Source organism: Candidatus Zixiibacteriota bacterium, assembly GCA_021159005.1.
Classification (GTDB): Bacteria; Zixibacteria; MSB-5A5; order UBA10806; family 4484-95; genus JAGGSN01.
In genome coordinates this window covers 1-56,114 of record JAGGSN010000001.1, presented here as the reverse complement: position 1 = coordinate 56,114, position 56,114 = coordinate 1, and the positions used below count along the sequence as shown (strand labels likewise).

Here is a 56,114-nt window from a genome sequence, read left to right as displayed (position 1 = left end):
CATCTGCCTTCTAAGCAGAGGGTAGCAGGTTCGAGCCCTGCCGGGGGTATTTAATTGAGGGTTGTATTATATTTATTGGCTAAATTTATAATTTATTTTTTGAGGAGAGTATAATGAAAAGAGTGTTATTGGCAGTAATGTTATGTCTTATAATGTTTGCTTGTGAAGGTAAACAAGGTCCAGTGGGACCTCAAGGAATGCAAGGTGAGCAAGGACCGCAAGGAATACCTGGAACTGATGGAGATGACGGTGCTGTAATAACATATGTAGTGGGAGTAGTTTCTGTAGGTGATTATAATGGTAATTGTATTGATTTATATAACACAAATTTTCAAGAAGATGCTATTACGCAAGTTTATATTTCTCCAGATGCTGGACCTTATGCATGGGGATTTTTAAGTGAATTTCAAATGGGGAATGGGGTATTATATATTTACGATCCATATGGTGATTATATGGGATGGGATTATATGGTTATGGTAATAGAAAATAGTCAAAGCTAACTAATAATATTTTCTAAACACTAATCTTATAGTTCGCAAATCATAAAAAAGGGGGTAAAATTAATTAATAATGAATAATTAACAATGAATAATGAGTTATATGTGGTTGGTGTACGTCCTCGTGCATCAACTGGTGATAATATGCAGTTTTTGATGCGTCAACCAAGTAGGGCAGGTCGCCGCGGCGAACCGACTCCTGCCTTTTCGTGACGTCTTGTCTGAACCAAGCAGCTCGGATAAGCCTATAGCCAAACTTATCGTTCTTAAAGGGTCTCCCCTGTTTCCGCTACTCAACCTCCGGATAAGTCCCCGGCGTCAACATCGGCAATGGCTTGCCATTATGGTCGCTAATCATGCGGATATATCTGAAAACAGGGTCATAATCGAGATTGACACCCGTAAATGGCATCGGGCTTTTAAAATAGAATAGGCCTTTATGCTTGGGGATTTCGCGAATATCAACTTCCTGATCGGGCTGTAAACCGGCTTTTTCCATAGCTATCGCCATAGCAGTAAACAATCCGCCTACTTCATCGACTAAACCGATTTTCTTACCGTCAAGGCCGGAATAGAAATGCCCCTGAGCAATTTCTTTGACCTCATCGACAGACATATTTCGCCCGGCTGCTACTTTTGCTACAAATATTTCGTAAAATTCTTTGATGAATTTCTCGGCAATTCCCCGCTCATCTTGGGTAAGATTGCGCGCTGGTACGGTCATATTGATAAACGGCAGATTGACGCCTTTTCCAAGGTCGGCATGTTTGCCTCTTTGCACCAAATCGGAGGTCATGCCCAGCTTATCGCCAAAACCTTTATCATAAATCCAGCCGCCGATAACGCCGATAGAGCCGGTGATTGTATTCGGTCCGGCGACTATCTCATCGCCATACATCGAAATCCAGTAGCCGCCCGAACCGGCAACCTGCCCCTGGCTGATAATGACGGGTTTCTTTTCGGCGCATTTTTTCAAAGCCTCCGCCACGAGATCGCTGGCCATGCCATCCCCGCCCGGTGAATCCACTCTGAATACAACAGCTTTGACCGATTTGTTTTTCGCTAGCTTTAAGAACACATTCTCTAACCATCGCGCCTTGATGCCGGAATCCATCGCGCAAATGCCGAGACCATAAACAACCGCAATCACAGGTTTGGGTCCCCATTCTGATGACGGCAAAGCATTCGCCAAAAGCTTGCCTGAGGATATCGCGCTTAGCTTTTTACCGGTAAGGTTTTTTATCACTTTAGCGATATCCGACCATCTCGCTAAGGTATCAACCAAACCGTTTTCAATAGCTGTATTCGGCAGAAAAATAATCTGTTCATCCACTAAATGGTCAAATTTGCTTGAGGTTATCGAGCGCGATTTACATATTTCATCACGCGCCGTCTCGTATAAGTCATCAACATAATCTTGACGCTGTTCTCTATCAGCTTCAGACATGCTGTCGCGGCTTAACGCCTCTGCCGCCGATTTGTATTTGAAAAACCGCCACTCATCAAAAGCAAGCCCCAGCTTCTCAAGGGTACCTTTGAAATATGTATTACTGAGCGAATAGCCCATAAGGTAAATTATCCCCTCTGGGTCTAAAACAATTTTATCGGCAACGCTGGCCAGATGGTAGATTGTCATGGAGACATTATCGATAAAGATGATTACGGTTTTACCCTTAGCCTGCGCATTTTTCAACTCCTCGCGGATTTCCCAAGCATGTTCGGGAACAACTCTCATACCTGATAGATTCAAGGCGATAGCAGATATACGCGGGTCATCAGATGCCGCCTTTATATCCTGAAGGATATCCATGAAACGCTGGCTGTTCTTATCGAAAAATGCGTATTTCTGATAATTTAACCTGCCTTTAAGTTTCATTTTCAAATATTTGGATTCTTTGCCTATATAATTGTTGAAGATGCTCGGTTTGATGTCTCCCAGCCGTATTGAATAGCTGGAATACGAATGTTCCTGGCTGTCATCAAAATGCAATTGGCTGGCGATACCGCCCTTGCCAAACTCGACACTTAAACCGGCAGTGAAAGCCTCACTATCAAAGTATCTGCCGGATATATTAATGCCCGGAACGACTTCCACTACAGCGCCGGCGCTCCAGGGCGCATCCTTGAATTTGGTATCTTTTTGCATAGCCATATCGGCAAACAGCGTCAGACGGGATGTGCCCAGCGGGCGAATGCCTATTTCAGCTACTCCCTGACGGGCTTTGCTTTCGAATGAAAAATCGCCGGTTAATCCAATTGACAGATATTTGACCGGCCTCATTATCATACTGCTTTTGAATATCTTTTCAGACTCTAAGCTATCGATATTAGCATTCGACCAGCCATAGCCGAAACCTACCGCGCCTTTATCATCGCCGAAACCGAGCGAAATACGATAATCAGTGTTCTTATAATCGCCAAATTTCTGATGAACCGCGCCAAAACCAAAACCGGGACCGGAGGCGAATATTCCCCAATTTTTCCTTGATGCCATATCAGTGCCGTCGGTAGATTGATAATAGCGGAAATCGCCGTTTTTCAGGTATGCCAGATTGGCGGGATTGCTAAAACCTGACAATCCATAATTAAATATACTTGGCGAGGCTTGAAGAAAATCATTCTGGCTATAAAATGATGGAATTCCCTGGCTATAAGCTATAACACAAAAAGCCATACTCATTAGAATAGATAATAAATACCGGACTAAGTGCATATCCTCTCCCTTGTTAAGTTATTGATTCCGTTAATGAATAGATGGTTAAAAAACCCATCAATGCGGATCTCCAAAGTTTAAATATTACACATTTCCTTACGGATGATAATGATGTATGTTTCTTAAAAAAGCAAGGCATTTTTATCAAATGTGAAAACAACTTACTATATTTTGCATCTTTTTGCCTATTATTAGGATAGGAATAATATCTTTAGATTTATTATAGCAATTCATATTCGTATTCTTTAGTATATAGATGTTTCGGGAAATACAATTTCGGGAATTCCAAACAGTTAACTAATTGAGTTTTTGGATGTTAGCAGAATCTGCTTTCGAATTATGTTTAATTGTCATATTTTAATAAATATCTAATTGTATTTTAAATATTGTTTAAAATATTAACATATTGGCATAGATAATGCTTTAATTGCTTGGAACTGAGTAATGAGAAACAATCAGGTAATTAACCTGGTTGTAAATGTTGGAGCAGTTATGTGGCGATATTTATTAGCGCTGGCAATTATTTTGAGCTTTAACGACAACACTGAGCCAAAATACAGTGAAAATACGGAGCCGTACGGCGTCCCGACAATAGTTGAATATATGAATCAGCTTGGCTATACTATGCCTGATACATTTGTTGTAACCGCTTATCTTGCCATTGATGAGTACGAGAACAGGTTTCACGGCATTACTTTTTCGGGAGCGCCGGCTAAGCCATACCATACTGTAGCGGTTGACCCAAAAGTTGTGCCGATTGGGACATGGCTTTATATCGAGGGTTTAGGCTGGTGGAAAGCCGAGGATACCGGCAATATGATAATAGGCAACCGCCTCGATATCTGCGTCCATACTCGTCCTGAGGCAATGCGGTGGGGAAAACAATCTCGTCAGGTCTGGGTTCTTCCCCCGATTAATGATGTCGTCATTGAGATGAAAACAGCCCGGTTGGATAATCCTTCCGTTTTTGATGAAAGTTAATTTAGTGGTAAGATAAATTCGCTATCCGGCAGGCTAACGCGAATTACTTATATTGTCTGCCGTTAATATAAATCACCCTTTCCGGCTTGTTGCGATAATAATCGCGGCAGGCTGGTTTTTTATTGCTGTGTTTTTTCATTATGAAAACTTGCCTTAACTTGTATTATTCACGAATCATTACTCGTTTATTTAGCTTAACAGGTTTGATATTAGCCCCTAATAGACTTTTTATAGACAAGTATAAATTTGTAGCTGGCATACGTCCCCGTGCGCCGACATGCTGCTAAAAGGGTATCTCCCGAAATGTCATCGCATCTATATCACGATGATTTCTTATCTGCTCCTAATAATAGAAATCTCGATACTTTAAATTTATCAACGACTGGATAGAGAAAATAGGGAATAGTTAAGCCTAATATAAATAAAACAGCGTTAAATAAGTCATCGTTTGATAATATGGAAATCCTGCTGGCTAAAGGACGCCAGAATAAAAATACTACTCCTTGTAAGGTGAATATTAAATAAGATCTGGAGCCAATTTTAGTTAGTATTTTACTAATTCTAAAAGTTGCTAATTTGCTTGAAACACAAAAAACAAGGATTATTCCCAAATTGGCAGCAAGTATAAATCTGAAATAATTATCAATTATCATACCTGCAATACCAACAGGCATGCGATATGTAAGTATTACGATTAATATAATTAGAATTGGAATGAATATAGTATTAAGCTTATAGAATATTTTTCTAAACTGACAAAGATAATAAAATGGCAAACAGGTTATCGCTATATCTATGCCCCAGGGTATCATATTGTGCAGTTTATAAAGATTATTAAAATATACCATTAATAATGACGCTATTATGCTTACGATAGCAATAATGATTTTGTTATTTTTAAAATCCAATTCCAATATAAACCTGAATAGTAGCGCTAAACTAAATGCTGCTGGAAGAAACCATAATTCGACATACAAACCGGCATTTTTCAACGATATCCAATTCCCTAAGAATGGGATCATTAAGTATTCATTTAATGCATGATATGTTATCGCTTCATTTATAACAACAACCGATTGCAGTTGGACTTTAATATAGTTCATTAAATTTGATAATATCGCATAAACAACTACCCAGCTGAGAAAGGGAATTACAAACCGCTTAAACTTGGAATTAAAAAACGCGCTAATACTACGTTTCTTCGAGATAAATATAACGGATATTCCTAAAAACAATGGCATATTAAACGAATGTGTGAAATTATACAAATGTTCATGCTGACTGCCAAATCCGATTATCGTGTGACCGGCGACAACGAGTATAATACCGATGCCTTTGGCGATATCGACGGGAGCTTCTCTTGCCATAGTTGTTCTTTCGGTTTTTTCAGATTTCCATGAAACAATGAAATTTAATTGGCACACGAGGACATACGCCATCCACGGCAATAATCATTTCATTTTTAGTTTAGCAAATATTATGTGTTGTTGTCAAATAAAATCAAATTATCACAATAAAAAAAGGCGGCCCTGCGACCGCCTTTTTTTGTTAGAATAGTAAAATCTATTTGGAGGAATCAGTTGAAATAACTTTACCTTGAACCGGTGGTGTTGCACAATTCGGCCAACCTGATGGCGCTGTTGCCGGTGGAGGATCGAAAGCTGGATCTACAGGATGCCAGCAAGGCAGGTAATCAGCACACCACGATATATCCTGGGCGCCCCTGAAATAGCCCACAAGCTTGATCACGTCGCTGCCCATCACTATGCAGTCACCATTGGCGTCCGCCGATGCCCAGAAATATGGTTGACTAGCCGATGGATTATTCATCATGCAAGGAACCGAAGCAGGCGAACCCTTGAAGTAGTTAACCAAGAAGGTAACATCGCCGCCGATTACCCTTGGTATCCAAAGACCTAAATACTGGTTAACATCGCCAGCCATGTATTCGTAGCAATCCGGGCCGCCGCCGCATGGTTCGTATTCGACAGTAATGCGCATTATATAATCCCGAGTTTCAGACAACTGCCAATTCGGAGGAGTAGCCCCACTTGTGTAATACGAATATCCATCAGGATCATCATCATCTATGCCAATACATAAGAAATCATCAGAACTATCCCAGTATTTTGCCACAATCCAGATATCGCCAGAATAGCCCGTTACCGGAACATCGGTAATATCAATCGGTAATAATACAGGAACGTTTGATTCGTATGTACCAACATGCTCAATCGTGCCATAAGGATTATCAATATCAGGCGCGCCCGCCAAATCGGGGCAGATTTTCACCCATTCAAATTCGGCGTATTCGCTTGGGTCTCCCGACATTTCATAGATATAAATACTGCCGCTTAAAATAGTAAAGTCGCTGGCAAGCGGAGTATATTTAACAGCCGACATAGAGTTATCTAAAGGAAATGGCGTTGACGATCCATCTGCTTCATCATCATCCCATCTGTGGTCAACTACAGTGTTAGCATAAGTCGCTTTCGACTTAGCATCGTTGGAAGTATTTTCATCGGCAGGCAATAAAGTTGCCGCATCTATTGTGTATATATCAACCTGTGGTTCGACAAAAACGGGAAATGCTACAGCTAAACTGGCATCAGGATCAAGATTGGCTACATTAACGGTATGATTGTAAACTTCACCAAGAACGTCGCCGGTAATAGTAACATTCACATCAAAGGATTGCGCTAAGAGGCCATAATTTTTAACAGTTGCTTCCACTGGTGAATCACAGTTTTCAACAATGGCCCTAAAAGGCAAATCGATAGAATAGACGCCAACATCAGCATTAGGAACACTGAAAATGTTGACATCATCAATCCACCAGTATTCAGTTTGTCTGGCATTTTCAAAGCGGTAAGCTAGCCAGACATGACTGTTGCCGCCTAATGAACTTATATCCAAATCAACAGGGTCGCCGCCAAAATCGTTAATAGTATGATCTGCCGGAGTATGAATTACAAACGGAACAGCTGTGGCGGGATCGAAATAATCGCCTGCGCAGGCATAAAGAGTGTGTCTCAAGCCATTATCGGCAAACGAATTATATTCCGAATCCTGCTCGTAAAACTGCCAGCTTATGCTGCCGCCAGCCGACATATCAATCGGCGCCATTACAAACCAGTCATCGGCATCATCCATCCAGTCATATTTTGACAGGGCTGAATGAGTAGGACTGCGATATTGGCTGGTACTAACATTCCAGGGATCTTCGCCGCCAAAATCAAATATTGTCCAGCCCACCGGCGGGAAAGTGCCCTCGAAATCCTGAGCAACCGGCATAGCAACTGTGCTTACTGCCTTAATCGGCGCGGAAAGCTCATCATTGCCGGGAACTTCATCGCCTGTTAAATCAACTGATACGGTAATTGTATAGTCATCCGCAACGTCAATTACCCAACTGTCGAAAACAGCCTGGTCGTCATCATCAGCCGCAATCGTTAAGCTCACGGTATCAGCAAATATGGTAACTGCAGAGGAATTCTGAATATCAAGAAATGCATCAAAAGTTTCTCCGTAATTGCCATTATTGGTAATTGTCGCGGTTACATCGCAGCTTACGCCAACAGCAACAAGCGGAGCGGTCGGGTTGTCAATTGAGGCTACACCCGCATCATGATCGACTAAAGGAGGAGACCAGAGGATAGCCAGACCTGAATAGAGCCTGTTGCCCGGATGGTCATCCATGCAAAGATATGATAAGCCGTCGCCTGCATCCTGTTCTATACCGACAGTTGCCGCCTCGCCATGACCATCATCGAGGTCGTTGATATAATTGTATTGAAAAAGAATTTCGCCATCCTCAAAAAGAATAACTTCCATATCCATGGGGTCGCCAGATTCGCCGTAAATGATGAAATTATGCCACTGAAGAACTAAATAATCGACATCATCATCGAAATACTGGTAGTAAATATTAGCGCCGTCTGAGGTTAGCATATTCAAATCATCCCAGAACGGGGCAATAAAGTAATCGGCGTCTCCTGCACCCGGAATAGGACAATAGTTAAAGCGAGTTCCGGTTGTCGCGGTTAGAGTAATAAGACCGTTTGTATTAAAATTCACATTAGTATATGAAACTCCATAGAAGGGAAATGAGAAATTAATAGGGAAAGGCCCGTAGCCTGTATCATCGCCATTGCCAACAGGTGTGCCCGTACCGGTAATATCGATATAGCTGAATGTCGGTCCGCCGACAACAGTATTGTCTTTCCAGAAGTTGCCGTATGTATCCGGACCGCCTTCGCAATAATGCTGGTAAGCGGTGATGACCGCAGCAACAGTATCATTAGATGCGTCTCCATCACCGGTATTTACAACTGCGGCTGTAAACGTATAATCATCTTCCGTTGTCGGAGTGAAATCGGGAGTAAAGACAACCTGAGTAGATGCAGACGGATCCAGCGCAATACTGGTAACGGTTTGGTCATATACTATTGCCAGAAGAACAGTATTTTCAATCACGAGATGCAGGTCGAAAGTCTGAGCGGCTGAGCCTACATTTTCCACGGTTACCTTAGGTGTGTAGGGAGAATCAACAAACATAACCACGGAAGGTTCGTCAATTGAGATAGCGGCAATATCATCAGCAATAATAGTAGTTCCCGTAATTTCAACATTATCGACACCCCACCAATAATCGCACTGAGCGTCATAATAATACCAGCGGATTTCCACTGAACTCTGATCATCAGCATATGAGGATATATCAATAGAGACTTCCTGGATATTGTCAGAGCCTGAATAATGAGCAACATTCTGCCAGGCGCCGCCGCTTATGCGGATATCCACATCGCCGCTCCCGCTCCAGCTGTAGCGATAGTGACAGCTGAAATCAAGTGTTACGCTGCTATAACCGGAACAATCAATAATCGGAGTTATCAATTGATCGCGGGCAATAGCCGGACAGCAGTCATCCGAATCGTATATCATAAAATCGCCGTCCATTTGGCTAAGCGACCTGCTGTCTATAACCCAAGTATAGGTATCAGCGCCAGCCGCTTGGCTGCTGTCGGTGTCCCAAGAGCTGTCAACAACAGTCCAAGTAACCGGCAAACCCGATTCGAAATCCTCAGACATTATCACATCAGCATGACCAATGCTTGTTGCTGCGATTAATAGCAGGCATACAGCGCCTGTTATTAGTAATTTTTTCATTTTTCAAATCCTCCAAATTGAAGTAAATTTTAGTTATCCATTTCTGGATAGTTCCGGGAATTTATTTTCCTGAATTTCCTATTCCCGGCGCAAATTAGCTTCCCTGATTTCCGCTAATTTTTTTTAACATTTCAAATTATCAAAATTCTATAATACCTTTTCTTAACTACCTCCTTGAGTTGGACATATTATTAAATCATTAAATAATATTATGACCAAGCAATATTTCTCATTACATTTTTTACTTTACAAAAGTCATCCTTTTCGCTGATGTTTTTCCAGCTGCTGTTATCCGGTAGAAATAGACGCCGGAGGCTGCCATTTGACCGGAATTATCTTTGCCATCCCAAATAACACTGTTAGTTCCCGATTGAGCATTGCCGTTAAATACAGAGGTTATTTTTCGACCGGCAATATCAAAGACATCGACTGAAACCAGCCCCTCTTCGGGCATTATAAATTTGATAATCGTAGATGAATTAAACGGGTTTGGATAATTCTGGGCAAGGAAGATATCGTTTGGAAGTTCAGCCGCTTCGCTTTCCGGAACATCCACATGACCAAATAATTTCAATACATATAAGCCATAGTCTCTATCAGCCACATAAACCGTATCGCCCTGTATAAATAAACCGCGCGGGTCTCTGGTGTAATAATAGCCAACTTCGATAGGATTGGCGGGATCGGTTATATCAAGAGCAACGACTTCATCATCAAAACATACTATCGCATAAGGATCTGTTCGGTCATCCATAATAGCGACATTTACGCAGTCCTCATATAAGCCAACGCCATAGCTGCCAACCTCATACGGGGCTTCCGGGTTTTCCACATTTATTATTCTCAAACACTGATCCCAATCGGCTAAATAGACATGATTGTCATAGTAAGCCGCGGCAAATGCTTCGCCTTCGGTTTCGAATCCGCCGATTTCCACAGGCCAGCCGCTATTAGAAATATCAAGTATACACAAACCGGTTTCCATTGTGGCAAGATACATAGTATCGCCGACCATCTCCATACGATAGGCAGAATCCCAATCGCCGTAAAAAGAGTTAATAAGTTCTATGTTGTCAGGGTTTCTAACATCCAGAATTTTTAAAGTACCGCTGTTTCCCAAATAAGCGATATCATCTATAACAACATGCCCCCTGGGTCCCATATTCAAATCGTTATAAATTCCGAGAGACTCAGGTTGAGCAGGGTTTTCCAAGCCGTAAACTCGGAAATCGTGGTCGCCGCCTAAATAGTCTCTGTAACTGGGAATATATAATTTGTCATCAACAACACTTACCGATGGCGAGATGCCGCCGTATTCGCCATCTTCAAAATAGAAATTATGGCTGTAAGTAACCATCGGCGTAGTTGGATTTGATATATCGATAGCTATTAATCCCGATGGTTTTTCAGACACATAGACATAATCCCCGGCTGCAGTCACATCATAGCAGGAGCTGAATGTAGGATATTCGCACACAAGAGTTGGAAAATGCAAATCAGGAGCATTGAAAATCATAAGTCCGTCTTCACCGCAAGAAAGAAATATATTATCATTACAATAGGCAATATTTTTGGCATATGCATGAGGATAGCCGCCAATCGGATGAGGGTTGCCCGGGTCAGCGACATCAATAACTGTCATGCCGCCAAATCTGGAAGCGGCAAACACACACTCGGTGGAATAATCAATTCGTCTTATTTCGGTTCCAGCTGAATAATCCCCTTCAACATAAGGAACATAAGGGTTCGAGATATTAACTACTTTAAGTCCGCCGCCGCCGTCATATAGAGAATAAGCCATATAGGCATAATCGCCCTCGATTTTAACATCATAAGCCCAGGTGTTATGCGTATCTATCAACCCTGTCTGATATGGAAATTCGGGGTCGGATATATTCATAATGTAAAGCCCGCCATAACCGCAGGCTATACAGGCAATAGAATCCTGCACATCAACATTGAGCGCCGCCCAATCTACCATGAAGGTACTTCTTAAAGCAGGGTGATAAGGGTCGGAAATATCAACTATATTAAACCCCGCATTTACAGCGGTAACATAAGCATAATTACCATCTACATATATACCAAAAGCGCCGTCAGAGAATTGCATCCGGCTAAGGATTTCGGTTTGAGAAGGTAAGTTTATATCTGCAATTATCAAGCCGTCATCATCATTAGCGATGTAAGCCAAACCATCTTTTATGTAAACATCCTCAATCAGAGTCCGAAGCGCAAACTGACCCTGCAAAATAGGCGATGCCGGATCGGTTACATCAAGTATTTGCAGGGTATTCCCTGCACCAACATAGCAAAGGTTATCAACCGCAAAAACCGTTTCCGATTCTCCGGGAACAGCGCGGCTGATTAATTCGAAACCATAGTTGGCCTGTCCAAATAATACTGAACTCGAACAAACAAGCAGAACTATGGCAATTAATAATCGCTTATTCATAATACACCTCGTTAAAATATCTTTTAAACTTAAAACACCTCAAAACACTTTATCATTAACTATATAAGTTTCAACAATTCTTTATAATCCCTTCCTTTTTCCCATAACGTTTCAAAAAGGATCTTTAAGCTTTTAGCCAAAGCTTGATGTTCTATAACCAGCGAGGTTTGACGGCTTTCAGAAGGATGATAATCTTCCATAGCAAATATTACCTTGCTTTCATCAAAAATAGAAAGCTTTAGGGGCAAGCTCTCAATAACACGTGAATATTCGCCCGCTTTTGCGGCAATATCTATTTGATTATATTGCCATTCAATCTCTTGTTTGTCTTTGCTTATTTCATACAACGCTTTACAGGTAACATTTCTATCAATAGCTTCAACTCCCTTGGAAGTCTGTTTTTCCAATTTCTTTTTCGGGTTGGAAAATGGCGGTTTGACAAATGCCAGGATTTCTTTCTCGGCCGTTTCTACCAAACCCATAAACCTTTGCGCTACCTGTTTGGGGTCTTTTAATAATTCGATATAATCTAATGGATCATTATTATTGGAGTTTTTCTTAAATTCATTCTGCAGGACTGAGGTTATCGATTTTGCCAGGTTTTCCTTAATAATAAAATCCGCTTTCTGGTATTCTATCAATCTGGATAGAGCTATCTCGGGCGCAATAGCCTTATATTTTTTTATACCGCCTAAGATTTCAACACATAATCCTTTCAGAACCAATTTCTGTACTATTTCATAGACTCGAGTTCTGGGAATTCCGGAGATTCTCGAAAGTTCGGTAGCGGTAAAATCATGCTTTCGAAGCATTGATAAATAGCCCTTAGACTCATAGTCGGTCAAGCCTAATTCCAGCATCTTGTATTTAATATCATCAAACTTCATTTATTGTAACCACTATTAGTGACAAATCATGATTAAATATAAACTATTTTTAAAAACTGTCAAGTATTTTTTTATAATCATAGATAATATATGCGGTTATGATTTTTTGTCAATAGTATAACTGCAGGGACTTCCCCAAAAAGTTAAATCCCGATTTTGCAGTTGATTTTTTAACAATAAAATTAACTTGATATACATCAAAGCGTAAGGGCGTATTGCATACATCCTTAGTTTGTTGACAAAAGGTAATATTGAAATTTATTTCGACACCATGGAAATAGTCGAGGCTGGAAAGCCCCGACTATTAAGTGATTATATTAATAATCAAAACAACACATTTTACTTACATTGCTATATTATCCCTGCGTCTCTTTCATTTACTGTTTGCAGCAGCATTTGGTGTGAATATTTTATATAAGACCGGCACAAATATTAAAGTTAGAAATGTCGATGCTATTAGACCGCCAATGATAGTCCAGCCCATCGGCGCCCACATTGTTCCGCCGCGCAGAGTTAGAGGCAATAAACCTCCAACAGTTGTGGCAGTGGTTAGAATTATCGGAATAAAGCGTATTTCTCCTGCCTCTTTTAGGGCAGTAATCAGTGGTTTGCCGTCTTTTCGCAGTTGGTTTGTATAATCCACTAAAATAATAGAGTTATTTATTACGATGCCCACCAGACTGGTTATACCTACAAAGGCAGTAAATGAAAAATTGTTGCCGGTAATAAACAGGGCGGCGACAGAACCTATAATCGCTAAAGGTATGGCTGAAAAGACAATCAGCGGCTGCGAGAAAGATCGAAACTGAAGAACCAACACAGCAAATATTGCAGCTAAGGCAATAATCACCGCCTTTGCCATCCCGCCGAAAGATTCCTCACGGCTTTCTATTTCACCGCCGATATAGTATCGATACCCTAGCGGCAAATTGTATTTTTTTAGCTTTTCGATGATCTGTTTAGTTGTTTTATCTACGGAGATATTTCCCATAACATCTGCCGTTAAGGCAACATTCCGTTCGAGATTAAAATGATTGATTGTCAGTGGAGTTGATTTGAATTCGATGGCGGCAATTTGTTTCAGCGGAACCTGAGCGCCTGTCTGCGATGATACATAAATCTTATCAAAATCAGATACGGTTGGCTTATCTGAAAAAGGCAGTCGAACAACAATATCATATTCTTTACCCCGCGCATCGCGGTATTGCGAAACAGACAAACCGGCAATACTGGCGCGCACAGTTCTATCGATATTTACCAAAGGAATCCCCAGCATCGCCGCTTTAGCCCGATTGATATTAACATGCAAATCCGTTTTTGATGTATTCATGGGATTATCAATGTTTATCGTGCCGGGTGCATCGGCTATCATCCGTTCAACATCACGGGCAATATTTTTCAGTATATCAAGGTTCTTCCCTATTATCTTAATGGCAATAGGGGCTTCAACAGGCGGACCCTGTTCAAATTCCTTTACCTCAATTTTGGCGCCGGGGAAATCTGAAAATTCTCTGCGAAGTTCAGCTGTAATATCACTAAGAACCTGCATATCGTTTTCTTTCAACTCGACATAAACCTGGGAGTAGTTGCTCTGTTCTCTCTTAGACATCACATTATAGTAAATCCTTGGGTTTCCGTGCCCTATGTTGACTGCATAATGTTTGACTTCATCACGCCTTGCCAGCGCCGATTCGACATATTGAGCGACTTGATCCGTTTTATCAATACTGGTTCCTTTAGGCGTTTCTATATTAATGATAAACTGAGGTTTTTCAGCCTTAGGAAAGAAGCTTACTCCGACAACCGGGAATAGCGCTAAACTACATAAAAATATAAGCAAAGCTGCAACAACAGCCATCTTGGGACGACTTAAAGCCCGGTTTAAGCTTTTCCGATAATACTTTTCGATAAAGCTATTTAATGATTGCCGAATACGGCTTTCCTTAAAATCGTCGCCCACTTTAATAAACTTGCTGGATAGATACGGCGTTAGAGTAAGAGATAACAACAACGATGCCGCAAGCGTGTAAACGACAGTAACCGGCATACTGCGTATGAAATCTCCGGTAATATTCTGCATCATGATTATCGGCACAAATGCAAGGATTGTTGTGACAGTTGAACTGACTACCGCCCACCCTATCTGTTTGGTTCCCTTAATTGCCGCTTCTTTCGGGCTATGCCCCATTTTCATGAAGCGGGATATATTCTCTGTTACCACAATAGCGTTATCTACCAGTAAACCCAAAGCGATAACCAAACCGGCGATGGACATTTGTTCGAGTCCGTAATTACTTATATCAACAAACCCCAAACCAATCAGGATAGAAAGAGGAATGACCAAGATAACGATAATTGTGGCGCGCACACTCACTGCCAAAAACACCACTAAGCCGACTAATAAGAGTCCCTGCAGTAAATTCGAGAAAAATCCGTAAACCCTATGGGATACGCTTTGGGATTGGTCGAAGACATTATAGAGATGCATAGACTGCGGCAATTGTTTTTCGAATTTGGTAAGTTTTTCTTTTAAGCCGCCGGCAACATCAAAAATATTTGTGCCCTCTTTCTGACTTGCCGTAACGAAAACCGCTCGTTTTCCGCTTACTCTGGCAAAATAATTATTGTCTTCATAAGATGATTCAACATCCGCTATATCTTTCAAATAAACAATCTTGCCGTTTAACGAATGGACGATAGTATTCCGGATATCTGCTATTGACTGATAAGAGCCGCTTGTTTGAACAGTAAACTTTCGCATTCCGATATCGATGCTGCCGCCCGGGATGTTGGCATTGACGCTTTGGATAGCTCCAATCACTTGTTCTAAGGAAAGACGATACTGGGCTAATTTCTCCAAATCTACCGATACGCGAATTTCCTGCTGAGGGAAAGCCCAGGTTTTAATATATTTTATACCGGGAACCTTTTCTAATGTCTTCTCCAGCCGTTCTGCTTCATATTCCAGTTCTCGGTAGCTGGCTGAATCCGAAATAATGGCTGTTTGAAGGATGCAAACATCGGAAATTGTCCATTTCTGGATTTCCAAACTGGCTATCTCTTCAGGAAGCTTGCTTCGTATGCTGTTTACTTTCTGGACTACATCCGAATATTTATCATCAGAATTGCTTCCTGATTCAAATTCGACGGCTACAATTACCAGTCCATCTTCGGAAACGGATGTAAGCCTTTTAATATCCTCCAGTTCATTGATTACTTCCTCAATGGGATTAGCAATCAATTCCTCCATATCCGCAGGATTTGCTCCCGGAAATATCACTATCACGCTGCTTCCCGATGGAGATACCTGGGGGTCCTCCGAACGCGGCATTGTGAATAACGATGCCAACCCGGACAGCACGAGCAGGATTACAACCATTATAGTGAACTGATGATTTTCTATTGCCAATTTTGGTATTCGCATTATTATTTCACCCTGTTTATATTCAGGTTAATTTCAATTTACTATTTTAATAGCAGAACCATCCGTCAAGTAGGAAGCGCCGCTGGCAATAACCGCTTGTATATCTGTCAGACCGGATGCAATAGCGATTCCGTCATCGAATATATAACCGATTTTTACATTAACTTTTTTAGCAGTATTATTCGATGTGTTTATAACATAAATATATCCTTCATTTGCATCAGCCTCAACGAGAGCTTCAGCAGGTATAATATAGCAGGGCTGTTTTTTTGCCGGAAAGATGTCAATCTTAGCGGTGAAACCTGAAACGAGCTTGTTTTTATTCGGGGAAACGGTCAATTCAACTTCATAAGTTCCGTTCAGAGGGTCTGCCGATTCTGCGATTTCGGCAACCCGAGCCGGGAAACTTATCTCAGGATAAGCATCGAAAGAGACGCTGGCGGAGTCGCCTATTTTCAATCTGATGATATCACTGTCGATAACTCCGGCGCGCGCAATCCATTCTTTATTGCTTGAACCGAAGATAAAAACAGGATTACCCGGAGCAGCCATTTCACTTTGCTCCGGGAACCGCTTCAATATCTTCCCCTTAGTCGGAGCATAAATCGCGGCATGCTTAAGATTGAACTCGGCGATTTTCAAATTTGACCGGGCAATATCAAGACCAGTCTCAGCATCTTCAATCTGTTCTAAAGTAGCCACGCTGTCGGCATATAGATTTTTTGCACGTTGATAGTCGCGCTGCGCTTTCTCGAAGCCGCTTCGCGCGCGAACAGCCTGAGCATTAATTTCATCCAGCTTTAACCGCGCTAACAATTGCCCCTTTTTTACCGCCTGTCCCTCATTAACATATATATTGTCGATAATGCCGCCAACTTTAAATGACAGTTTTATCTCAGCCGTAGAATGCAGTTTCCCGCTGGTATGAATGGGAATGGAAATTTCCTCAAGGGCGATATTTTTGGTTTTAACAGGGATAGCATCGTTTATCTTAATTTCATCGTTTTGCGAGCTGCATCCTTGATAAATAACAGCGCCGACAATTATCAAAAGTATCAATTGGATTACTTTTATCTTTTTCATAATTTGCCCTTTATCTGCTGATGATTTTAAAAACATCTATTATTCCTCACAATTTAATCCACCGGATAAAGCGCTAAGGCTTTTTCCAATTCCGCATAGCGAATATGGTAATCATATTGCACAATGATATAACTGATTTCAGCGCGGGTCATTGCCGACCGAGCATCCAAAAACTCAATTTGCGGAGACATGCCTTGCTGAAATTTTTTGTTTACAATTTCAAATGATTTTCGGGCGCTGTTTTGCCTGTCGTTGGCGGCGATGATGCTTTTATTTGCCGCATCCATATTAAGATAGGCATTGCGAACCTCCAGCATTACCTGTATCTCAAGCTCCTTTAATTGTGCCTGCAATTTCCTTTTCTCCGCCTGACACTGATTGACTTTTGATTTATCCTGAAGTCCGTTGAATAAATTCCATTGCAGAACCATAGAAGCCATCCAGAAATCATCATCGGAAGTGAAACTGTATTCTTCTCCCTGAAAGCCGTAGTCAAAAATAAAAGATACGCCGGGCAGAAATTTCGTTTTAGACAATTTCGCGCCGTTATTAGCCGCCTTGATGGCCGTCTGCATCTGCTTTATCTCATCCCGATTTGCAACAGCAAGCGATTCAGCCTTTGTAAATTCCGGCTTATTATCTGCGGACAATTGATCCGAACTGATAATTTCAATGGCGTTATTCAACGGGCGGTTAAGCAAAAAATTGAAGTATGCCGCCGCCATATCCCTGTTCTTAATTGCCTCTGATTTTCCTTGTTCGAGTTCGCTCAGCTCAGCTTTTGCCCTAAAAACCGCCTCTTTGGTAACTTTCTGATTTTCAAACAGTTTCTCACATACTCGCAGATTTTCATTTAGTAAAGCCTCTGTTTTTTCATATAATTGAACAACTTGAACTGTTTTTAAGTAGTTGAAATAGGCGGTCTTAACATCCGCCGCCAGTTGACGGGTAAAAGCTTTTTTTGATAATTTCTCAATATCGCATAAATTGGATTTTATTTTATAATTATAGTAAATCAATGGTTGAAAAACGGGTTGAGTAATTTGGATTTTTGTGTCATGCTCCTTTTCCAGCATGAAAGGCGAATTGATATTCTCCAAATCGCCCGGGAAACGCGCTTCTTGAAGAATCTGATTTAATGACTGATGAATCGGATTGATAATATCGCCAATCGGAAAATCGATAGATCTGCCGCCTCCGGCTTTCGAATACCGCGCTATAACATCTATTGAGGGCAGAAACAGTCCGCGCGCCTCATGTAAGGCCGCTAAGCTCTTTTGCAATGAAAAATCCTGCTGTTTTAAAGCTAAATTGTTTTCAATAGCTTCATCGATGAATTTATTAAGAATATCATCAGTACCGTAAGCGGAGATTGGCAATAGAAGCATAAAAACAGCAAAAATACTTTTAATCATTATATGCCTCCAAAATTTTTAAATAATATGCTGTCATAATTTATTTCCTTTTTTCTAATTATCTGCCTGCTTTTAAGCATTTGGCCTTAATGCATAATTTGATAGCTTGAAAAACTCTGTAATGAGTTCCTCGGGATTGAAATTTTCAAATGCTTCAATAAATTTCCTTTTATTAATAATTATTTGAATTACGCCATTAGTCTGCGCCCATAAAAGATAGGCAGTTTTTACCGGATCAAGGTCTGGCCGAATTGAGCCATCTTGAATACCCTCCCCGATAGAATCAGAAAGAATTTCTAAAGCCCTGCTGCCTGTTTTCATACACTGCAAAGCTAAAGAATCTCCATCGCTTACATCAATTCCCAAGGCTTCGAAATGTATTAAAGCATTAAAATAGTCAGGATATGTCTGGTAAAATTTGTAGTACGCTCGGCCAATAGCCACAGTTTTTTCAATCCCTGTCATTTTTTCTGTTAGCGTATTTTTAAACATTTCCTGAATTATTTTTAAGGCGCGCAGATTTATCCCTAAGTATAAATCTTCCTTGCTCTTGAAATAAAGATAAAGCGTTCCCTTGCTTAATTCCGCCTGTTCGGCGACATCATCCATAGTGGCATTGCTGATTCCTTTTGCGAAAAATATTTTTTCAGCCGCATCCAGAATATCATTAGATCTTTTCTTTTTTTCTCTTTCTCTTCTTTCCGCAGTTCCCATTAAAAGCTCCTTAGGTTTCAGGCGACGAGACGGATTAAACGTCCGTCTTATTTATGACCTTTGGTCATATTATATATCGCAGTATAATCCCGTAGCTTTAATGTGTCAAGTCTTTTTTTATAAAAATATTAAAAATAATAGAATCTATTTAAAATTATATGCGGCCGAATGTTCGGTTGGCTATTTATAAGTGGTTATTTAATTGGAGTTTCTTTGAAATTGTTAAAGTTTTACATGAAAGTAATGCGAAGGAGTACCCGCCCATAGCGAACGCCCCTTAAGCAACAAATAGCCAAGATTTAATCTTAGTTAATCCTTATATTAGACCAGACCTTGATCCAGCATGGTATCGGCAACTTTCAAAAAACCGGCAATATTAGCGCCATTGACATAGTTGCCGGGAGTGCCATATTCCTCAGCGGTCTCTACGGAAGCCTTATGGATACTGTGCATAATTCCATGTAAACGCTCATCGACTTCTTCACGGGTCCAGCTAAGACGCAAACTGTTTTGAGACATCTCCAAACCGGAAACTGCCACACCACCAGCATTGGCGGCTTTGCCCGGGCCATAAAGAATCTTCTTGCCGATAAAGACATTAGCAGCCTCAGGCGTTGACGGCATATTGGCGCCCTCAGAAACGCATTTGCAGCCATTATCTACTAATATTTTCGCATCATCGCCATTAAGCTCGTTTTGGGTAGCGCATGGTAAGGCAACATCAACAGGCACATTCCAGATGCCTCTGCCTTCATGGTACTCACAGCCAAATTTGTCAGCATATTCTTTTATACGGCCGCGCTTAACATTCTTAAGCTCCATAACAAAATCCCACTTTTCACCGGAAATGCCATCATTATCGACAATATAGCCGCTTGAATCAGATAAAGTAACTACCTTGCCGCCAAGCTGATTAACTTTCTGGGTGGCGTATTGGGCAACATTACCGGAGCCGGAGACAGACACTTTCTTACCCTCGAAAGATTCACCTTTTGTTTTTAACATTTCTTCAGCGAAATACACGGCTCCATAACCAGTGGCTTCCGGACAAATCAAACTGCCGCCCCAGTTCAAACCCTTACCAGTTAAAACGCCCTCGAATGCATTGCGAAGCTTTTTATACTGACCGAATAAATAGCCGATTTCACGTCCGCCGACGCCAATATCACCGGCAGGCACATCGGTATTAGGTCCGATGTGGCGGAACAGTTCGCTCATAAATGCCTGGCAGAATTTCATAACTTCGTTGTCTGATTTCCCTTTAGGATCAAAATCAGAGCCGCCTTTACCGCCACCCATAGGCAGAGTGGTAAGGCTGTTTTTGAAAACCTGTTCAAACCCGAGAAACTTCAATATGCCAAGGTTAACTGTGGGATGAAAACGCAAGCCGCCTTTATAGGGTCCTATAGCGCTGTTGAACTCTACCCGGAAACCACGGTTTACCTGAACCTGCTGATTATCATCCAGCCAGGGAATCCGAAACATTAGAACCCGCTCCGGTTCGCAAATTCTTTCCAGAACTTTCATTTCAGTATAAATTGGATGCCTTTCAAGCACCGGCACTAAAGATTCTACCACCTCTCGTACTGCCTGATGATATTCTTTTTCAGCAGGATTCTTGGCGATTATCTTTTCCATGAAAATATTGACTTTGTTGGACATCTAAGTCTCCTTGCATTTTCCGATTTCCTGAAAAGAAAATGCAGCTTTCAGTTAACCATAAACCTGTTTTTTCAAAGATCGAATTGCTCAATCCTTAGCTTACTCAAAATTTCACAAATCGCCATAAAATACACATCTTAAAATAACAGTCAAGAAAAAATTCTGCTATAAACTCATTATTATTGATTTTAAATTGAAATTAACTGCCCGCTAAATTGCTATAGTAAGGCGTTGGGTTTCTCCCCTGCCGCGGCCTGCTTTAGGCGGAAAACTCAGACGAGCCTACAGTCAGACCTACAACTGCTATAAATCATTCGGAATTATTAATATTGATATTAATGGGATTTAAGGAAGGAAGTAATTCTGATACAATTAACAAACCCTTTGCCAAGCAAACAATTTTTCGGCAAGGGGTTATAGTATTTACTTAATGTTAGAATACTCTTAACGAGCTTTCTATTTTCTGCCAGTTTTTTTCTTCGCCTTACGTTTAGGTTTCAACATGCTTAAAACAACCTCTGATATCTCAGATGGGTCGGCAAATTTGTAGCTAACACCTTTACTGGATAGCAGTTTTTTCGCTTTTGCTTGCTTGGACTTGGGAATTATAAAAACAACAGGTATCTTATAAATTTTTAGCGATGACAGCATATCACCAATACTGTACTCTTTGGCAACCGGTATAAATTTGTGAAGGTAACCAACTACCAGTGAGATGTTATCGTTCCGGTTAATATGTGCCAGGTATTTTCCATGGTTATCCCAACCGTTCGAGAGCGGCAATGTCTCATAACCTTCAAGCAAAAGGTTAGTCATGACTTCGGAGTTTGTTCCACCCATGTAGCCAACTATTTTCATTTAACCTCCTTGATTAAATAATTAAAATTTAATTTGGTAAATATGAAGTTATTTAAACACCTCATCAAAATAATTATCCTTATCGGTTGTTATTATTTTCATACTATCATATTATGATTTTTGCAAATAATATTTAATAATAATTGATTTTTCCTAAGTATTTAATTAACCACCACTGCCCGGCAGCTACCGTCCGCCTGAGGCGTAGCAATGACTGCTATTGGTGTTCAAGTTTGGATAATTTCGCAGGTAGTTTCACACTTCAGGTTTTAGTTTTGCAGCTTAAGTTGATTTAAATAAAATTTGAAATGATATTCTCTCATCTGTCTCTAAACATTTACAAACAAGAAGTAAATAAGCTGGATTTTCAGTAGAAATACTGTGGCAAAATTGTTGCAGTATATGTTGTAAGTTATTGATAATTATACAAGGATACTTGACACGAGAAAACCCACACGTCTCTAATATTCAGCTAAATATCGTTACAAGTCATTGGTTTACAAGGGAAGCAAAAAAGCGTCCCCAAGGGGATTCGAACCCCTGTTGCCGCCGTGAAAGGGCAGTGTCCTAACCGGGCTAGACGATGGGGACCAAGACCAAGTCAATATATACGAAAATATGTTGCTGTCAAGTTTATATTTTCAGGAATTTTTTCACCAGGTTTTTATCCGGCAGGTGTCGTAAATAGCGTTTCTGTATAGTCAATACACTAAATTAATCTATGCCCTGAGTCATCTCCATAAAAGTTTCTGCTTTATTGTATTGTTCACGTAATAGGCTTATAAAATCAGCCTGTCTATGGGAATCCAAACCCAATAAATTCCATGTTTTTTCTGAAGGCGGCAAATAATTCTGGGGACAACCATCAACAACTTCCATTTCATGAGACAGATAATCGGCAATATGGATAAGAGCAACTTTCGGCTGTGTTTCAACAATACGGCTATCATGATGATAAAGTACTGAATTACCAACTTGATCCGGTATATTCCATTCATTTAAAAGATATTCGCCAATATCAGCATGAGTAAATTCTAATACCTTGGTTTCGGCATCTGCAGCCGTAAGACTCTTATCATTAGTCATTATTGATTCAATTTCCGCGTACTCTTTTTCCATATTTATTGCGATTATCAGCTTTCCGATATCATGCAAGAGACCTGCTAAAAATGACATCTCGGCTTCCTCAAAAGTATCGACCTTAATAATGCTAACTAATATTTTAGCCATAAACCCTGTTAATAATGAATGTCTCCAGAAACTCTCTAAATAATCATTACAAATATTTTTATTTTTTGAAAACATTCCAAATACCGAAGTTGAAACTACTAATGATTTTACTGCCTCCAGACCAATTATCTTGATAGCCTCATTGATATTGGCAACTGTTTTGGGAATTCCGTAAAATGCCGAATTGGTAAGTTTCAGGATTTTAGCTGTAATTGCCGGATCCTCAGAAATTATCTTAGCAAGTTTTTCAATTGGTGTATTAGGGTCATTAATAGCCTTAATAATCTGAGTAAATACTATGGGCGGAGTAGGGAGATCATGAACCTTATCCACAATGCTCTGAATTTTACTAGTATTTAATTTTTCTACTTGTTGCATGGTACTCACAATATGTATTTTTTCAATTAGTAACTCTATTCTACTTATTTTAAAGCCACTCAGTTTTGTGCTTTATAGCTGACAAATAGAGCTTACAAAATCAATATCGTCATACTCAATTGAATGTTTACAGTATTATTAATATTATCTAAAAGTAATTGTCAATATGTTAATTTACTTCAGTATTATTATATTATCAACCCATATTATTCATAAACCCTATAGAGCAAAGCAACAATATGCCAATCTGTCATTTTTTGCGAATAATCCGGGTTAGGTAAATTGCAACTAAAAAAAATTTGGCGATTCAAATTCGCTGCAATTATCTTAATATCTTCATTTATTCAATCGCAAAGTCCCGATTAGAATGTTGCCAATAAAACTCCAGCGGCCACAGCCGAACCGATTACGCCGGCGACATTGGGCGCCATCGCATGCATGATAAGAAAGTTGTTTGGGTCCTCGCGCGCACCTACCATCTGGCATACCCGGGCTGAGTCGGGTACCGCTGAAACACCGGCGGCTCCTATAATAGGATTAATCTTATTTTTCGATATTAAGTTCATAATTTTGGCAAATAAAACACCAGAGGCGGTAGCGACAGCGAAAGATGCGGCTCCAAGCATAAAAATTTTGATTGATGCCGGAGTAATAAATCGACTGGCATCAGTAGAGGCGCCAACTGTTAGGCCCAGTAAAATCGTAACAATATCAATAAAAGCGCTGCGGGCTGTATTAGCTAATCGTTCTGTTACGCCGCATTCCTTAAGCAGATTGCCAAAAAACAAAAAGCCAAGCAGATTGATTGAACCGGGCGCTATAAAACCGGTAATAATAAAAGCCGCTATCGGAAATATTATCCTGAGCCGTTTGCTCACCGGTTTTGATGGCTTCATACGTATGAGCCGTTCTTTTTTTGTAGTTAGAAGTTTTATAATTGGCGGCTGAATCACCGGCACCAGCGCCATGTATGAATATGCCGAAACCGCTATTGCTCCCAGCAGATGCGGCGCCATTTTTGATGATAGAAATATGGCAGTGGGACCATCCGCGCCGCCTATGATGCCGATAGCGGCGGCTTCCTTATAGGCAAAACCAAGCAATATTGCCCCAAGGAAGGTTAGAAATATGCCAGCCTGGGCGGCAGCGCCCAATAAAATCAAGCGAGGATTAGCCAGCATACAGGAAAAATCTGTCATTGCGCCTATCCCAAGAAATATCAGCGGCGGATACCATCCCTGGGTTACACCCTGATAAAGTATCGAGAGAACGCTTCCCTGTTCGTAGATACCGAGTTTTAAGCCCGGCGCAAAAGGTATATTGCCAATTAGAATGCCGAAGCCAATGGGCACTAAAAGCAAAGGCTCATAATCTTTGGCTATGCCAAGATAGATGAATATACACCCAACTACGAGCATAATGCAATTGCCGTATGTAATATTCCCAACAGCCCCGGATTGGACAAAGTTTAACAATATTTCCATTAATTGCTCCCGGAAATAGCGCGGTCGCTATTCGAATTCCACAAGGATTTGACTTTCACGAACCGAATCTCCCGCTGATACGGGAACAGCTTTAACCTTGCCGGATGTGGGCGCAGCGATAGATGTTTTCATTTTCATCGCCTCAATTATCAACAGTACCTGTCCCTCTGTAACTGAATCGCCCGGTTTGCATTTTATTTCAATTACCGTTCCTGCAATCGGGGAGGCAACCGAACCACTTACAGAACCCTGTGATGATTGAGGACTTGCTGCAGGCGGCGGCACAACAGCAGCAGCAGCTCCACCTGAATTAGCCGCTTGCACTCGCGGTTGAAACTTGGGCAAACTTGATACAGAGGAAAAACCCTCGCCAGCATCTAAAACTTCAACCTCCACCTCATAGGCAACGCCATGAACTGTTATTTTGAGCTTCATTGTATATCTCCTGAAATCATTATTATAAAACCTTTATTTTTTCTTAGACACTAAATGCGAGCCAAGCAATATAGATCTGCCTTGTACAGTCCAGGAACCCGGCTTGGCGCCCAAACGGCGTATGCGTCTTATCTTTCGGACATAATACCTTCCCTGCAAAACCGTAGCGGCGGCGGCTGAAATAATAACTAACGTCAAAATGTCAATATTAGCTTCCCCCTCTGAAGCCGTTGCTTCCTGTTGAGACAGTTCATGAGCCTGCCAACGGTCATCAGTTCGTTTTAGAAGAGATACAATTATCGATATAAACGTTAAGGCGGAAAAAACAATAAGTATCCCAACGATTGAGAATTTAATAGTAAATCCAAGCGTTTCCTGCATAATATGCCTTTTGTTTTAAAGGGGGATTAGCCCGTGTTTTTTCTGGGGACGCAATTCCCGCTTAGCTTTTAATACATCTAAAACCGCCGCAATATATTGCCTTGTCTCAGCCGGTTCAAGAACATCATCAATTAGCCCATGAGCCGCCGCTACATACGGATTGGCAAATATTTCCTTATATTCCTTGATTTTCTCAGCGCGTTCATTTTCCGGTTTTTCAGCATCCTTTATTTCTTCACGGTAAAGCACATTGACAGCTCCCTCTGCACCCATAACCGCAATTTCGGCTGATGGCCAGGCGCAGATAGTATCAGCGCCCATGCTTTTGGCGCACATTGCCAAGAATGCGCCGCCGTAAGCTTTACGTATTACAGTCGTAATTTTCGGGACAGTTGCCGCGCCATAAGCAAAAAGCATTTTGGCACCGTGACGGATTATCCCGCTGTATTCCTGCTGTACACCCGGCATAAATCCGGGAACATCGACAAAAGTTAAGATTGGGATATTAAAAGCATTACAGAATCTGATAAAACGGGCTGCCTTAACCGATGAATCGATATCCAGTACGCCGGCTTTTTTCATAGGTTGATTGGCAACTATGCCGACAGTATGGCCGGTAAGCCGTCCAAAACCGATAATTATATTATCCGCAAAATGCTCCTGGATTTCCATGAAATCGGCATTATCGACAATACGCAGGATTATCTCATGCATATCATAGGGTTCGCTGGGATCATCGGGAACAATGCTGTTTAATGATTCATCGGGAATGATTTCCTCATCGTGAAACTCCGGGAAAAATGGCGGGTCTTCGGTATTGTTGCTGGGCAGGAATGAGAGCAGTTTTTTGGCGATATTTATTGAATCCTCATCATTCTCGGCGATAAAATGCACAACTCCCGAATAATGAGCATGACTTTCCACTCCGCCAAGCTGTTCGGCGGTTATTTCCTCACCGGTTACCTGCTTTATTACCAAAGGACCGGTGATATACATCTGTCCCTCATGACGGATTTGGATAATAAAATCAGTCAATGCCGGAGAATAAGCTGCACCGCCAGCGCAGGGCCCGGCAATAATGCTTATTTGCGGCACAACTCCGGATAATAGCACATTACGATAAAATATCCCGCCATAGCCGGAAAGCGCGTCAACACCCTCCTGAATACGAGCACCGCCGCTGTCATTGATGAAAATGAAGGGGTCGCCGGTTTTCATCGCCGCATCCATAGCTTCCTTGATTTTATTGGCGGTAGCTTCGCCGACAGAGCCGCCGGCAACCGTGAAATCCTGACTGGCAACGTAAACAGGACGGCCATCGACAATGCCGTGACCGGTTACAACTCCCTCGCCAGGGAATTCCTTGCTCATCATGCCGAATTGAGTACAGCGATGCTTCATATAAAGAAGCGATTCACGAAAAGTATCTTCCTCAAAAAGCAGGGCCAGCCGTTCGCGGGCGGTTAGCTTGCCAAGTTCATGTTGTTTGGCAATTCGTTTTTCGCCGCCGCCCTGAATTAGCGTATTCCGATTTTTTTTAAGAGCATTTATTTTTTTCTCTGACATATCCTTATCACCTTAGATATTTTGTTTAATTATTGCAAGTGTAAATTAATAATTTCTAATAATCAACAAATATTATTGATTTTTAAAATATTATTCATTATTTCTTTGTTTATACTTAGATAATCAATATGTTTTTATAAGACTTTAATTTTCAATAGCTTATTTGAAGGTCTTTGAAACGATGCAAAGAATTTTGGTTGTTTTATTACTATTGCTTTCCCAAACATTCACGAAAAGTTGATGCACGGGAATGCACGCCAACCACAACGAAAGAGCCGACGGGAACGTCTGCCGCCGGCAACAAAACGAGTCTGTCTGCATTGGATGCTGCTCACGAAATGCGGCTGATGTATATCCTTGTGTACCAGCTTTATTAGCAAACGATTTCGTCCACAGAGTATGCCAACTGCGAATAATGGTTTTCATTCTTGCTGCCAAGCAGTGATTGGCAGCAAGATGGTTTGTTGCTTTGTCAGCATTCTCAGACTGTTGACTAAGCCCGCCCTTACTGGAAAATCGGGGCTATTAAGTTTTAGGTAAAGTTCTAACCCCTTAATAGTCGGAGCTTTCCAGCCCCGACTATTGCCATGACGTTAAAAAATGTTTTCAATATTACCTTTTGTCAACAATCTTTTGCTCATCCGATAGTTATTATTTCAGTAAAAGCATTTTCTTTGTTTGCTGGAATTTCTCTGAGGTCAAACTGTAGAAATAGAAACCAGAACTGACAACCGTTCCTTGATTGTTTGTTCCATCCCAGATAACCTGATGCGCTCCAGCTGACATATCGGCTGATACTAATGACCTGACTTTTTTACCCAGCATATTATAAATATCGAGGATTACATAGCCCGGTTCGGCAATGCTGAACTCGATATTTGTGGTTGCGTTAAACGGATTAGGGTAATTCTGATGCAGGCAGTAGATATGCGGTATAAGATCATCGCCAGATAATGTACCTGCGGTTCCGGCTAAAGCATCAACGCTCTCAATGGGCTCAGTAAGGCTCCTGCCCCCCCCTACCCTATGCACTCTGCCTAATTGGAAGGAGAAATTTGCGTCATAATTGTCTCTGACAATACTATTAAATCCCGGAACCGAAAAGTAATCGAGCACTAAGCCGTAGCAGCCCCAGCCCTCAGCCGGCATTATATAAGCATTTCCGTAACTTAATGATAGGAAAGAATCGGTAGGAGCAAAGTTAAGAGTATAGATCGTAGTCCAATCGTAAATATCCGGCTCTATATACTGATCATCCTGCAGGTCATATGTCATCACCTCGATAGTATTCCAGTCGTCGTAGGTGCCTAAGTCAGTAAACTGTATATTTTGTGGAACCGGCGCATCGCCAACTGTAATACTCTGCAATGTCAATAGAGCCGGCTCGTACTCCAGCTTGGTCTCATAATGTTGAATGTAAAAAGATGTTGTCGGTTTAACATATACAGGAACAGATACTACAGTTGTTGTATCAAAAACATCCACAAAACCAATCTGCAGTTCAGTAGAATATCCGGGAATATAAACCGAGCCGCCATGGAAATTTTCATTTTCGTATAAGTATACATAGTTGCCGGGTGTTGTGCCTAAAAAACTATATTCGTTAGAAATAGAACTTACAGCTTGTATCACATCAAGCAAAGTATCGAAATTAGCATCAGCGTTAAATTCATTATGAAAATCGTTTACTTTAAAGTAAAGAGTGACAAGCGAATCAATCTGCATATCGGCATATATTGTGTCGTACGGGATAATGGTTTTTGCTATTACTAAAATATCACCATAACCCGGGGCATAAGGATGATCAACATAAGTACCATATTTAACGTTCGCAGTATCGTAACCGACGTATTGCAATGGCCATTCTTCTATCGGGGGATTAGGCTCTTCAAGGCCATTCGGTCTATATGAAAGTAAAATCCTGTAAAACGTGCAGGGGAATTTGGTATACAGGTTAACCGGCACTTCAACATAGATATCCTTATTTTCATCCATAGCCTGGTTTGAGAAACCGGTAATATTATCGGCAACATCCACCCAGCAGCTATCGCTGTATGTTCTTATTGAGCCATCGTAGGTTAGTGGGTCGTAGGCTAACGGATCACCTGACTCGTAAAAATAAACATCATCAACAAAACCAAAAGGTAAAACCGAATCCGGTCCAACACTCAAATGTACATCAAAATAAAAATCTACCAATTGTACAATTTCGTTAGGCGCTAAAACAAGCGTATAGTTCCAGCACTGTACCTCAAAATTATTACCTGATTGGTAAATATTGTAATCTCCTTCCCAAGAGTTAAGCGTAAAACTGTTAAAATCTACACCGTCAGGCATGGAAATGCTAAATTCTATGCGTGTAATGCTGACCGCACTATTGCTTGCCTGAAATATAATTGGGACATTAATAGAATCTTGCCCGGCAAAAGACGGAACACTATCCGCTATCGACAAATTATGGTCGCAAGGCACCAATACGATAGGATTCTCCTCGCCGATATTCAGGTTGTCAGCTGCAAATGACGCTGAGGCGCCAAAAACTAAGCTTGCAGCTAATACCATTACAAAAACTTTTTTTATTTTTAACATGTCAACTCCTTTACTAAACAACATGCGCTTATATTTAGAATTAAAAATGTTTGCTGTTAAACCAAAGACTCCGGAAAAATTATTATCATGTTTCATAATCAGCTCACTTTATTAGAATCATCTTTTTAGATTTTTTATTGCCATCTGCTGAAAGAACATAGAAATAAAATCCGGAACTGACTATTGCGCCGTTATCATTAGTGCCATCCCAAACTATGCTATGACTGCCTGCCAACATTTCTTTTGACAAGAGCCGCTTAACTTTTCTGCCCAGGATATCGTAGATTTCGATTGAGGTATAGCCATTGTTAATAGTAAGGAAATTTATTTTAGTGGCGGCATTAAATGGATTTGGGCAATTCTGTGAAAGCTGCAGAGTCGGAACTATTATTGGGTCTGGTTTGCCTTCTCTTCCTCGACAAGCCTCAACCCAGCCATCCTCGCAAGCGGCATAATAATCATCGTATGAATCACTAAGAAGTACACGTTCCAACTTAATCTCCGTAATATCATAGGTAGGTTCGCCAGCGACTAAAAAGCCGCATAAAATGCCTTCTTTTATATCACCGGGATTCATACTGCCAGCAGCGCGAATAGTTTGGCCGTGGTCGAACACGTCTATGTTGTCCCAGTTAATATTGCAATCGCCCTCAAGCATCTCTTTTTCAAAAAGCAAGGGACCTTCTGTTGAAGCTATTATATCGATAGCATCAAATTTATTTTTCCCAATCCATTCCACCATAACTCGAACTTCAGCGAAATCGCCCTGACATTCAACATTATCTTTGACATTCATAAGAGCTAATGGCACCTCAACATAGCCGGTATCCGAGACGAAATACGGCGGTTCATTACTGTTGTCTCTAACAATATGAGCATCCGGGTTGTCCTCTGGCGGGAAATAATCCCGAACTTCGCTTATATTGTCATGATTATCAGAGAAATAAATAGGAGTCGTTTTTCCCAGTTTTTCCATAAACTCATCGTGCGCTCTAAAATGCAGATAGTAAAGTTCCGAAAATTCATCCGGAGGAATTTTTTCCTCTTCATGAATAGAGACCGTTGTAATCTCAATTGTATGCATATTATGTGTAGTATCTCTAAGAACACATATAACATCTTGAGGCAGGGGTTCATCGCCTACATCCATGTATTCGAATTGTAAATCGAGAACATTATAGACTAAAAATGTTCTATAATACTGCGCCCAGTATGTCGGTTTGAATAATACCGGAACAGTTACTCGACCATCGGAACCAATATGCGCATCGACAATATCAAACTGCGCCCTATATTTCGGAAGGTAAACGCAGCCCTCATGGAAATTGACGCCCGGAATCAAGTCGGCATAATGATTTGACCCGGCAGCTTTTATATAAGGCGGATGCGCAGGGTTGTTTAACGGGATAAGAGTTGATAGTTTGCTAAAATCGAGATCATGGTTGTATTGCTCATGCAAATCCTTAACATCGAATAAAAGCTTAACCAGCAAAACCTCCATCGAGTCGGGTATGCTAACAGGTTGTATGTTGGCAATAGTCAATAAACCCATACTGCTGTCGTGTTCGCATACATTGACATCATAAGCCTCGCTCAATTCTGTTCCAGCCCAGGACAAATATGTTGTATCGTAATATATCTGGAACGAATAGTCGGAGCAGGGGTAATTTGCATACAAATAAATAGGCATCCTGACATACATGGTGTCTTTAATGCTTCCTTCATCGCCAAAAGCCTGATACGAATATCCTACTGTTGAATCGAGAAGTACATAAACGCTATCCTGAATTGTTTTTATCCAGCCATCTTGAACAATTGGATCATATTGTACGTCATCACCATCTATGCTAAAATGAATATCTTCTTGAAAAGTAAGATTCATAGTCGAATCGAAATCAACGCCCGCGTCAATATCGAAAATAAGATTGATTAAATTATGAGCGGCATTATCCGGCAGAATATCATCATAGCCCTGAACCTCAATATAGTTGCCGCCGAGATAAACCGATAAATTATCGCTGTTCCAGTCGGTATGTATCGAATCGTAACCGACATAGGTCAAGCCATTTGAGGGCATAACCAGTTCAAATTCAAAGCCTGTTATCGAATGCCCCGGCAATGCCTCAAAATAAACCGGTACTATTACCGAATTCTGGCCTGGAAAAGCCATAACATTATCCAGCCGCAAAACATCATCACTGGGAACAAAAACAACAGGCATATCTTCTTCGCTGCTCGGTTGTCCGCCAGCGGCTGATACCGCCCCCACATTCAGAACTATCATCAATACCACTATTAAAAGAGTGGGAGTTCTAAAATTTATCACTCTTCCTCCTTTCTAAGTTAATTGTTATGGTAATTGTAATTTTTATCATGCTCTCTCCTTATATTGCATGAAATTATAAAGGATGAAATTAAAATTTGAATAATTCCAAACAGGGAGGAGATTTATTGTTCATTTCAAACATTATACTTCCTGTGAAGTTTGTATTGCGTAATACTGTTTTTGCAGAATCCTCAACTGCTTTAATTAGAATAATAATAGCACTATTAATAATTGATGTCAACAAAATTCCTGAAATTATCATAATAGTTAATGCATGTCCTGCCTCCTTAGGCGGGTTGGCAATGACATATTGGCATACTGCTGCATTGCCCTGTAGAGTTTATGAATAATGCGGGATACCTCTTGCGAAAGGTGGCTGGTGTATGTCCTCGCATACCAATATTTATATGTTTATAAAAAAGTAGAAATCAGTATAAAGTAATTATAATTTAGAATTCGATATTAACCTGAATCGGATTGGAAAATCCCGACCTTAATCCGCCCTGAGTTAAGGCCCTTACCTTGTACCAGTATATCCCCTCAAATTCAAGCTCCTCGCTATAATAAGGTCCTTGAAATACTTCAACTATCAATTGATAATTAGTATCACCATCTCGTTTCCTGAAAACCTCATAAGAATAAGCCCCGCTAACTTCATCCCATTCGAGATTAACGCGATTGCTGTCAGTTTCAGCAGTCATGTTATAGGGAGTGTCAAGGATACCGGAGAAGCTTACATAACCGAAATCGGAGAAACCGCTTGTATCGTAATTAATAACCGTTTTTACTTTATAATAGTACGCCCCGGCTATAGATGGCCAGTCAATAGCCATCAACACCGATGTTGTATCAACTGGGGCATAATAACCATCCATCTGGGAGCTTCGGTAAACCAAAAATACGCCGTCAGTATCAACTGATTCCCAACTGATATACACTCTGTAAATAGAATCGATAGCCATAACATTTTCAGGCGGTATAGGGCTGTCATCAAAATAAGTAAAAGCGGTATTCGAGAAGGGCGAGAAATGACCGACTGCATCAAAGGCTCTGACTTTATAATAATACGAACCCTCAAAGTTAGGCACATCATCGTAATAACTGCCATTTGTCGAACCAACAAGCTCAAAACTGTTGCCTGATAATGATCGGTATATCTCATATCCCTCAACGCCTTCGACATAATCCCAGTAAATCCTTATGGAGGTTCCATTATTCTGGGCAACAACATTGGTTGGAGCCATAAGGTTATTTGTAAAATCAACCGACACCGGCAACGATAGTTCTCCCACAACTCCGGCACTTGTTTCGGTAGCAATACGATAATAATACAGCCCCGAATCAATCGGCGAATCGTTATAGCTGGTTGAAATCAGCCGCACTATCTCATGATAAACCTCTCCATCAACAGATCTATATATTCGATAAGCGTTTGCCCAGAGAACTTCATCCCAATTAAGCTCAACGTAAAGGCCTTTGTTTACAGCGGTAAATCCGGAGGGATAATCTAAAACCTTATCAAAATGAGCGTTGACTATCTCAGATGGCGCCGATTCGAGACCATTATAACCGGTAACCGTAACATAAAAATAGTATGTATTAGTATCAATTGGAGTGTCTGAATAAAACGGATCAGGTATAGTATTTAATCTCTGGAAACCGGTATCAGGATATACCGAGCGATATACCGAGTAGTATGAAGCATTTTCATATTCCAGCCAGTTAAGATAAAGTTCGGAGCCTTTGTCTATAATAGTCAAGCCTTGAGGCGGGTCAAAGACTCTATCGAAATGAACGGATACCGATGCGCCAGGCTCTGATTCGGAGCCGTATCGGTTAATTACTGCTGTGATTCTATAATAATAAATAGCCGTGTCAGCAGGTATATCATCATAAGAATTAGCGGTTGTTGAATCGATAAAATTCCAGTTCTGTTCATTGCTTTTTGAACGGTAGATACGATATTGGTCAGCTCGAGGTTTGGCATCCCATTTTAATTGCACATAATCGACCATATCGACAGCCCGAAGACCGGTTGGCGGCCTTATGGCGGCGGTAAATTCAACCTGCTTGATTTCCTCATAACCGCTTTCGATGCCCTCGTTGTTGACTGAGGTAACCTTATAATAATATGTTCCCAATGTCTGCGGCTGGTCAGTATGGAATACTGTGCCGCCGGATGTATCAATCTGAGCAATAATCGCAAAGCCATTATCGGGCAACACTGATCTATACAGATAATAGCGAACCGCGCCGTAAGCGCTTTCCCATGATAATTCAACAGCCGCATCGCCGTTAATAGCAATAAAACTGTGCGGTATAGGGTCTTTTAGCTCGACATTGACAATAGCCGATGCATTAGGGGCGATTATAATAGGATAGCGGGCAGTTCTAAGCGATTGTTGACCGAAACCGCTGTAGGTGTAATCAGCGCGATAGACACCGGCATAAAGCTCGAAAGAATAATCGCCAACAGCAAATATTCTGGCTAATGGTTCAGCCTTAGTAAAGTTTACTTTACCGCTTACATTATACGAACTGACAACAATCTCAACACCGCTAACGCCCTCGCCATCGACTGTAACAGCACCGGACAGGGTTCCGGTTTCCAAACTGGTAACATCATCACCCGAACAGCCTATAAATGCCGCGCAAAGACAGGCGATGATTATCAACAACTTTCTAAACATAACGCTGATATTTTACAACAAAATGCAGGGGAATTTCCAGTATTTTTTTAAGGTATTTGCATTTTTTTTATACAGCGAAAAAGGCAGGAGTCGGAGACTCCTGCCCTGCTACTGTTATGAGAGTACTAATTTTATCAGGAAAGGATTCCTGACGACGCGTGAACTATTGCTATTTTCCCAATTCCTTAATCATATCCACCATGCGGCAGGAGAATCCCCATTCGTTATCATACCATGAGAATACCTTAATCATATTGCCGGAAACCATAGTAGATAGCGAATCGAGTACCGATGAATGCGAATTGCCCACTACATCAATTGAGACAATCGGGTCTTCAGTATATTCAAGTACGCCCTTCATGGGACCATCAGCGGCTTTTTTCATGGCGGCGTTAACTTCCTCAACCGATGTATTTTTTTCTGTTTCGACCACTAAATCAACAATGGAACCATCCGGAGTAGGAACTCTGATAGAGCAGCCATCAAGCCGGCCTTTCATTTCGGGAATCGCCTCAGATATAGCTTTGGCAGCGCCGGTAGTCGTAGGTATCATCGACACAGCCGCCGATCTGGCACGGCGTAAATCACTATGTGGCAAATCGAGGATGCGCTGGTCATTCGTATAAGAGTGAATTGTTGTCATAAAACCGCGTTTGATTTTAAATGTATCATGAAGCACTTTAACAATTGGCGCCAAGCAATTGGTAGTGCATGAACCGATTGAGACTATATCATGTTTCGAGCCATCGTATTTATCCCAGTTGACACCCTTAACAAAAGTGCCGTCAATTTCTTTACCGGGAGCTGAAATCAGAACTTTTTTAGCGCCGGCGGTTATATGCTTGCCGGCAGTTTCTTTAGTGCGGAAAATACCGGTGCATTCCAAAACAACCTGCACTCCAAGGTCGCCCCAAGGAAGTTTGGCTGGGTCGCGTTCGGCAAAAACCTTTATAGTCTTGCCGCCAACTTTAAAACCATCATTGCCGGCAGAAATATCTTCCGGCAAAATGCCGTGTACCGAATCATACTTGAGAAGATGCGCCAGGGTTTTAGCGTCTGTAATATCATTTACGGCAACAATATCGATATCCGACTCTTTCATGGCAATCCTGAACACCAGACGCCCAATACGTCCAAACCCATTAATACCAACTTTTACGCTCATTTTCCCTCCTTAAGGAATTAAATCAAAATATTCGCTATTATATCACAATTTATAGTAGGGCAATTGCCTTTATAGCAAGCTATTTTTCTATTTACCAAGCATTTCAGCTAATTTAATATCACTTGAGCCAAGTTTTCGCTTCTTTTTAAATACATCCACAAACGAGCTAACAGTAATTTCACCCTTAACCATACCCACCATACAGCTTGAGTTGCCCTCTAAGAGTTTTATAACAGCTGCCGAGCCGAGTCTTGAACCGAGCACGCGGTCGAATGCGGATGGCGAACCGCCTCTTTGAAGGTGTCCCAAGACTGTGATATGAGATATAATATTGGCAATTTTAGAGAATTGCCGGCCAACATGATAAGCCGTTGCCGCGCCCTCAGCAACGATGATAATATTGCTGATTTTCCCCTGCTTAAACCGTGCTTTAATACGCATAACGATTTTTTCAAGATCGTAATCTACTTCCGGAATCAAAACCGCTTCGGCTCCGGTGGCGATACCGCTCATAAGGGCTAAATAGCCCGAACCGCGCCCCATTGTCTCGATAATAAATGTTCGTTCATGAGAGGAAGCGGTATCCTTTATTTTATCAACAACTTCAATGATGTTATTCATGGCTGTATCAACGCCTAAAGCCATATCGGTGCCGAATATATCGTTATCGATAGTGGCCGGGATGCCGATTACATCAACGCCGCGGTCGGCAATAGCAAAAGCGCCTTTAAAAGAACCATCACCGCCAATCACCACCAAACCATCACAGTCGTTTTTTATGAGGTTGGCAATGCCATCTTTCTGGCCTTCCTCATATTTGAAATCCTCACAGCGCGCGGTTAATAATTTTGTGCCGCCCCTCTGGATAATACCACTTACATCATTCGAGGTCATCTCGAAACAATCGTTATCGAGCAAACCGGCATAGCCTCGTCTGAAAGCGATTACTTTAATTCCCTGATTTTCAGCTTCGTGAAAAACAGCCCTGATACACGGATTCATTCCCGGCGAATCGCCGCCGGATGTCAACAGTCCAATTTTTTTATACTCAGGCAAAATTCCTCCTCTGAAAATCAAAGTATATTTTTATTATTATCGTCTGTCAAGCCCTTTATATTATTGCTTTTATGATAATTGTTGCAAAATGAGTATGGCATTGAGTCGAGCAGGTTTTTAGTTGAGCGGAATCGAGAACCAAGCAGTCGGCAGGTTACGATTTGCTGCGACCTGCCTAAACTGATAGTATGGGAATCCGACAACACAGTAAAAACAATATTTAATTTTATATAATCAAACGCGTAGGGGCACATTGCAATACGCCCCTACACGCGGTGCATATATTTTCTCAGAACTTAAGTTATTACTTTTTCAACAGTCCGGGGGCGTCCGTTTATGGCGGACGCCCCTACATGTTCATTTTTTAAACGATAAGCTCTACTTCAGCAGAACCATCTTCTTGACAATCTGACTATCCCCTGCCTGCAATCTATAAAAGTAGATGCCCGCTGAAACCGGATTGTTGTCAGAATCCCGGCTGTTCCAGATGATGGTCTGGCGTCCGGCTGATTGATATTCATCGACTAAAGTTCGCACTTTGCGCCCGAGAATATCGAATATTTCAAGATTCACTATGCCATCAGAGGGTAATTCATAAGATATGTTCGTAGTCGGGTTAAACGGATTGGGGTAGTTTTGAGCTAAGTAGAATTTAGCCGGTAGATTATCTTTGTTGTCATCATCAACAGATGTATAGTCGCTGCAGGTAGTAAATTTAATTGCCCTGCCGGCTGCCAGTGTCGCTGCGCCGCCGGTATAAGCATTATTGAAAACATACTGAAGTCCTATATCCCTGATTTCATTGCAGATACCGACCGAGGCCACGTCAGGATATATGCATTGCTGGTATTGGAATATAATATCATTGTCACCGGTTGCAGTCGGCCAGTGAGCAGTATCGAGAATTATTAATTCAAAAGTAAAATGTTGATAAGGATTGCTGCTAGTTGTATCACGACTCATAACATTATTCCAGGCAACAATAAACTTACCGTTTACATCATCATGATGATACCGCACATTCGAGCCTTGAAAGTCATCCCATAGAGGCGCTATCATAGCCGGCGCGCATTGCGGGGAAGGTATATTAGTGTTCTTGAAATAATTATACCACCGGCTGCCCATCGCAATATAGCCATTATCAACAATGCTGAATTCATTAAAGGATTCGCCATAGTATTGAACTACAAACGGCAGGTCTCGAACAACAATATTATCATCTTGAATATAAACACTCTGCCATGAGCCATCAATCGGTATCCATTCATATTCGGGATGTAAAGGATAATCGGTATCGGTATTGTCGAAACAGTAATAGCCGTATTCATCAGGTCCGAATGGGTCAGAGCTTGCTATTGCGCCTATCATATGTGTAAATTCAACTGTTTGAATATGCCCGGAAGCGCCGGTTACTTTCAGAATAAACTCAATCTGATGGCCATTGTAGCTGCCATAAGCTAAGCTCATTGAGAACGGCGTACCGCTATTTGAGCCAGTACCGTTCACCTCGATATCGCCGAAATTACAGGTTGAATCTGTGATATTCACTAATGGGTCATAAGTTCGCAATATGCCCTGCGCGGAAAGTATATCTTTCGAGCCGGCATTGAAAAGCCCGACAATCATTTCACCGCTTTCGCCGCGTTCTATTAAGCCATCGCCATCGGTATCGTTCTGAATTGCAATTGAATTTTCAACAAGCCGGCTGGCAGTTATAGGCAAATGGACATAATGCTGCCAGTTGTGCCCGCCTGTGGCGGTTACATTCAGCAATAATTCGGCAGTATGGTCATGCGGAGCGAGAGGCGATATTTCAACTACGAAAGGCGTGATGGATTCGGCTGAATCGCCGGGGCTTATAGCGCCGAAATCTGATGTCGATGATGTGATACTGATATAATCATCATCCGATGAGAGCGTGCCCTCAACATCGGCGGCGGCTTCGTCATCTCCGAAATTCTTTAATAATACCGAAAGCTCGATAGTTTCATGGGGGTTGGCAATCATATCGCCATCGCCGGAGGAGTTGCCGGTATCGTCATCATCAATAGTATAACCGCACAAGCCGACTGATACAGCCGCACTCTGTACTATTATTGCGCGTTCATAAGGAATATATCCCGATTTCGTCACGGTAATATTCAAATCTCCGGCGGTGCTGGGATATACCTCGAAATTGATTTCGCCGTTTGCATCGGTAAAACCACCCTGAAAAACCTCCTGCCCTTTGGAAAGACAAACATAGGCATTCGGCATCGGTACACTGCTTCCATCAGCGACAGACACTGCTATACCATTAGCGGCAATATCTATTGTATCAATATGAGTAATCTGCATAGGTTTGGGAATATCAGTCCAGCAGTTGAGTTCGGGGTCGCCGAGCACATGATAGCTGTTGAAATAGGACTGAACGCGCCCATTAGTATAATCATCCGCGGGGAAAGCGTAATAACAGCACATCTTGCCCATCAATTGAGCCTGAGCAATTGTGTATGTGCCTTCGATAAACAAACCCCAGTATATTCCACAATCGATAGAGTTATTAAACCTGGTATGAGTATCGCGATTGGTTGTGCCAATAAAGCCTGCCCCGCCTTTCATAGACGCTCTAATCCAGGCCTCACCGAAACAGGGATCGGACCAACTGCTGCCAAAAGCGCCGGTGCCGCAGACAATCGATGTCATAACGCCGTACTTATGGGCATTAGAAAGCGAATAAATGTTGCCAACGCTATAATATGGCGGCGCCCAGCCATCCGCAGAGCCATAACCACGGTAATTCACATACATTGCGCCAGCAGATATAGAGGAGGTAATTTGACTTAATGGAACCGAATGATGATATGTTTCAAATAAGGTATCTACCCTGAAATAATCATGGTTTAAAAGCATCTCGCGCACCCAAAGCGAGATTAATCTCTGAGAAGAAAACCAACTTGAAATTCCACCGGCTACCATTGTCGCATTATGGTACCAATCAGTACTCAACATGTAGGGATTTCTTTCATAGTCGTCAAATTTATCAATGTAGGCATTTAATTCACCGACAGCATCTACTGAAATTCGTCCGATAAATAATTCAGGGAAATAATCATTGCCCTCAAGGAAAGTGTAGTAATTATCGGATGAGAATGGACCCATTCCAAATGGATTATAATAGGAAAATGTTACCACATCAGGACTGCCAGGCATGTCTTCGTCGCCAACTAAGCAAATATAGTCGGGTTTTAAATCGGCATCGCTGTACTCACTTGAGATAAAATTACGAATAACCCCAGAACTTGGATTACTGCTTATATTAGAAATGGGAATAACCCGGGTATCAAATCCCTTAAGCCTTTTCCATTCGACGAGCGGTTCGACGGCGCCCATTAAACCATCCTGAACTATAAACCAGTAGGCGCCTCGCTTGATATTGATATTATCAAGCAAGTCGATATTGGAAATTATAGAGCTGTAAATCGGGTAGAAGGCTTCGCTGATAACTCTATCGGGCGGCAGTATATCGCCCCCGCTACAGGTAGTTCTGATAGTCATTTGATGATGAACTTTCAGGGTTTTACGGGTATAATCATACTGAACCGGATAGATAGTTAATCTGGCAAGGTTCAGGTCGCGCATCTTGCCGGCATATTCAAACCGGACAAGCTCCTGCGGATAATATCCCTCCTTTGAAGTAACATCGCTTAGCCATTTAGCGTCATCACCGCTGGCTTTGGCTAACTCGAAATCGGTAAGCTCGATAAACTCATCGCCTGCAATAATTACATGAAGCTCAGCATTTTCGGGAACTGCAAGCAAGGTTGAATAGGCAGGTAAGATAGTTTTGCCCGGACTTGGCAAATTGCCGGAGCCGACCGTTAAAGGTTCGGGCAGTTCAATTGAGATGCCATCATCACAGACAATAGATTTCAGAGAACCAATGTTTAATACAAGTTCTGTCTCTGATGATGTAATTGTAGTTGCTTCAAATGTGCTTTGCTCATCGTTAAGAGTGATGGTGTTTGCCGATGCCATGGCGCAGATAGTAATCATTGCCATGACTAACGCAAGAATTTGACTCATTTGGAACTCCTTTTCTCAAGTTTGAGAGCAAATATTTTGAAGTTAATTGCAAATAATCCTCATTGGAATCTTGATATTAATATTAATTTATATAATATAGCATTTTTGATTTTTAAGTCAAGATTATATATATTTGTTGTTAAGCCACTACCTCCGCGTTTTTCCTGAGCTGATTTTTACCAGCTTCCACTATAGCTTAATAATTAACAATATTTTCATGTTTGAGCCTCTTGCAAAATGATTCAAATTTATTGTTTTCCCCCAACCCTAAAAAGTCATTGCTCCGCCTAAGGCGGATGAACAGCTACATTTTGTTAGACAAGAAGATGGCGGGTTGCCTTGTTTCACCGCGACCGGCTAAACAGTTTAAAGTTTCCGTACCGACAGTGTCTTAAAACCGACCTTAACCATTGCTTGTGCTATTTTTTCACAAGCTTATAATTTTTAAGCATTTAGCTTGACTTTAAACAAGCTGTTTGTTTTCTTATTGTCAATTTATATAAATTGTTAAAGTCTGCCCTACCGGACGAAATAATTTGCCGGGATGTTTATAATACAGGCAGACTATAAACGACAAGCTTATATCCGCCAAATGCGGCGCGGGCGATGAGGTTATATGGGCAATAAGATATTCAGTTTAAATAAAGGAGTTGATTGTGGGTACTTTTATGCCTGCTGTTAATAACCAGCAGTTATTAGCTACAGTAGATAATTTTATCCAAACCGCTAAAAGTAAATGCTCCGCCTTAGAGGGAGTAGTCGGATTGTTGTCCTCAAACTACAAGCATTTCGCCTGGACTGGAATTTATATTCTTGATGATGGTATGCTTAAACTCGGCCCATACAGAGGAAATCCCTCGTCGAATGTTGAAATACCGGTTGGTAAGGGAATCTGCGGTGCCGCTGTTAAGGAGGATAAAACCATTATTGTGCCGGATGTCAAAGCCGACCCACGCTTTTTAGTATATTCTATCGCAACCAAGTCGGAAATCGTTGTCCCGATTAGAAAAGATGGCGTAATAGTCGGCGAAATCGATATCGACTCTGATGATTCAGATGCTTTCACTGAGGACAACCGAAAGGTTTTGGAACTGGTAGCCGATAAGCTGAGCAAATTGTTTTAAAGGGCTATTATATTTGTGTTATTTTAAGCCGGGTTATAGCCCGGTTTTTTTTTATGCTATTAAAATAGGAGATATTTCTTGACAAACAGGACAGCAATTGCTATTATTATAATTAATTAACAGACATTTGTTAATTTTATAGTTTTAGTATAAGGAGCGTAAGATGCGCATAATATCATTTCTGATAATCAGCCTTACAGCGATATTGATGTGCCCGCCATGTTTGGGGCAGTGGGAACCGGATGGCAAAGTTATAGGCCATTGGTCGCCTTATTCAAGCGCTTTTGCTTTGGCTAATGTCGGTAATGGCAATATAGTCGTTGTTTGGAATAAGGATATAGGCGGCGATAAAGATATATGCGCTCAGTATATAGATTCAGCAGGTTATACACGCTGGGGTGATGAAGGCATGATGGTGTTTGAAGATAACGGTTTTAAGCAATGGCATCCGGCAGTTTTGCATGATGGAGAAGGCGGCGTGTTTATTGTATGGTCTGATTATCGGCATGACTCGGGGTGGTATGATATATATGGTCAGCATCTTGACAGCCTTGGTAATTTATTGTGGCCAACTGAAGGATTGAGATTAACTTATGGCTATAGCAATATTACCCCACAATTGTATGATGATGGCCATGGTGGTTTTATAATAATATTTGAGTCTTCTCAAGGGGCAGAACGTGATATTGGAGCCCAGAGAGTAAATACCAACGGCGAAATTCTATGGGATTCTACCGGCATATTATTAGTTCAAGCTGAATGTGCCCAATCCCACGCCCTAACTTGTAGAGCAAGCGATTCTACATTTATTACCTGCTGGATAGATGGTAGAAATTGGGAAGATTATGATTACGATATTTATATGCAGAAATTTGATATTGAAGGAAACCTTCACTGGGGAATAGAAGGTCTTCCGTCAATACATTATCATGGACCACAAGGTTTTCTTAATGATGGACATGACATTGTAGCTGATGGCGAGGGCGGAGCAGTCATAGTTTGGGTAGACAGTCGATCTCCATATTATTATGGGACATTATTTGCGGATAGATTTTCTTCTGATGGGCAATCTATGTGGGAAATAAACGGCGTACCTCTTGGCGATCCTCTAGTTAATGAGGGGCTAGAATGCCAGGTGTTCCGGCTTGGCTATAATTTCATGTTCAGATGGGGAGGGGTTGGAGATTTTCGTGTTTCTTATATAAGCAGATGGGGCAATCCTCTATGGTTTGATGTCGTTGCTTTAGATAGTGTAACTGTAGTAGGTAAAGCTATAATGGAACCAGAAGGTATATTTATATTTAATAGCTATGAAGCGGTATCATCAAAGGTAGATACATCAGGTTATCAATACTGGCCTAATAATCCATACTCAGGTTTTCACAGTTCTAAGTTAGAAAATATATCTGATGGGTATGGGGGATTAATATCGGTTTGGGCTGATTCTTGGTATGGGACAATTCATATCTCCAGAACTTATACTGATGGCCATGTTGGCGGTGATACGACAACAATTATTTATATTGATGAAGATAATATACCAAAAGATATAAGTCTTTTATATAATTATCCCAATCCGTTTAATTATAGTACGACTATATCATATAATTTATCTTTAAATACGGATCTTTCATTTGAAGTATTTAATCTTCTCGGGCAACGCATATATGAAATCAGATTATTAAATCAAAATTTAGGTACTTATAATTTTACTTTAAACTTAAAAAATTCTTCCTCTGGTGTTTATTTCATTCGAATGTCGACACTGGCAGGTTTTTCGGATAGATTGAAAATTACTTTAATAAAGTAAAATGTTTTATCAAGGAGGTAAAAAAAGTGAAATATATATTAATCTTTATCTATATTCTTTTACTTGTTTCAAATGTATTCGCGTTGGATGATTTCATTAGAGGAACGTGGAATTCTTTAACCGCTGTATCTACTCTCGAAAATTGGCGCTGTGTTCCCGGAATGACAGCTTATGATTCCTTTCAAGTAAACTGGAATCAAGAAGAATTCTTAGCAAGAATTATGAATGTTAATTTAGTTGGAGCAAGTCCTTTTGTAACATTATTTAGAGATAGTGTTATGTTAGAAACCAATGAAATAAAAGCGATGGTAGGCCAACAATCTACCATTTTAAGTCGAAATTATGACTATTGGACAGCATGTAGATGGGAATATTACCAGCAAAGTTGGTGGAGTCCCGGTGTCGAAACAGCTGCTGAATATTGGGATAGCTTGTTCTATGGGCAAGAAGATGATGTTTTCACTCACTTGATTGCTCACGAGATAAATAGACCGAATGATGACAGCTCAGTTGCTTATACTAAATATGCCTGTTTAGCTGCAACAGATGCTATAGTAAAAGATGTTAATGCGTCTATTGCTACATCTGTAGTTGATGGCTACGGCTTTCCGGTACTTTCAGATTTTCCTGATAGTGTACCCAATCTCGATATTTACATGTATGATCATTATCCTTATACTTGGATAAGTAACACTACTAATACATATGTTTCTGGCGACGGCTTTCAAGAAAGTATTATTGATAATCGCGTTTTAGAAAACTATGATTCTGTATATAGCGTTTTTACGGAAGCTTATCCTTGGCTTGCTTGTATACAAACAAATGCACGATTTGTCAATAATTCATCTGATACTCTTCCGGAAATTTGTCAATGTATTCAAGACACTGCCGGTACGTAGCATTGGGATAATTGGTCGCTTTATAAGTGTCAACGTTTACCATCAAGGGAAGAAATAAGACTACAATCTTTTCTTGCAATATCAAGGGGAGCTAAAGGTCTTATTACGTATGTTTACGGTCCAGTATTTACAAGTTCAGAAGTTTCATTCGGTTTGATAGATTATGATGGAAGCGAAGTAAACGAAAGACAAAAATGGACACCTCTTAATCAAATCAACGAATATGAATATTATAATGATTCATTATGCTTCAACTATGATATTGATGAGAGTCCATATATCAATGTTAGAGACTTATTTCTGCAACTGAAAAATGTAGGACCTTTATTGGTAAAGCTTGATGTTGCTTCTATAGGCAGTTATGGCTACGATGCAGACAGTAGTGCTCCCGTAACGTCTATTCGATGGGTAAGGAATGATACGAGTAGCTGGGTGATTGATCTTGGACATCCACATCAGGACTCAACGATTAAATATTGGGAGGTTTCAACTTTTATAGATACTTCCGCAGTTGATTCCACTGATTACTTTATGCTTGTAAATAGAGTAACATCTATTAGCAATGGCGATGAAGATATAACGGGTTGGGATGAGGCTCCCGACAGAGCTGTTGAAGTATATTTCACGCGTCCTTCTGGCACAAATCCTTTTATAGAAGAAATATTTTTTAATAAAAAGCGGTTATTGTTCTCTGATTCAACTGTTGGCGGTTTGAATTATTTTACTTATACTGATACGCTTGAAGCAGGCGATGGAAGAATTTACCGTGTTACTGACGTTTTATCCGGAACAATCACTGAAAACATGACCCTAAATCACGATTATATGGTTGTCGGCGATTTGACAATAAGCTCAGGCGACACGTTAACTTTAGAACAAGGTGTCACATTGTATGTTCTACCCGATTCAGGTATCGACATAACGGTTAACGGAGCATTAATTGCTAATGGCAATCCAGGCGATTCGGTGAGGATAATCTCCTGGGATGAGTATACAGGTGATACTAATGCTGTCAATTGGAATGGAATAGATTTCGGAACAAATTCCTTTGGAGATTTTGATTACTGTGCCATAAGAGATGTAGAGGATATCGCAATAGATATTGAAGATAGTTCACAAGTAAGTCTTAACCATTGTTTGATTAAAGATGTTGGGCTAAACGGAATAGATTCTTATAAAGGATTTATATATGTTAATCACTCTACATTTCAATATATCGGGCTAAAAGGTATTTATGCCTATAAAGCTGAATCGGTTATTGACTCCTGTTATTTTGATGTTTGCGGAAGATACGGTATCTATATTTATTTACGACAAGCAGGTTGCGATTCAACAATAATAACCAATTGTACTGTCGATAGATCAATTACTCAAGTCCCGGATTCATCTCAATATTGTATATATGTAGGTGGTTTTAATGATGTTCGGATAGAGAATAATTTTCTAAGATACTACAAACAAGGCGGTATAAAGCTTAGTTCTTCAGATGCTAAAGTTATTGATAATGATATTGTCAATTGTACAAATTATGGAATCTATGCTCATAATTCCGATGCTGATATTAAGGATTGCATAATAGATACAGTGAATACAGGAATCTATTGCAATGGTTCTGAACCTAAAGTAAGACATTGTTTATTTGACAATCTTAGTATTGGTGTAAGAGATAACGGTTTTTGCCCTGATTTAGGTAAATGGACAACTGTGCGTGATCCTGGTAATAGTGATTTTACTGGCTGTTCTAATTATTATATCTGGCATGGGCAATCTTTACAAAGCCCATTATGGGCGGAATTAAATTATTTTGGTGGTACACCCAGTTTGAGAAAGTTTTATGGACCAAGCATTGATTATACTCCCTGGTCACTTTTTCCGCCATCCTTTAAACTTACTGATGAACCAGATATCCCATTTATATACCAGCTCAATCACAACTACCCCAACCCATTCAACCCCACAACCACAATCTCATTTAGTTTAGCCGAACCCGGATATACTTCAATTTCAATTTATAACATCCTTGGGCAAAAGGTGAGTAGCCTTGTGGATGAATATAAGTCACCCGGAATTTATTCTGTCATATGGGATGGCAGAAACAAATCAGGCGCAGCTGTATCATCTGGAGTCTATTTTTACCGAGTGGAATCAGGTGAATTTAATGATACCAAAAAGATGCTATTACTTCGATAAAGGAGATTTAAGATGAGAATTATATTTACAATATTGATTATAGCGATAAGCTTTGCATTTGTATCGGCTGATGAGGTAACTGTAAGGCTCGACCGTGCTGTGTTCATTATACCTGATCAAGAATCAAACGATGAAGCCAGCAGCCGTATAGCTGTGCATTTTTCATTGCCTGAAGCTGTCAACAACAGCGACATCATCTACGCTGAACTGCATATACCATTAGACTTCACTAACGCTGATATCGATGGTGATAACATTCTTGAGATACAAGCTCGCAACATCACTACCAACTGGACTGTGGAAAACGCTGATTGGGATGGTCCGTGGACTGATGAAGGTGGAGACTTAGACACAACCACATTTTACACATATACAATTACCATGGATGGCGAAACCGATATCTTTATGGATGTAACTAAATTTGTGAGAGCAGTAGTTGAAGATGGTTCTGATAATTTCGGTTTGATGCTCATGCCTTATAAATATGATCAGGAAGTGTTTCATATTTATCAAAATGCTTTATCTGAGATTAGAACTTCAGCGCAATTGAGAGTTGTTTGTAAATGATTGTTATATATGCTGTCAGGTTCGGTAACCCGACAGCACACTATATATATATTTGCATTATATCCGATTATTTAAAAATATGAAGTTATCAAGCCCAAATTTTGAATCCCCCTTAGGTGGGGCACATCAATCTTTGGCGATGAAATTCAACCCTTTCGGGCGCAGGTCATGAGAGGTTTGGGCGGTTGGCGCCATAACCTTGCCGGAGGTTTGTCCCGGCACCAGTTGTTGGTCGGTTGTTTTTATTGATCTGGTTGAGTTCTTTATAAGCGCGTTTTCCAGCTTCTTAAAACGCTTTATCTGACGGTCTATCTTATCATTAAGTCTTATCATGACCCAGCATAATATAACCATGCCTATCGATAATATAATAACAGTAATTTCACCCATTTGACCGCTCCTTTCAATAAAAGTTATCGGCAAAGGCGAATCGGTCTTGATTAGTTGGGATAAAATAAATATTTGATAATAAAAACCAATACCGAAGTAACAGTTACTGCCGGAATAAGATACCTGTATAAACCCCTAAAATTGCAGTTGAAATACTTTTTGGTTAACACCAAACACAAATGCACCGGTGAGACCATGATACCCATCAAACCGCCGGCATAAGCTAAGAAAACACCCGAACTGAGTCCGCCAGTCAGAACAAACGCCGAACTGACAATCGGAAACCCGACGCCGACATAAGCGGCGGTGAGACCGGTTAATAGCCCTACTAAAAACGGCAACGCGAATACCACTAAATCTGCCGGCACTCCCCAGGCCTGAAACGCGCTAAGAGTTTTGACGGCGGCTTGGCCTGTTTCGATGATGTTCATCAGGGTTAAACCGCCGAGGAATATCAATATAATATCGAATGAGAATTCCTTTTTGAAACTTGTATATATCATTTTGAAATCGGTGATTCGGGCAATAAGAAATACAGCATAAAGCGATAACATCGACAATATCAAATCAAGTTTCAAAATTAAGCCGGTTAGCAAAATAAAAGATATCGGCCAGGTTGAAATTGCCATCTCCCTGAAAAAGAAGCCGATGTTTTTCGACCGTCCTTTCTCCCGTGCCAGCGGCAATGATATTACAAGAACTCCGGCGATAATGCAGGCGATAGTAATTGGCCAGCATATCGCCGCCACCTGCCAGACAGTGATATCCAGAATAGCAGCGGCTAAGATAAGGGACTGGTACAACGGCCAAACCGGCTCCCATATATGACGCCACCAGAAGTTTGAGGCGGTTTTAGCCTCGGCAGTAGCTTTGGTTCCGCGGGCAAGCTCCTCGACAATCGGCGCCGAGACCATCGCGCCGCCGGGCATCGGCAGAAGACCGATTAAAGCGGGAACCATACGGGCAACCGTACAGGGACCTATGTAGGCTTTCAGAGCCGAGACCATCCGCTCTAAATAACCGGTTTTGGAAAGAATTTGTCCCAACGTAACAACCAGAATAATGATTGCAATGAGTTTCCAGGTACGCGGATTAACTAACGTAAGCCGGAAAGGTTCGATAAATTGCGGCGATATGCCAAATTCAAGCAGAGACAGCAAAGCAGCCACCGCCATGAGGGTAAGCCCAACCGGCACTTTCAGCCGTATCAGGATGATAATTAGCACAAAACAGACAGCAAATTCCATAGTTTATGAAGATATAGGATAATCCCGGGATGTCAACCGGATTGAATGTTGATGTACGAGGGCGTACACCAACCACAATATGTAGAGCTAAAACCATGAAAAACAGGCAAATAAATAAATAAAAAAATATTGTCTTGACATAATAATGTATTGCCAATATTTTCCGATTACTTTAAAAAGAAATAATTAACCTGTACAAGGAGGAAAAGTGAGGAGATTTCTAATTATCGCAGCAATATTAACTATTGCTTTCGGCTTGTTTTTAGTTAATTGCAGCGATGACGCAACTAACCCCGATTTGACCCAAACTCAAGTGAGCAGTATTGAAGCTCAAACCACTATGATGGTGGGCATGATGGGCGCATCTTTCGGCGCCGGCTTTGAATATGTAGAGGATGGAGTGAGCGATGGATTGGCTAAGCCCGCAGATACATCATATTATAACGATTGCTGGTGGGTCGAGCAAGATTCGTCTACGTACGAAGATACCATATTATTAATAACGATGACTGACAGCCATATTGACAGCTTTAGTTTTATCATAGGCGATACCTGCCAAATGATTCCGGACAGCACTACCACGGGTTTGCTCATAATCACCAGTGGTCTTTTTAGTATAGATAATGGTGCTGACACATCTTTTACGATGACCGCTGACATAAACAGCGAATTTGACGGTTTTACCGATGTTAATACTGTGATTAATGGCGAAACTGATTTTTTAATAGATTCCCAACAGGGAAACGAACAAGTATCATTCCATTATAATGGCGATTATGAGGACATTACGTTAGTAAATGCCGATATTGAAAGCGGTGATGCTCACCCGATATCGGGAACAGTAGCCATGACTCTGGATTTTGAAGACTCCAGCCAAGATGAAAGTTTCCATATTACGATAAACTTAACATTCAGTTCAAGCGGTTATCATGGCAGCATGACCTACGAAGGCGATACGTTTGTCTGGGATGTAACCTGGGAACAGGTGGATGCTTCTGTACCTTTTTTGGGTAAGAGATTTAGATAGTTATTACAAAGATATTTTATTACAAAGCCCGTCATTGGCGGGCTTTTTTTTATTATATGCTATCGGGTGGGGGCAAGATGCCCATGCTGCAATCTTATTGATGACGAGGTTACCAGGCGGTGTTTGGTAACCAGAGGGTAAAACAATATATGCTATAGCTTGTAGGGGCGTATCCGCCAATGGCGGACGCGGCGGTATATATCACTATAAAACATCAAGATGCTATTTTGTCAACAACTACGCGGTGACATACAATAAATTACGCCCAATCAATAATTCCAACTGCAAAATCTACATTTATATCCTGTATGTAATCCCTAAAAATGCTCTCTGGGCTTCGTATTTTTCTATTGTGCCTATGCCCCTGAATCCGGGGTCCTGCCTGGTCCAATCCATCAGGTTGACAGCGAAATCGAGTTTCAGGGTTTTGTCAAGCAGGAAACCAAAGCCGGCAGTTAATACATCGAGTTCATTATCAATCGGAAAATAAGTGTATGGTATAGGGTCGCGAGCATAGCCTGCTCGCATAGTGAAACCCCAACTTGGGATAAAATACTCAACTCCGGCATGCCAGGTGATTACATCTTTGTAATATCGCTTTACATCGCTGTTGGCATCCGTTAGATCGACGCCGCTGGAGTATTCGAGTTGAGTGTAATCCGTATAATAAACATCGCCGGTAATCAGCAAATCGCGAATGACAACCATCGAACCAACGCCGAAACTGAACGGCAAAGTATATTTATATTTGCCATAGTCGGGCCATTCATTCTGCTCGACAGTTATCGAGGTTGGGAATTTGATAGTCGCCCCAAAATGAAAGTTCGGATTTTTGGAGAAAGCCAAGCCAACTCTGGCGGAATAGCCGGTATAGCTATCCTTAAGTTCGCCTCTTAATGACGAGGATGAGCTATCGGTTGATTCCTCCTCGATATATGAGTAGTTATCGTGTCCGCCGTAAAGGTCAAGCGCTATTCCAACGGCGGTGTGACGCGACAGCTCTATGCCCATGCCGCCCGAATAAACCCATAAGCCGCCTTTGTCATCCTCTCCCCCGCCTATGCCATAGCCATCAGGATTTTCCAGCCAGCCGGTTTTATCCTCGAATCTGAATATCCTATCGAAACTTTTGATGCGGTTAGCCGCCAGCGCAAATGACAACCCCCCCTGCTCGACGGGCACCGGGAATACGCCCCACACCGATGACAGACGGGTATTATTCAACTGTGCCTGATTGGCATTAACTCCATCAAAGGTAGTGTTGTTGAAAAATCTCTGATGAGACAAGCCGCCGGACAACTCTATCCGTCTGATGCGGCATAACAACGCCGGGTTGTACCAGATTGTGGAACCGTCATCGCCGGCGGCAATTTGCGCGCCGCCCATACCGGCGGCTCTTGCCCCCACAAAATTATTGTTTTCGGTGGTCATCTCATATACTGCAAACGGGTTGCTCTCCAATTGCGCCATAAGAGGGTTTGCATATAAAAAAACCGATATTAAACATAATATAATGGTTATAGCTCTATTCATTTATTATCTCCTGCCGCGATGTTTTATTTTATTATTCTCTGAGATCTTTTCTTTTGGCGTATTTCTCTTGTCTATTTTTTCAGAATGTTTTTCCTTTTTATTCTGTCCCGATTGGTCTGAATATATAATTATACCATCCGAATATTCGGGTGGATTATAAATTGGCGGTAGGAATGGAATATAGATAGGGATAAAATCATCAATGGTTTCATCGGCATAATAATCATCGGTTTCTTTCTCGATGCCGATGATATCACCGCGCCAGGGGCAGTCATACCACCACTGAGTGATATAATAACCTTTGTATTTATCATATTGCCCCCAATGCGAGCCGCGCCAGCCATGACTGAAATCCCAATCATAGCCGCTTTCGCTGATGGCTTGATTATCGGGGATAAGAACCGGCTCGGGATGCTTAAGCTTGGTGTAGCATCCGCCGGTTATGAGCATGAAAAAAACCGCGACAAGCGCCGCGGTCTTCTTTAGGACAATCATCACAGCTCCTTATCAATCTTTAAAAAATTGCAAATAAACCAGACGCACCCCTCTATCGATAGTTTTATTATCATCAGAGTTTAAGTTTCTGCGGTTGAGAAGCAGATTCCGGCAATCGAATTCCAATGACAGTTCAGGCGTGATATACCAGGCGAGTCCGAGATTAAGATAACCTCTGCCGCGGCCAAAAATTCCAGCCGGCTTATTATCGTTTAAGGCGAAATCGTATTCGGCTAAGAATGTCATACTGTAGCCCATACTGGCAATCATCCCGGCAAAGACATTGGGATTGGAATCAAGGCTGTTCTCCATTGAGTAATTGACGCCGCCATGAATGCTGAACACATTGTAATACATAGGATACCTTTTGGAAAACACTAAGTAAAAACCAGGCGACTTAACCAAATACCTGCTTTCCCGGTAGCCTATGGTGGAATCACTCTCATCGCGATAAAGACCATAACCGAATGAACTGAAGCCTATGGTTGTTTGGGGAAATGAAGGGGTTTCATCTATGAGCATATAGCGGATTTTAAAAGCGATTCGCGAATTCCACTCGGGAGACTGCTCGGATAATATCCTCTCGCCGCCGTATGCCATGCCGATTGAAAACGTATGCGCCAAACCTATGCAAATTGATGCCTGCATGCCCTCATTGGGAAAAGTTCGGAAATCGATATCAAAGGCGCCGCGGGGAAGCATGTGAGCAGTAGGCGTGTCAATCAACCAGCGGACATCAGAGCGCGCCGGCGGTATTGGTTTTATCGCGCGGGTTTCATCATAGCTGGGGTCGCTATTGCCTGAATCAGTTTGGCCATATGCGGCAGTGGTCATCATCAAAAAGCAAATTATTAAAAATATTCTCATCATTTTCCTCCGGAGGAAATTGTATCATCAAAAGTAAAATCTGTCAAATATTTTTCAGAAGGGTTTGTCTATTTAATTACCAATGAACCAATTTATATTAGAGCAAAGGTTGTGCCAACTCGGATTGATAGCATAAACGCTTTGTTATTATATGATTATGTAAATATGGGAAAATGTGGTTATCTGTTTTATGCACATTTACTGTGCGGTTTATCAGGAATTTGTGCACTACTATTATTTTTTTTTAATTGGCATGTGGTCTTGATGGGCGCGCGGATGTAATAATAAAAACGCAAGTCCGTCAGTTGCCGGATTAACCTACTGGGCTGATGATAACAAGAAATTTTTTAACTCATCTTTATTTTCATCAAAATACTCTTGTAAATATCTGTGGGCGGCACACGTCCTCGTGTGCTCCTCTGCTTGACATGAGAGGACGGGCAGACCAGGAGGTCTGCCGCGCACAATAACTATCAGCTTCGTAGGGCAGAAGTCCCCGACTTCTGCCTATTCGGCTCGTTTATTGCATAAATACATTTAATAATTTTCAACATGCTTTCATGTAAATAGTGCTCTTATCTGTTTACCAGCTACCCTAAATAGGCAGGTCTCGAGGAGACCTGCCCTACTTTCTGCATGATTAAAATAATCATTTCACAATTTTGACCCACTTTCGTCTCCACTCCGGAGCATCATAGTTGTCTGGCCAAAATTCTGTTTGTTTGGTGATTAACCCATTCTCTACTGTATGGAATGTTATTGCTCTGGCGCTGACTATACTATCGGTAATATCTACATCACTAACCTCCTGATTACCTTCGCAAACAACTGAATTGATGTTAAACCTCCAGGTACCATTTGCAGGGTAATTAGTATTCATCTCAGCGAAGTTCTCTCTGCTAATGATCAATTCTGACGATTGAGGCCAGTAACATTCAAAGTCTTCAGATAAGCACACGCTAGCTTTGTAAAAGTCATTACCCTCCATTGCTTTCCAGTAGGCAAGAACAACTTCTTTTGCTGTCATTTCAACCTTACCTTGTACGTTTAATATGGTGTAGCAGTTAACATAATATTATACAACACTTGTTCATGGTAGTGTAGCCTACTGAATAATTAATGTCAACAAGATTATCGGGACAAAGGAAAATTCCTGATTGTGGGCGGCTTTTTGCCTTTGCCCGGCAGAAGGGATTTTTGCTTTACGTTTGCTCTCCGGCGCGGGCAATTCCTTTGAACCTGACGACATACCTACTCGCTTTCATTATCAGTGCTATTAAATTTGATTTGCAGTTAGCCTAAGTCTTCCTATACTTGCTTAAACATTTTGTAAAGGCTGTATATCCCATATCATCGAAAAGAGCGAAGCCGACTTCTTGCAATAACGACGATTGCTTCAAGAAAGCATAAGCCTCGCCTATCATTATTTCGGCGCAATCATCAAGCGGGAAGCCGCCTACGCCTGTGCCAAGAGCTGGAAATTCAATAGACTTCAGCTTGAGTTCCTCAGCTTTTCTAAAGCTGTTAAGAACTGCGCTTTTAATATATTCCTTGCTGGTAGCAAGGTCTTGTCCCATAACTGCGGCATGGATGACATGCTTAGCTTTCAGATTGCCGGCGGTTGTAACAGCCGCGGCGCCGATATCTATCGGACCCTGCTTGATTGCCTCGTCCTCTATCGATAGCCCGCCCTTACGTTTGATAGCGCCGGCAACACCGGCTCCCATCCAAAGCTCGTTATTGGCGGCATTAACAATCGCCTCGGCGTCCGAGTCTGTTATATCGCCTTGATAGCAATAGATTGTTTTATCGTTAATCTTTATTTGCTCGATATTTTCGAAATTCGCCAATTTGATGCTCCTTGTAAAATACTTTTATAGCGATTTGAAATATAATTTTCCGGCACAGATAAGGCGATTTTATTGATAAGATATATCAGGCAAATTGACACAGCTATTCCCCAAACCGCGCCGGCTAAAACATCCGATAGGTAATGCTTGCCGATATATACCCGTGATAAGCCGATAAGGGCAGCAATCGACATAAACAGAATTACGAAACGGCGGTAAAATACCGACAACACCGTCGCCGCGGCAAATGAGTTGGCGGCATGGTTGGAGGGAAATCCATAAAGCCCGCCGCAGCCAACCAGCATACGCAAGTCATCGAGAACATGGCACGGACGCAGCCTGGCAAACAGCTTTTTTAATATGTAATGAGTCGATGGGTCAACTATGGCGATAGAAATAACCGCTATGATTATTGCCGCCCTTGCCTTGGTATTGCCTTTCCAAAGGACAGCGATTACCATAGCGGCAAGAAAAAACTTAAGCGCGATAGATTCGGAAATCGATACAAACAGAAAATCTAAAAACGGGTTTGCCAAATCATGGTTGAAGAAATGAAGAACTGCAATATCAAGCTCTTTAAACAAAGTATCCTCCCTAACAAGTCAACCGGCCTCTTTGCCAGCCTATCAATCTTACTGGCGGTCCCCTTAGCGCCCGATAGATAAGAGAGGATACAATGCTTGGTTAATATTTTCAAGCTATTAGCTAAAGTTTTATGCTCCTGATTTTATTATTTGCCAGCGTCAGGATGGAAGGAATGACATCCCTTTATGCGTCAGGATGGAAGGAACGACATCCCTTTATGCGTCAGGATGGAAGGAATGACATCCCTTTTATGCGTCAGGATGGAAGGAATGACATCCCTTTATGCGTCAGGATGGAAGGAACGACA

At 41.2% G+C, this 56,114-nt stretch carries 40 protein-coding genes and 1 tRNA gene; 10 read left to right on the top strand and 31 right to left on the bottom strand.

Translation table 11 applies throughout. From position 1 onward, the window contains the following. Nucleotides 1-113 precede the first annotated feature (113 nt). The gene (locus tag J7K40_00205; protein MCD6160819.1) at nt 114-503 is read left to right on the top strand and encodes a collagen-like protein; all 390 of its coding nucleotides are present in this window, start codon (nt 114-116) and stop codon (nt 501-503) included. A gap of 286 nt (nt 504-789) precedes the next feature. Here J7K40_00205 and J7K40_00200 read toward each other — a convergent pair whose 3' ends face one another. Next, the gene (locus J7K40_00200) at nt 790-3,213 is read right to left on the bottom strand and encodes a S49 family peptidase (GenBank protein MCD6160818.1); all 2,424 of its coding nucleotides are present in this window, start codon (nt 3,211-3,213) and stop codon (nt 790-792) included. 444 nt (nt 3,214-3,657) lie between these two features. Here J7K40_00200 and J7K40_00195 point away from each other — a divergent pair, with 444 nt between their 5' ends. Next, nucleotides 3,658-4,194: a 3D domain-containing protein gene (locus J7K40_00195; GenBank protein ID MCD6160817.1), complete on the top strand. Its 537-nt coding sequence runs from the start codon at nt 3,658-3,660 to the stop codon at nt 4,192-4,194. Between the two features lie 320 nt (nt 4,195-4,514). Here the strand turns inward: J7K40_00195 and J7K40_00190 are convergent, their stop codons facing one another. The 16 genes from J7K40_00190 to J7K40_00115 all read right to left on the bottom strand — a co-directional run bounded on the left by J7K40_00190 (nt 4,515) and on the right by J7K40_00115 (nt 27,332). After that, the gene (locus J7K40_00190) at nt 4,515-5,561 is read right to left on the bottom strand and encodes an acyltransferase family protein (GenBank protein MCD6160816.1); all 1,047 of its coding nucleotides are present in this window, start codon (nt 5,559-5,561) and stop codon (nt 4,515-4,517) included. A gap of 196 nt (nt 5,562-5,757) precedes the next feature. Further along, nucleotides 5,758-9,363 (bottom strand): hypothetical protein, encoded by a 3,606-nt coding sequence (locus J7K40_00185; protein MCD6160815.1) that lies wholly within the window; start codon nt 9,361-9,363, stop codon nt 5,758-5,760. Nucleotides 9,364-9,604: 241 nt separating this feature from the next. Further along, complete coding sequence (locus J7K40_00180) at nt 9,605-11,815, bottom strand: T9SS type A sorting domain-containing protein (protein MCD6160814.1); 2,211 nt, start codon at nt 11,813-11,815, stop codon at nt 9,605-9,607. A gap of 59 nt (nt 11,816-11,874) precedes the next feature. Then, entirely contained in the window at nt 11,875-12,702 is an 828-nt protein-coding gene (locus J7K40_00175; GenBank protein ID MCD6160813.1) for a hypothetical protein, read from the bottom strand. Nucleotides 12,703-13,075: 373 nt separating this feature from the next. Then, entirely contained in the window at nt 13,076-16,126 is a 3,051-nt protein-coding gene (locus J7K40_00170) for an efflux RND transporter permease subunit (protein MCD6160812.1), read from the bottom strand. 33 nt (nt 16,127-16,159) lie between these two features. Continuing rightward, nucleotides 16,160-17,245, bottom strand: a complete 1,086-nt coding sequence (locus J7K40_00165) for an efflux RND transporter periplasmic adaptor subunit (protein MCD6160811.1) — start codon at nt 17,243-17,245, stop codon at nt 16,160-16,162. A gap of 17 nt (nt 17,246-17,262) precedes the next feature. Then, on the bottom strand, nt 17,263-18,624 hold the full coding sequence (locus tag J7K40_00160) for a TolC family protein (GenBank protein MCD6160810.1): 1,362 nt from the start codon (nt 18,622-18,624) through the stop codon (nt 17,263-17,265). Between the two features lie 72 nt (nt 18,625-18,696). After that, a complete protein-coding gene (locus tag J7K40_00155; GenBank protein ID MCD6160809.1) occupies nt 18,697-19,338 on the bottom strand; it encodes a TetR/AcrR family transcriptional regulator in 642 nt (213 codons plus the stop codon). Between the two features lie 321 nt (nt 19,339-19,659). Continuing rightward, nucleotides 19,660-21,000: an NADP-specific glutamate dehydrogenase gene (gdhA, locus tag J7K40_00150; GenBank protein ID MCD6160808.1), complete on the bottom strand. Its 1,341-nt coding sequence runs from the start codon at nt 20,998-21,000 to the stop codon at nt 19,660-19,662. 456 nt (nt 21,001-21,456) lie between these two features. Next, complete coding sequence (locus J7K40_00145; GenBank protein MCD6160807.1) at nt 21,457-21,858, bottom strand: hypothetical protein; 402 nt, start codon at nt 21,856-21,858, stop codon at nt 21,457-21,459. Between the two features lie 517 nt (nt 21,859-22,375). Beyond that, nucleotides 22,376-22,449 (bottom strand) — tRNA-Glu (locus J7K40_00140). A gap of 123 nt (nt 22,450-22,572) precedes the next feature. Beyond that, nucleotides 22,573-23,466: an HDOD domain-containing protein gene (locus J7K40_00135; protein ID MCD6160806.1), complete on the bottom strand. Its 894-nt coding sequence runs from the start codon at nt 23,464-23,466 to the stop codon at nt 22,573-22,575. Nucleotides 23,467-23,828: 362 nt separating this feature from the next. Then, complete coding sequence (locus J7K40_00130) at nt 23,829-24,950, bottom strand: sodium ion-translocating decarboxylase subunit beta (GenBank protein ID MCD6160805.1); 1,122 nt, start codon at nt 24,948-24,950, stop codon at nt 23,829-23,831. Between the two features lie 27 nt (nt 24,951-24,977). Next, the gene (locus J7K40_00125) at nt 24,978-25,385 is read right to left on the bottom strand and encodes a biotin/lipoyl-binding protein (protein ID MCD6160804.1); all 408 of its coding nucleotides are present in this window, start codon (nt 25,383-25,385) and stop codon (nt 24,978-24,980) included. A 33-nt stretch (nt 25,386-25,418) separates the two neighbouring features. Next, nucleotides 25,419-25,766 (bottom strand): OadG family protein, encoded by a 348-nt coding sequence (locus J7K40_00120; protein MCD6160803.1) that lies wholly within the window; start codon nt 25,764-25,766, stop codon nt 25,419-25,421. 15 nt (nt 25,767-25,781) lie between these two features. Next, nucleotides 25,782-27,332, bottom strand: coding sequence for an acyl-CoA carboxylase subunit beta (locus J7K40_00115; protein MCD6160802.1), 1,551 nt, complete (start codon nt 27,330-27,332; stop codon nt 25,782-25,784). Nucleotides 27,333-27,505: 173 nt separating this feature from the next. Here J7K40_00115 and J7K40_00110 point away from each other — a divergent pair, with 173 nt between their 5' ends. Further along, a complete protein-coding gene (locus tag J7K40_00110; protein ID MCD6160801.1) occupies nt 27,506-27,709 on the top strand; it encodes a hypothetical protein in 204 nt (67 codons plus the stop codon). Nucleotides 27,710-27,983: 274 nt separating this feature from the next. On the opposite strand, the gene J7K40_00105 is transcribed toward J7K40_00110, so the two are convergent. Both J7K40_00105 and J7K40_00100 read right to left on the bottom strand, forming a co-directional pair. After that, nucleotides 27,984-29,921, bottom strand: coding sequence for a T9SS type A sorting domain-containing protein (locus J7K40_00105; protein ID MCD6160800.1), 1,938 nt, complete (start codon nt 29,919-29,921; stop codon nt 27,984-27,986). A 103-nt stretch (nt 29,922-30,024) separates the two neighbouring features. Next, the gene (locus tag J7K40_00100) at nt 30,025-32,247 is read right to left on the bottom strand and encodes a T9SS type A sorting domain-containing protein (GenBank protein MCD6160799.1); all 2,223 of its coding nucleotides are present in this window, start codon (nt 32,245-32,247) and stop codon (nt 30,025-30,027) included. Between the two features lie 95 nt (nt 32,248-32,342). Here J7K40_00100 and J7K40_00095 point away from each other — a divergent pair, with 95 nt between their 5' ends. Next, the gene (locus J7K40_00095; GenBank protein ID MCD6160798.1) at nt 32,343-32,597 is read left to right on the top strand and encodes a hypothetical protein; all 255 of its coding nucleotides are present in this window, start codon (nt 32,343-32,345) and stop codon (nt 32,595-32,597) included. 99 nt (nt 32,598-32,696) lie between these two features. On the opposite strand, the gene J7K40_00090 is transcribed toward J7K40_00095, so the two are convergent. The 4 genes from J7K40_00090 to J7K40_00075 form a co-directional block, all read right to left on the bottom strand. Then, on the bottom strand, nt 32,697-34,937 hold the full coding sequence (locus J7K40_00090; GenBank protein ID MCD6160797.1) for a hypothetical protein: 2,241 nt from the start codon (nt 34,935-34,937) through the stop codon (nt 32,697-32,699). Between the two features lie 169 nt (nt 34,938-35,106). After that, nucleotides 35,107-36,102, bottom strand: coding sequence for a type I glyceraldehyde-3-phosphate dehydrogenase (gene gap / locus J7K40_00085; protein MCD6160796.1), 996 nt, complete (start codon nt 36,100-36,102; stop codon nt 35,107-35,109). An 87-nt stretch (nt 36,103-36,189) separates the two neighbouring features. Further along, nucleotides 36,190-37,104 carry a 6-phosphofructokinase gene (locus J7K40_00080; GenBank protein MCD6160795.1) on the bottom strand — a complete coding sequence of 305 codons (915 nt, stop codon included), beginning with the start codon at nt 37,102-37,104 and terminating at the stop codon, nt 36,190-36,192. A gap of 432 nt (nt 37,105-37,536) precedes the next feature. After that, nucleotides 37,537-41,223, bottom strand: coding sequence for a T9SS type A sorting domain-containing protein (locus tag J7K40_00075; GenBank protein ID MCD6160794.1), 3,687 nt, complete (start codon nt 41,221-41,223; stop codon nt 37,537-37,539). 656 nt (nt 41,224-41,879) lie between these two features. Here J7K40_00075 and J7K40_00070 point away from each other — a divergent pair. The 5 genes from J7K40_00070 (at nt 41,880) to J7K40_00050 (ending at nt 47,813) form a co-directional block, all read left to right on the top strand. Then, nucleotides 41,880-42,347, top strand: a complete 468-nt coding sequence (locus J7K40_00070) for a GAF domain-containing protein (GenBank protein MCD6160793.1) — start codon at nt 41,880-41,882, stop codon at nt 42,345-42,347. Nucleotides 42,348-42,510: 163 nt separating this feature from the next. Beyond that, nucleotides 42,511-44,157 carry a T9SS type A sorting domain-containing protein gene (locus tag J7K40_00065; GenBank protein ID MCD6160792.1) on the top strand — a complete coding sequence of 549 codons (1,647 nt, stop codon included), beginning with the start codon at nt 42,511-42,513 and terminating at the stop codon, nt 44,155-44,157. Between the two features lie 26 nt (nt 44,158-44,183). Next, nucleotides 44,184-45,056, top strand: a complete 873-nt coding sequence (locus tag J7K40_00060) for a hypothetical protein (GenBank protein ID MCD6160791.1) — start codon at nt 44,184-44,186, stop codon at nt 45,054-45,056. A 153-nt stretch (nt 45,057-45,209) separates the two neighbouring features. Next, entirely contained in the window at nt 45,210-47,246 is a 2,037-nt protein-coding gene (locus tag J7K40_00055; GenBank protein ID MCD6160790.1) for a right-handed parallel beta-helix repeat-containing protein, read from the top strand. A gap of 12 nt (nt 47,247-47,258) precedes the next feature. Then, nucleotides 47,259-47,813: a DNRLRE domain-containing protein gene (locus J7K40_00050; protein ID MCD6160789.1), complete on the top strand. Its 555-nt coding sequence runs from the start codon at nt 47,259-47,261 to the stop codon at nt 47,811-47,813. 126 nt (nt 47,814-47,939) lie between these two features. Here J7K40_00050 and J7K40_00045 read toward each other — a convergent pair whose 3' ends face one another. After that, a complete protein-coding gene (locus J7K40_00045; protein ID MCD6160788.1) occupies nt 47,940-48,203 on the bottom strand; it encodes a hypothetical protein in 264 nt (87 codons plus the stop codon). A gap of 50 nt (nt 48,204-48,253) precedes the next feature. Next, a complete protein-coding gene (locus J7K40_00040) occupies nt 48,254-49,450 on the bottom strand; it encodes a DUF401 family protein (protein MCD6160787.1) in 1,197 nt (398 codons plus the stop codon). A gap of 208 nt (nt 49,451-49,658) precedes the next feature. Between J7K40_00040 and J7K40_00035 the strand changes: the two genes are divergently transcribed. Continuing rightward, nucleotides 49,659-50,477 (top strand): hypothetical protein, encoded by an 819-nt coding sequence (locus J7K40_00035; GenBank protein MCD6160786.1) that lies wholly within the window; start codon nt 49,659-49,661, stop codon nt 50,475-50,477. 297 nt (nt 50,478-50,774) lie between these two features. On the opposite strand, the gene J7K40_00030 is transcribed toward J7K40_00035, so the two are convergent. The 6 genes from J7K40_00030 to J7K40_00005 all read right to left on the bottom strand — a co-directional run bounded on the left by J7K40_00030 (nt 50,775) and on the right by J7K40_00005 (nt 55,806). Beyond that, nucleotides 50,775-52,010 carry an outer membrane protein transport protein gene (locus J7K40_00030; protein ID MCD6160785.1) on the bottom strand — a complete coding sequence of 412 codons (1,236 nt, stop codon included), beginning with the start codon at nt 52,008-52,010 and terminating at the stop codon, nt 50,775-50,777. 3 nt (nt 52,011-52,013) lie between these two features. After that, nucleotides 52,014-52,505 (bottom strand): hypothetical protein, encoded by a 492-nt coding sequence (locus tag J7K40_00025; protein ID MCD6160784.1) that lies wholly within the window; start codon nt 52,503-52,505, stop codon nt 52,014-52,016. Nucleotides 52,506-52,517: 12 nt separating this feature from the next. Beyond that, on the bottom strand, nt 52,518-53,375 hold the full coding sequence (locus J7K40_00020; protein MCD6160783.1) for a hypothetical protein: 858 nt from the start codon (nt 53,373-53,375) through the stop codon (nt 52,518-52,520). Nucleotides 53,376-54,021: 646 nt separating this feature from the next. Next, entirely contained in the window at nt 54,022-54,399 is a 378-nt protein-coding gene (locus J7K40_00015) for a nuclear transport factor 2 family protein (protein MCD6160782.1), read from the bottom strand. A gap of 271 nt (nt 54,400-54,670) precedes the next feature. Next, nucleotides 54,671-55,099, bottom strand: a complete 429-nt coding sequence (locus tag J7K40_00010; protein ID MCD6160781.1) for a macro domain-containing protein — start codon at nt 55,097-55,099, stop codon at nt 54,671-54,673. A 92-nt stretch (nt 55,100-55,191) separates the two neighbouring features. Continuing rightward, a complete protein-coding gene (locus J7K40_00005; GenBank protein MCD6160780.1) occupies nt 55,192-55,806 on the bottom strand; it encodes a phosphatase PAP2 family protein in 615 nt (204 codons plus the stop codon). Between the last annotated feature and the right edge of the window lie 308 nt (nt 55,807-56,114).

Coding starts and splice junctions, on each gene's coding strand:
- J7K40_00115 (MCD6160802.1), bottom strand. CDS start 27,332: ATGTCAGAGAAAAAAATAAATGCTCTTAAAAAAAATCGGAATACGCTA.
- J7K40_00010 (MCD6160781.1), bottom strand. CDS start 55,099: ATGGGAGCCGGTGTTGCCGGCGCTATCAAACGTAAGGGCGGGCTATCG.
- J7K40_00135 (MCD6160806.1), bottom strand. CDS start 23,466: ATGCAACAAGTAGAAAAATTAAATACTAGTAAAATTCAGAGCATTGTG.
- J7K40_00185 (MCD6160815.1), bottom strand. CDS start 9,363: ATGAAAAAATTACTAATAACAGGCGCTGTATGCCTGCTATTAATCGCA.
- J7K40_00175 (MCD6160813.1), bottom strand. CDS start 12,702: ATGAAGTTTGATGATATTAAATACAAGATGCTGGAATTAGGCTTGACC.
- J7K40_00105 (MCD6160800.1), bottom strand. CDS start 29,921: ATGTTAAAAATAAAAAAAGTTTTTGTAATGGTATTAGCTGCAAGCTTA.
- J7K40_00030 (MCD6160785.1), bottom strand. CDS start 52,010: ATGAATAGAGCTATAACCATTATATTATGTTTAATATCGGTTTTTTTA.
- J7K40_00040 (MCD6160787.1), bottom strand. CDS start 49,450: ATGGAATTTGCTGTCTGTTTTGTGCTAATTATCATCCTGATACGGCTG.
- J7K40_00160 (MCD6160810.1), bottom strand. CDS start 18,624: ATGATTAAAAGTATTTTTGCTGTTTTTATGCTTCTATTGCCAATCTCC.
- J7K40_00025 (MCD6160784.1), bottom strand. CDS start 52,505: ATGATTGTCCTAAAGAAGACCGCGGCGCTTGTCGCGGTTTTTTTCATG.
- J7K40_00125 (MCD6160804.1), bottom strand. CDS start 25,385: ATGAAGCTCAAAATAACAGTTCATGGCGTTGCCTATGAGGTGGAGGTT.
- J7K40_00180 (MCD6160814.1), bottom strand. CDS start 11,815: ATGAATAAGCGATTATTAATTGCCATAGTTCTGCTTGTTTGTTCGAGT.
- J7K40_00015 (MCD6160782.1), bottom strand. CDS start 54,399: ATGACAGCAAAAGAAGTTGTTCTTGCCTACTGGAAAGCAATGGAGGGT.
- J7K40_00050 (MCD6160789.1), top strand. CDS start 47,259: ATGAGAATTATATTTACAATATTGATTATAGCGATAAGCTTTGCATTT.
- J7K40_00120 (MCD6160803.1), bottom strand. CDS start 25,766: ATGCAGGAAACGCTTGGATTTACTATTAAATTCTCAATCGTTGGGATA.
- J7K40_00080 (MCD6160795.1), bottom strand. CDS start 37,104: ATGAATCCGTGTATCAGGGCTGTTTTTCACGAAGCTGAAAATCAGGGA.
- J7K40_00195 (MCD6160817.1), top strand. CDS start 3,658: ATGAGAAACAATCAGGTAATTAACCTGGTTGTAAATGTTGGAGCAGTT.
- J7K40_00020 (MCD6160783.1), bottom strand. CDS start 53,375: ATGATGAGAATATTTTTAATAATTTGCTTTTTGATGATGACCACTGCC.
- J7K40_00200 (MCD6160818.1), bottom strand. CDS start 3,213: ATGCACTTAGTCCGGTATTTATTATCTATTCTAATGAGTATGGCTTTT.
- J7K40_00130 (MCD6160805.1), bottom strand. CDS start 24,950: ATGGAAATATTGTTAAACTTTGTCCAATCCGGGGCTGTTGGGAATATT.
- gdhA (MCD6160808.1), bottom strand. CDS start 21,000: ATGTCCAACAAAGTCAATATTTTCATGGAAAAGATAATCGCCAAGAAT.
- J7K40_00165 (MCD6160811.1), bottom strand. CDS start 17,245: ATGTTTTTAAAATCATCAGCAGATAAAGGGCAAATTATGAAAAAGATA.
- J7K40_00090 (MCD6160797.1), bottom strand. CDS start 34,937: ATGTTTAGAAAGTTGTTGATAATCATCGCCTGTCTTTGCGCGGCATTT.
- J7K40_00145 (MCD6160807.1), bottom strand. CDS start 21,858: ATGAAAATAGTTGGCTACATGGGTGGAACAAACTCCGAAGTCATGACT.
- J7K40_00075 (MCD6160794.1), bottom strand. CDS start 41,223: ATGAGTCAAATTCTTGCGTTAGTCATGGCAATGATTACTATCTGCGCC.
- J7K40_00045 (MCD6160788.1), bottom strand. CDS start 48,203: ATGGGTGAAATTACTGTTATTATATTATCGATAGGCATGGTTATATTA.
- J7K40_00155 (MCD6160809.1), bottom strand. CDS start 19,338: ATGGGAACTGCGGAAAGAAGAGAAAGAGAAAAAAAGAAAAGATCTAAT.
- J7K40_00190 (MCD6160816.1), bottom strand. CDS start 5,561: ATGGCAAGAGAAGCTCCCGTCGATATCGCCAAAGGCATCGGTATTATA.
- J7K40_00170 (MCD6160812.1), bottom strand. CDS start 16,126: ATGCGAATACCAAAATTGGCAATAGAAAATCATCAGTTCACTATAATG.
- J7K40_00065 (MCD6160792.1), top strand. CDS start 42,511: ATGCGCATAATATCATTTCTGATAATCAGCCTTACAGCGATATTGATG.
- J7K40_00205 (MCD6160819.1), top strand. CDS start 114: ATGAAAAGAGTGTTATTGGCAGTAATGTTATGTCTTATAATGTTTGCT.
- gap (MCD6160796.1), bottom strand. CDS start 36,102: ATGAGCGTAAAAGTTGGTATTAATGGGTTTGGACGTATTGGGCGTCTG.